The organism is Corynebacterium sp. HMSC074C11 (genome assembly GCF_001809455.1).
Classification (GTDB): domain Bacteria; phylum Actinomycetota; class Actinomycetes; order Mycobacteriales; family Mycobacteriaceae; genus Corynebacterium; species Corynebacterium amycolatum.
The window spans coordinates 297,613-355,283 of sequence record NZ_KV797740.1 but is presented as its reverse complement, the minus strand read 5'-3'; the positions used below and the strand labels follow the sequence as shown (position 1 = coordinate 355,283).

The window sequence follows — 57,671 nt, the reverse complement described above, 5'->3', positions numbered from 1 at the left end:
GCGGAGATTTTGTCACCCATGATGTTGATGGCGCTGGCCGGTGGGCCAATGAATTCAATACCTGCTTCCTCACAGGCGGTCGCGAAGTCTGCGTTTTCAGACAGAAAGCCGTAACCGGGGTGGATTCCGTCTGCGTCGCAGCGGCGAGCGGCATCGATGATCTTGTCGATAACCAGATAGGACTCGCGTGCCGGAGATGGGCCAATGTGGATGGCCATATCCGCCATGCGGACGTGAGGGGCGTCGGCATCGGCATCCGAGTAAACCGCGACGGAGCGAATTCCGTTGTCACGAAGGGTTCGAATAATGCGGCAGGCAATCTCCCCGCGGTTTGCGACCAATACGGTACTCAGGCTGCCGCCAGCTGCGTGGGGCTGCGTGTTGTGCGCTGTCATGTGCCCTGTGTTTCCTTTCCAGAAAATGCGGTGTCGAGAGTTTTTAGCTGGTTACTACATGCGGAAGATGCCGAAGCCCTGTTCATCCAGGGGCGCGCCACTTGCCACATCGAGGGCCATGCCAAGAATTCGGCGGGTATCTGCGGGATCGATGACACCGTCATCCCACAGGCGAGCCGATGAGTAATAGCAGTGCGACTGGCGCTCAAACTGCTCGCGGATCGGAGCTTCAAACTCCTCCTGGTCTTCCTGCGACCAGCTCTCACCTGAGCGTTCAATCTGGTTGCGACGAACCGTCGACAGCGTCATCGCCGCCTGTGGACCGCCCATGACGGAAATGCGAGCATTCGGCCACATCCAGAGGAAGCGCGGCGAATATGCGCGACCGCACATAGAGTAGTTGCCGGCGCCGAAGGCACCGCCGATGACTACGGTGAACTTGGGCACGCGGGTGGTAGCCACGGCGTTGACCATCTTGGCGCCGTGCTTTGCGATACCGCCGGCCTCGTATTCGCGACCAACCATGAAGCCCGTGGTGTTCTGCAGGAATACCAGTGGGATGCCGCGCTGATCACACAGCTCGATGAAGTGCGCACCCTTCTGTGCAGATTCCGCGAAGAGAATGCCGTTGTTGGCGATAATGCCGACGCGGTGCCCGTGAATGCGGGCGAAAGCAGTGACCAGGGTCGTACCAAATTCGGCCTTGAACTCCTGGTATTGGCCTCCATCCACAATAATTTCAATGACCTCGTGAACGTCGTAAGGCACTTTGGCATCGACGGGGACGACATCGTAAAGATCGGTCTGGTTGCGAGTCGGCGCGACGGTGGGCTCTGTGTCCCACGGAACTTCCGGGTCCTTGGGGAGCGTTGCGACGATATCGCGGACACGACGCAGTGCGTCGGCATCGTTAACTGCGAGATGGTCAGTAACGCCGGAGGTCTTGGAGTGCAGTTCGCCGCCACCGAGTTCCTCTGGTGTGACATCTTCACCAGTTGCAGCCTTAACCAGTGGTGGGCCTGCCAGGAAGATGGTGCCCTGGTTTTTCACAATGACCGCTTCATCACTCATTGCCGGCACATAGGCGCCACCGGCGGTACAGGATCCCATCACGGCGGCAATCTGCGGAATCCCGCGAGCGGAGAGGTTGGCCTGGTTGTAGAAAATGCGACCGAAATGATCGCGATCAGGGAAAACTTCATCCTGGTTGAGAAGCATGGCCCCGCCGGAGTCGACCAGGTAAATGCACGGCAAGTGGTTAAGGCTGGCAATCTCCTGTGCGCGCAGGTGCTTCTTGACAGTCAACGGGTAGTACGTTCCGCCGGAAACGGTTGCGTCATTGGCTACAACCAGGCAGCGACGACCTTCGATGATGCCAATGCCGGCGATGACGCCAGCAGCCGGAACCTTGCCGCCATACATTTCGTGGGCCGCTAGAGGTGCGACCTCAAGGAAAGGGCTGCCGGGGTCAAGCAGTTGGTTGATGCGCTGACGTGGCAGCAGCTTACCGCGGGAAATATGGCGAGCACGGGCACGTTCGGAACCACCGCGTGCTGTCGTGCTGAGCAACTCTTTGAGCTCTGCGACGAGCTCTTCGTGGCGCTGTCGGTTGGTCAATGCTGGGGCGTGAGTCATGGGCGAAATACTTTCCGTTAATGACTATTAACTTTCTTGACGGAAAGGTTAATGTGACCACAGTCACTTCACAACAAGTTTTGTTTCCTAGGTCATACTTTTACCCCCGGATGCCTTTCAGACAGCTTGAAGTACACACCCCTCCCCGAGGTCACAACATGTTTCCAATAGAGATTTAAGTTTCTCCTAGAAATCTGTTTCGGGGGGGGTAAATTCACTTGGATAAGACCGACCGCTCCACACAATAAAACCGCCTGACCTCACACTGCTGAGCACAGTGAGGCCAGACGGCAGAAGAATAAATACGGATTATTGGTTGTTAATGCCCAGCGCAGCAAGGGCCATCTCAAAGGCATTATCCCTTGTCGCCTCGGGACCCGCCCATTTGAGCACATGTCTGGAAGAGTTAATCAACCCAGCGGTGAGCTGGACTTTAAGCTGCGCCTCGTCGGAGGTGAGTTCGGGCTGTAGTTCACGCAGAGCGTCCACCCATAAGACCATGTAAAGACGCTGCAAGGAACGCACTTTTGCGCTCTGCTCTGGCGCTAGATTTCCGCCTTCACGTTCTTGGACACGAATGCGATCGGGCTCCGTGACTGCAAAATGCACGTGATGCGCAAGGAGGCCCCGAAGAGTCTCCTCTGGACCCCAATCATTGCTCTTTGCTCGATCGAGAACTGCTCGCGCACCATCGACAAGTCGGATAGAAATATCGATGAGGATCTGCGCCAACAGCTCTTCCTTGCCGCTGAAGTAGCGGTAAAGAGCTGGGCCAGAAATGCCAACAGCGGAGCCAACATCCTCCAACCGAGTCTGATGAAACCCTCGGTCGGCCAGGATCGCAGCAGCAGCGGAGAGAATCTCTGCTTCTCGACGCCGTCGCGCTTCGGTTCTACGTGACATAAGCCCTTATGTTAAACGCATTGGAGCTGTTACGTCTGCATAATTCTCACCAATACCTGCCCCAACATGTGTCTGCATCGTCCGCCGCTCAGCAACGGACACGCATCCTCGCCCACAGGTCCCCACACGTCCGGGGATAGAAAAACCGCCGAAGTGACAGTTAGCACCTCGGCGGTTAGCCCTTAGCCCGTGAAAGAATTAGTGGAAGAAGTGGCGTGTACCAGTCATGTACATGGTGACGCCAGCTTCCTTGGCAGCAGCGATGACCTCTTCGTCACGGATGGAGCCACCTGGCTGGACAACTGCCTTCACACCGGCATCAATCAGGACCTGCAGGCCGTCAGCGAACGGGAAGAAGGCATCGGACGCAGCGTAGGCTCCCTGAGTACGGTTTTCTCCGTCGGCAAGCGTATTTGCGCGCTCAACGGCGAGCTTTGCGGAGTCCACGCGGTTGACCTGGCCCATGCCGACGCCGACGGTGGCGTTGTTCTTGGACAGCAGGATGGCGTTGGACTTCACGGCGCGGACGGAGCGCCATGCAAACTCGAGCTCAGCCAGCTCTTCAGCATTCAATGCCTCGCCGGTTGCCAGCTCCCAGTTCTCCGGCTTATCGCCCTCTGCCTGGTAGGTATCCGGATCCTGGGTAAGCAGACCACCCGAGATGAACTTGTTCTCGGTGGTCGGTGCTTCGTACTCGGCGACGAGAATACGCAGATTCTTCTTGGCCTTCAGTACCTCAACGGCACCGTCTTCGTAGGACGGAGCGACGATGACCTCGGTGAAGATGTCCTTGACCTGTTCGGCCATCTCAACGGAGACCTCGCGGTTGACGGCGATGACACCGCCGAATGCGGACATCGAGTCACATGCGTGAGCTGCGCGGTGAGCTGCGGCGATGGACTCATCCGAGACTGCGATGCCGCACGGGTTAGCGTGCTTGATGATTGCCACACACGGACGCTCGTGATCCCAGGCGGCACGCCATGCGGCGTCGGCATCCTGGTAGTTGTTGTACGACATCTCCTTGCCGTTCAGCTGCTTGGCGTTTGCCAGCCCCTTGGTACCAATGCGGGTCAGAGTTGCCGACTGGTGAGAGTTCTCGCCGTAGCGCAGCGGGGTCGGCGTGGATCCCTCAGCGCTACCGAGCTGCTCAACAAACCAGTTGGACACAGCTGCGTCGTAATCAGCGGTGTGCAGGAAAGCGTCGCGAGCGAACTCACGGCGCTGCTCGAGGGTGAAGCCGCCTTCCTTCACGGCGGTAGCGACATCGCCGTAACGAGCCGGGTCGACGACGATGGCGACCGACGGATGGTTCTTCGCCGCAGCGCGAACCATCGACGGGCCTCCAATGTCGATCTGCTCCACGCACTCGTCGTAGGAAGCGCCCGAGGCAACGGTCTCCCGGAACGGGTACAGATTAACGACAACGAGCTGGAAAGCCTCCACACCGAGCTCCTTCAGCTGAGCCAGGTGGTCTTCCTTGCGAGTATCAGCCAGAATACCGGCGTGAACACGCGGGTGCAGCGTCTTCACACGGCCCTCGAGACACTCCGGGAAACCAGTGAGATCCTCAACCGGGGTCACAGGCACGCCAGCTGCAGCAATCTTGCCAGCCGTGGAACCGGTGGAAACGATTTCCACGCCAGCCTCGTGCAGGTCGCGAGCCAGCTCCTCGAGCCCAGTCTTGTCGTAGACGCTAATCAGAGCGCGCTTGATCGGTTTACGCTGCGTGTTGTCGTTGGTCATTTCAGATAAGCCTTTCGTCCGTCACGCTCAATTCCGTGATCGGCAATCGAGTGCAATACATCAACCAGGAGTCGGCGTTCGACAACCTTGATTCGTTCGTGCAGGGTCTCCACCGTGTCGTCGTCCTCGACGGCCACTGGCTGCTGCGCCAGAATCGGCCCGGTGTCCACTCCATTATCAACAATATGCACGGTCGTGCCGGTGACCTTCACCCCGTAGTCAAGTGCATCCGGTACCGCACGCGCCCCTGGGAAGGACGGCAGCAGCGCAGGGTGCGTATTAATGATGCGATTGCTGTAGGCCTCCACAAATGATGGCCCCAGAATGCGCATGAAACCCGCCGAGACAACGATATCCGGCGAAAAACTGTTCACGGCCTCTAAAACACGAATATCCCAACCTTCTCGGTCCTTCTTTGCCTCAGCATCGAAAGGCACCCGAAAAGTTGGGATATTGAGGTTTTGAGCCCTCTCCAGCGCCGGACAATCCTTGTCCGAACCAACCGCGACAATCTGAACCTTTTCAGCGTCCAGCAGTTCCAGCATCGACTGCAAAAGGGAGCCCAGGCCAGAGGCCAGGACTACGATGCGTAGCTGCTTGCTGGAGGAATTATTGTGCGAAATTTCTGCGACGGGCTGTGCTTCAGTCACGGCGTTTAGCTTACCCAGCCCGACAGAGACCCCAAATTCCGCTCCCCCTAAGTTGGCTTAGCTCTTTTGGCTTGACGACGGTTCCCCATCGCCACCCTCCTCCGAGTCTTCGGTGTCCTCATCGGATTCACCCTCATCGGTCGCATCTACTTCGCTCGGCTCTCCTCCGCCTGCGGCGCTTTCCGAATCCTCTTCAGAGTCGTCCGATTCCTCAGCGTCTTCTGAAGCATCTTCAGACTCAGCACCGGACTCTGATTCCTCCTCTGTGTCGGACTCGACTTCGTCTTCGGAGGTCGCTTCATCTTCGGAGGTCGCTACGACTTCCCCGTCGACAATCTCCTCCGACTCCTCTGACTCCTCCGAGCTGTCCCCGTCATTGTCGGACTTATCGGCGTCGCCGGCATCCTCAGCCTCAGCATGACCGTTTCCATCTCCCGCAGGCTTCGGCGGGAACTTTTCTGCGGCCACTTCCGAGACTCTCTTGTCCCTACCAAGTGACGGCAGACCGGTCATCGCAACAACCACGATGGCCCCCGGAACAACCAGCCACATCGAGCCGAGCAGTCCAGTCAGCCACCAGGAGGCACCGGCCCACCCAAAGATGCCAACCTCACCGCCGAGCAGCCAAGCCAGCCCCATGAGGAACATGATTGACCACACGGCAGCGAGAACGACGACCAGGTAGGGCTGCTTCGGTGCAGATTTCTTCAGGAATGCCACGACGCGCCAAGCTGCGACGGCTGGCGGTAGCACAATCAGCACTCCGAAAGCCCAGTGCGCCAGCGACTGAGGCATGGCAGCCAAAATCGGCAGGGGTGGCAGCTGAGCCGGGTGCACTGCGAATAGTCCAGCCTCCGCAGGCCCGAACGTCGATTTTCCACCTACCAGCACACCGACAGCACCGAAGGCTACATTCGGCAGGTACAGCAGCGAGAGACCGCTGACCGCAACACTTTCACCGGCGGTATCCGTGATTGCAAATGTCTCTGCCAGCAACTCTCGATGCCAAATCAGCGAAACGAGTGTCACCGCAACACCGACCAGCCACAGCCATGCCACGTAGCTGACCGCCAGTCGCGCAGACCCGAGCAACCATTCCGGCAACTTCCGGCGCAGCAGTAGTGCACGCAGCAACCGCTGCCCCATTCCCAGCACCAAGGCCACGAGATTTACGAGCAGCGCAGCCGCAATCGCCAGACCGAAACTGGGGGTCTGAACGCGGGGAAACACCTTCGACGCGTCGTAAAGCATGAGCCACGCGATGATGGTGAGAACAATGGGCGTGCCCAAATACGCGCCGACCAACGCGCGCACGTCCTTGATGCTGATGCGGTCAGCGACCTCGCGGCGCACCCGCCAAGCGATGAATGCCACCGTCAGCACTGCGGGTAGCGCCGGCGTGAGCCCCAGCGTCGTGCCGTTAAAGCGGAACGGGGCAAGGTTAAACATCATCCACAGCGACGCGATACTCGCTGGAAGCGGAGACATTCCAGCGCCGCTCACGATGACGCCAATCAGAGCTACCGAGATGATGAACAGCAATACGACGCCGTAAGAACCGGCAACAGACAGCCCAAACCGGCGCACACGGGGAGAGTTAATGAAACGACGGAACCCCGAGGGACGCCCCTTGCGTGACGACGTTCCGGAGCCCCCCGCTTTCATCTTCGTCGTGGCGCCTCGATTGCTGTCGGCACCGACGCTGCGCGCACCGCCAGTCCGGCCGGCCTGCGTGTTCTGCCATGCGCGGGCAGTGCGCTCACTGTGCTCACTGCGGACGCTACGGGAACCACCGCCGCTGCCACCGGCACCGGTGCGGCTTCGCCGATTTCGATCGCTACCGGAGGAACCTCTCCGCGAATCCGCGCCTTTCACAGTGACATCGTCCTTCCCGCGTCTAATCATTGACAGCTGATTGCCCACCTATATAGATAGGGTGCCACGCAAGGGTGCGTCACAGCCATGGCCATATAGTGCCATACATACAACGCCTCTTTGTTTAGGCATTGCAGAGTCTAATTTGAAGCTACGGATCCCAGGACGGACGGTATCCGTTGAGTCCGATCTCCTCCGCTGTCCCCCCCCAAAGTGGCTTCGCCGTTGGTTTCCATTTGCCAACGTCGATGGGTTACCTTTTGTCACCCCCGCTACCACACCCTTAGTTCACCCGGAAACTACTTGCCGACCTCCCTACCCACCCCCTCGATTAAGGGGCATCCGCCATAAATCCCCTGGCAACACACCGGTTGCGCTTCACCGGATCCGTGATACAAGACAACAGCCCCACGGTCGCAGCACGGCTCTATTGAACTGAAACTGACAAATTAGTGAACAAGTTCTCTAAATATGAGTTGCTTGCCCTATATCGAACCGTTATTATCGCAGAAGTTAGATAACAGTTGGGTTACAAAGAGTTTCGTTGGCAGGGAGATTGAAGTGACGTTTTTCAATGCTCGTCGCGGAGGCGGAAAGCACCGCAAGGTAGAGGTTTCCGCAACTTCTCGCGCAGCACTGGTCGCGCTGTCCGCATCGACGATTGCTTCTTCCAACGCGGTCGCCCACGCAGCTGAGACCGAGAATAAGGCTCCGGAGAACTCAGCTTCGACTCAGACCCGCGCTGCTCAGCCGAAGAACAATGCTCCGATGGTGCTGGCCTCCAGCTCCTTCAATCCGAGCACTAACCTCAGCGACCACCTCGCTACGGCGTTGCAGTACAACCAGGAGCGCGTTGCTCGCGACCAGGCTGCCCGCGCTCCGAAGCTCTCCATCCCGACCGTGGGGCTGCTGACCTCACCGTTCGGTTCGCGCTGGGGCACTTTCCACTATGGTGTCGACCTGGCTAACGTCACCAACACCCCAATCATGTCCGTCATGGACGGCACTGTTATCGATGCAGGCCCGGCTCAGGGCTACGGTCAGTGGATCCGCGTTCGCCATGACGACGGCTCTGTTTCCGTCTACGGCCACATTGAGTCCATCTACGTTGCTGTCGGCGAAGCTGTCCGAGCTGGCCAGGTCATTGCTGGTATGGGTAACCGTGGCTTCTCCACCGGTACGCATCTCCACTTCGAGATTCACCCGGATGGCACCACCCCGGTCGACCCGGTGACCTGGTTCATCGAGCGTGGTCTGAACCTGAACTAATCAGGTATCGGCACAAATACGAGCAGGCCTGGCCGCTCTGCGAGGGCTCTACTTGTGCACTGTCCCCCTGTTTGACTGCGGCTGCAAGCCTCGTCTGATTAATTTTTCAGAAACCGACATCACCGCCGGTACTGGGGCTTTACTCTTGACACATGGCAGAGACTCAAACATTCCGCATGTGGAAGAAGTTGGCTGCGACTCCGGTCGTCGGCAAGCGTTTATTTTCCTTAGCCGCCGCATTGACGGCGCCATATTTCCGCACGATCTGCCCCAAGTTAGAGACGATGCAGCCTGGACTGGCGGTAGCGCATATGCCCGCTTGGTGGGGCGTGCGTAATCACATTAAGTCCGTGCATGCGATTGCTGCGTGTAACCTCGCTGAGTTCGCGATGGGCATGCTCTGTGAGGCCAGCGTACCGACAACGCATCGCTGGGTTCCAAAGGGCATGACGACGAACTACAAGCGCATCTCCGTTGGTGGTCTGACGGCTGTGGCCAAGGCTGAGTTGCCGGACTTCTCCACCATCACACCGGAGACTGGCGGGGTAGATTTTCCCGTCCACATCGTGCTGACCGATGCCAACGGCACCGAAGTGCAAGATGCCACCATCAACTGCTGGGTGACGGCGAAGAAGCCTAAGTAGCCTCCACGCGATAGTGGCACGTGCACGGCCGCAGGTAGGGACGGCCAATCGGGCGGTGGTTGTTCTTTTACAACTTCTCCATGGGCACGCCGCCGATAAGCATCATGCGGACCTTACCTGCGGATCCAAAGTCAATCATCACAGTTGCCCGGGGCGCGGCCCCTTGGACCTCAAGCACAGTGCCTAAGCCGTACTTGTCGTGAACAACCTTGTCACCGGGCTCTAGGTGCAAGACCTGATTCTTCTTTCGGGATGACGCACCAGAGTTAGAGGATCCACCAGAGCCGAAGCCCGAGCTGGAACCGAAGCCCGACGAGGCACCATGGCCACGACCAAACGCGCTGCCTGCGCCGTAGCCACCAGAGCCGAAACCACCAGAACCGGAGCCCCAGCTTCGAGCCGGAGCCTCGCGCAGCCAATCGATCAGGTCGCTTGGGACTTCCCCCAGGAAACGTGAAGGCGGATTATTCTGCGGCGACCCCCACGAGGACCGAGTCACAGCGCGCGTGAGATACAGCTGCTTGCGAGCTCGGGTAATACCCACATAGGCCAGACGTCGCTCTTCAGCCAGCTCCTTCGGACCGCCCAGGGCGCGCAGGTGCGGGAACAGTCCGTCTTCCCAGCCAATGAGAAATACCACCGGAAACTCCAGGCCCTTGGCCGTATGTAACGTCATCAGTGTCACTACACCGGTGTCATCATCCGGAATCTGGTCCGCATCGGCGACCAGAGAAACTCGCTCGAGGAATGCCTGCAGACTTCCCGGTACCGCTTCCCCATCGTTGTCGAAGTCGGCCGCGAAATCACGCGCGAGGTCATTCGCGATTCCAGATTCCACCTCGGACTCGCCACTAGTATCAGTACCGCTTTCAGCATCAGCTGCAGCGCCAGAGCCTTCATTTACATCAGCGCTAATATCCACCGATGACATCATCCGCGCCTCTGCAGAGAACTCCCGCGCAACGCTGACGAGCTCATTGAGGTTGTCCAGGCGCGTGGCATCTTGCGGATCATTGGAGCGCTCGAGCTCCGACTTGTACCCACTGCGATCAATAATCGCGTTGACCAGATCACCGATATCGGCCAGTTCACCGGATGCCATATCCGCCGCCAAGCCATCAATCATCTCGACGAACGCCGCCATCGCGTTTCGACTCCGCGCCGCCACCGCCGGAACCTTGCCCTCCGCTACGGCACGTAGCGCCGTGCCGAACGAGCATCTCTCGTCCTCGGCATAGAGAGACACATGCGCCACCGCACGGTCACCGATTCCGCGGCGCGGCGTATTGATAATGCGACGCAGCGAAACATCATCGTCGAAGTTCTCGATAACGCGCAGGTAGGCGACAATATCGCGTACTTCCTTACGCTCATAAAACCTGGTGCCACCAACCACCGTGTACGGCACGCCCATACGAATGAAGACATCCTCTAGCGCACGAGAGGAATTATTGGTGCGGTAGAAAATCGCCACATCCGAATACGAGTACGGCCCGTAGTCGACCAATTGCTCAATCTCGTTAGCGATAAACCGAGCTTCATCGTGCTCATTGTCCGCTACGTAGCCCTTGATCTTGCCGCCCTCACCGAGATCGGTCCACAGCTTCTTCTCCCGGCGATTCTCATTCCGCGCAATCAACGCATTGGCCGCCGACAGAATCGTCTGCGTCGAGCGATAGTTTTGCTCCAGCAGAATCGACGTGGCCTCGGGATAGTCCTTTTCAAACTCTTCAATATTTCGAATAGTCGCACCACGGAAGGCATAAATGGACTGGTCCGAATCGCCCACCACACACAGCTCACTCGGAGGCACATCTCCACCGGGTTTGCCGACGAGCGTCGAGACCAAAACATACTGCGCATGGTTGGTGTCCTGGTACTCATCCACCAACACATGCCGGAAGCGGCGACGGTAATACTCTGCAACCTGCGGGTGATTGGTGAAAATCCGAACGACCTCACCGATTAGGTCGTCAAAGTCCACGGCATTAGCCGCCCGCAGCCTGGTCTGGTACTCCAGGTAAACCCGTGCAACAACATCATCAAAAGGATTGCGCGTCGTCGAGGCATCCGCGAGGGCCTTCTCCGGGTCAATCAACTCATTCTTGAGATTGGAGATACGCGACGAGAGCACGCGGCCCGTGAACTTCTTGGCATCCAGGTCCATGTCCTTAGCGATCATGGACAGCAAACGCCGGGAGTCGTCCGAATCATAAATAGAGAAATTGGAATTAAGCCCCGGTACTAGCGCATGCTGCATGCGCAGTATGCGCACACACATGGAGTGGAACGTGGACACCCACATACGCCGCGCCTGGTCACCGACCAGTCCCGCCACACGCTCGCGCATCTCGGCTGCGGCCTTATTGGTAAAGGTAATAGCCAAAATTTGGCTTGGCAGGACCCCACGCGCACCGATCAGGTATGCAATCCTGCGCGTCAGCACAGACGTCTTTCCCGAACCCGCTCCAGCCACAATCAACAGTGGTGAGCCAATGTGCTCCACTGCTTGGCGCTGCTGCGGATTAAGCCCCTCTAACAGCGACTCTGAATCAAAACTGGGCTCGAAGCCACCGCCAAAACCGCCGCCAAAGCTGGCAGCGCCACTCGGCGCACTATTGCTACCAGCGCCGGCGAAGTGGCCGAACCCACCACGGCCAGGCGTAGCACCGCCCGACTCACCGTGGTTCGAACCACCATGGCTATCACCACGACGGCCATCGTCAGCATTGAAGGACCCGAACAACATTCCAGTTTCATTTCCCATGATGGCTACTACAGTAGCCGAGCCCCCGGATTGGACTGTTCGAATCCTTTGGCACAATAAGAACTATGAGCGAAAACCCTGCGGACACTCCCGCCGCACACACCGACAACACCAACGGCGCTGAGCACAGCCAACAGGCTGCGGCAGTATCCCCTTTTGAAGTCCGCACCCCCACCGGCACCGATGACCCGTTGAGCTCCGCGGAGATCGAACAGTACCGCAAGGAAATCAACCGCCTTGACGGGCTGATTATCGATGCCATTCAACGCCGCACCGCAATCAGTAAGGCCGTCGGCAAAACCCGCCTGGGATCTGGCGGCACGCGTCTCGTGCACGGCCGAGAGGTGCAGATCATCAACGAGTTCCGTGACGCCCTTGGCCCAGAGGGCCCAGCGATCGCATCGGCTCTGCTGCGCATGGGACGCGGTCGCCTGGGCTAACCCTCGCCAACTACCTGTCCGGCTAGCCTTCCAGGGAAATCAGCTTTTCCTCTAGGAACTCATCAATACCGGTGAAGCCGCCCTCACGTCCAAGGCCGGACTGCTTGACACCACCGAACGGCGCCGACGGGTCCGACAGCGAGCCTTTATTGACCGCAACCATGCCGGACTCCAACGTCTCTGCCGCACCAAGTGCCTTGGTCAGGTTCTCACTGAACACATACGCCGCCAGACCAAAGATAGTGTCATTTGCCTGCTCAATCGCACGGCCATCGTCCGTGAAGGTCGTCACCGCAACCACCGGACCGAAAATCTCTTCGCGGACAATATCCGCATCCTCGGGCACATCAGTCAGAACTGTGGGCTCGAAGAAGTAGCCGCCGGAAAGCGCGCCGCCGAGATCTGGGATCTTGCCGCCGCACTCTACCTTCGCACCGCGCTTGACCGCATCGTCAACCAGATCACGAACCTTTTCCTGCTGATCGCGCAGTGCGAGTGGGCCAAGATCCGTGGCAGGATCGGTACCCTCGCCCAACTTCAGTTCCGCAAAACGCTTGACGACGCCCTCGACGAACGCATCCTTCTTGGATTCATGAACAATAAAGCGGTTCGGCGCGATACACACCTGGCCGCCATTGCGGAGCTTGGCGTCACTGACTGCCTGCACAGCCTTATCAACATCACCATCAGAGAGAATGACAAACGGAGCATTCCCGCCGAGCTCAAGGGAAACTTTCATCGAAGTTTCCGCGGCCTTCGCAGCGAGCATCTGGCCAACTTCGGTGGAACCGGTGAAGGTGAACTTGCGCAGGCGGTCATCGGAAAGGAGGGCCGAAACGTTGGCTGAGTGCCCTGTTGGCAGGACGGAAATCACGCCTGCGGGAACACCGGCCTCGATAAGTAGTTTGCCCAGGTAGAGCATGGTCAGAGGAGTTTTGGACGCGGGCTTAACAATGACCGGGCAGCCGGCGGCGAGTGCCGGGGCGATCTTGCGAGTACCCATAGCCAGTGGGAAATTCCACGGTGTAATAGCCAAAACCGGGCCGACCGGCTGCTTAATCACCGCGACGCGCGAGGTTCCGCTCGGAGAAATTCGGTAGTCGCCAGAGATACGCACGGCCTCCTCTGCGAACCAACGGAAAAACTCGCTACCGTAGCCGACCTCGGCCTTGGAATCCGGCAACGCACGGCCCATTTCCAGGGACTGCAGCTGGGCCAACTTGTCTGCATCCCGACGGATGAGTTCAAATGCACGGTAAAGAATCTCGCTGCGCTTGCGGGGCGGGGTTGCCCTCCACTCCCGCTGAGCTGCGACGGCGTCGTCAAGCGCCTGCCTGGCGTCCTCCTCTGTGGCGGAAGCGACCTGGACCAGCGGCTTATCTGTCGCGGGGTTAACGACATCGAAGGTCTCACCATTCGACGCGGGACGGAACTCGCCGCCGAGGAGAAGGCCTGTGGGGACATCTTTGAGGATGTTGTCGTAATCAGGGGTGAAATCAGTCATATTTTCCAGGGTAGGTGCCTTTGCTGAAGCGGGCTAGGGGCTCGTAGGTGGCGGATGGTCGACGGATGGTCGGCGCATAGGCGAAGCATAGGCATCGCGGAATCGAGTTGCCAGCAGATTGTGGTCACGCCTGATCGAATACTGTCGCCCGGCGAAAGCGCCAAAACGCAACTAGTCTGGGGAGGTATAAAGTGCATTTCGTCAAAACTCACCTGGGAGCAGGAATGACTGTAGATATCACCGCAACCGAACAGTGGGCTCAGCTGGCTAAGCGCGTGGACAATGTTCGCGCCACCTCGCTGCGTGAGCTTTTCGCCAATGAAGATGGCCGCACTGAGAAGCTGACTTTCGATGCGGGCACTCTCCACGTTGACCTTTCCAAGAACTTGATGTGCCTCGACGGTTTTGCCGAGCTGGTTGAGCTCGCTCGCGCCGCTGGCATCGAAGAAGCACGCGAGAAGATGTTCCGCGGTGACAAGATCAACACCACTGAAAACCGCTCCGTGCTGCACACAGCGCTGCGACTGCCAGCAGAGGAAAATCTGACCGTCGGCGACCAGGATGTCGCTGCCGACGTGCATGAGGTGCTCGGCCGCATGCGCGACTTTGCTCGCAGCCTCCGCAGTGGAGACTGGCTGGGATACACGGGTCACACTATTAAGACTGTGGTCAACATCGGCATCGGTGGCTCCGACTTGGGCCCGGCAATGGTGACCAAGGCGCTGCGCACCTACGCCACTGCCGGCATTGATGCCCGCTTTGTCTCTAACGTTGACCCATCTGATCTACATGCGGTTCTGGATGAGGTCGATCCGGAGTCCACGCTGTTTATCGTCGCTTCCAAGACCTTCACCACGCAGGAGACGCTCTCCAACGCTCACGCAGCTCGCCGCTGGCTTATCCAGCAGCTGGGTAGCGAAGAAGCCGTCGCCAAGCACTTCGTTGCCGTTTCCACGAATGCCGAAAAGGTCGCCGAATTCGGCATCGACACTGAGAACATGTTTGGCTTCTGGGACTGGGTCGGCGGCCGCTACTCCGTCGACTCCGCCATCGGTCTGTCCATCATGGCCGTCGTCGGCCCGATGGACTTCATGCGCTTCCTGCAGGGCTTCCGCGCAATGGATGAGCACTTCCTCAACGCTCCGCTGGAGCAGAACGTGCCAGTGCTGATGGGCATGCTGAACGTCTGGTACTCAAACTTCCTCGACGCTCAGTCGCATGCCGTGCTGCCCTACGCTGAAGATCTCTCTCGGTTCCCGGCGTACCTTCAGCAGCTCACCATGGAATCGAACGGTAAATCCGTGCGTACCGACGGCAAGAGGGTGGACTACAACACCGGAGAAATCTTCTGGGGTGAGCCGGGAACGAACGGCCAGCACGCTTTCTTCCAGCTCCTTCACCAGGGAACTCGCCTGGTTCCGGCTGACTTCATCGGCTTTGCCCGTCCACGCCAGGATCTGCCGACGGCATCCGGCGAAGGTTCTATGCACGACCTGCTGATGAGTAACTTCTTCGCGCAGACCAAGGTGCTGGCCTTCGGTAAGACCGCGGATGAAATCCGCGCAGAGGGCATTGCCGAGGAGCTCGTGGAGCACAAGGTCATGCCGGGCAACCGCCCGACCACGACCATCATGGCCGAGGAACTGACCCCGGACGCAGTGGGTGCACTGATTGCACTCTACGAGCACATCACTTTCGTCGAGGGCATTGTCTGGGGTCTGAACTCCTTCGACCAGTGGGGCGTGGAGCTGGGCAAGCAGCAGGCTGGCGACCTACTGCCTGCTGTCACCGGTGAAGTTGCACCGGATTCAGGCGATGCTTCCACCGATGCGCTGCTGACGTGGTACCGAGATAAGCGCTAACGGCTCTTAGACAGCTGGCCTAAATAGCTAAAAGTCCGCCCTCGGCTTGAACTGATTCTCGCCGGCGCGGACTTTTGTTATTTGTATCCCTCTAAATCTTCACCGCGTAACCGTCAGCGCGATAGCCCTTAACAATCTCCTTGCCAAATGGGAAGCAGGTCACCGGAATCATCTTGACATTGGCCACAGGCCACCGAACAAAAGCCAAATGATATTCAGCAAGGTCTTCATGCCACTTAAGTCTAGTCAGGATGCGTAGTCGGCAACTGGAGCTAGCAAGGCTCAACTAACACCTGCGCAAGGTCTGGAGCTAAGCCAATGAGGCCACCTGGCTGCGGTGAGAATAAGTCGCGGCATCTCGTCGTAAAGCGGGGTTGGGAAAAAGTGAATAGTATCTAAGTCATGTCTGCCTACATTGAAGATGATGTTCTTGCCTATCGACTTGCCGTGGGCGCCAGTGAAATTCTCAAGGGTGTCCGCAACGTAGGCCTGCTGCGTGGCCGCATTCTGGGAGATGCCGGCGACGCACTGGCACAGGAGTGGATTGCCCGCGTACTGGAGCAGCACCGTCCGGACGACGGACTGCTGTCGGAGGAAGCCGCGGATAACCGTGAGCGCCTGGACTCAAAGCGGGTGTGGATTATTGACCCACTCGATGGCACGCGTGAGTTCGCTTCGGGCCGCCAGGACTGGGCAGTTCATGTCGCTCTGGTAGAGGACGGTCAGCCGACCCACGCTGCTGTTGGTCTGCCGGATCACGGCCAGGTTTTCCACACGGGTGAGGCCAAGGCTGTCCAGGGGCCGCGTGCGGGCAAGATTGTCGTATCGCGTACTCGCCCACCGGCTGTGGCGAAGTACGTCGCTGACAAGCTGGGCATGGAGCTGGTGGAGATGGGCTCCGCTGGCGCGAAGGCAATGCACGTGCTGCTCGGTGACTACGACGCCTACATCCACGACGGTGGTCAGTACGAGTGGGACTCGGCAGCGCCGGTTGGTGTCGCTAAGTCCGCTGGTTTGCATGTCAGCCGCCTAGACGGCTCCGCGCCGACCTACAATAATGTCGATACTTTCCTGCCGGATATGCTGTTCTGCCGACCGGACCTGTCGGAGGAGATTCTGGCAGCGGTGAAGGAATTCAAGGATCAAGAGCAGAAGTAGGTAAGTTAGGGCGGCTATGACCGACTCCACTGACATCACGACACAGCCTCATCAGGGCATTCAGACTCCGTACGAGGATTTGCTGCGCGAAATTCTCGCTGACGGAGCAGCGAAATCAGACCGCACTGGCACGGGCACTCGCTCAGTGTTCGGCCGCCAACTGCGCTTTGATCTGAGCGAGGGCTTCCCACTGATCACCACTAAAAAGGTGCATCTGAAGTCCATCGTGTACGAGCTGCTGTGGTTCCTCCGCGGCGATTCAAACGTCCAGTGGCTTCAGGACCGTGGAGTGACTATTTGGGATGAGTGGGCAGACGACAACGGCGACCTCGGCCCGGTCTATGGCGTGCAGTGGCGCTCCTGGCCCACTCCGGATGGGCACCACATCGACCAGATTGCACAGGCGCTGGAGACTTTGAAGTCCAACCCGGATAGCCGCCGCAACATCGTCAGCGCCTGGAATGTCTCCGAGATTTCCAATATGGCGCTGCCGCCATGCCATCTGCTGTTCCAGTTCTACGTCGCAGATGGCAAGCTCAGCTGCCAGCTCTACCAGCGCAGCGCGGACATGTTCCTGGGCGTGCCATTTAACATCGCTTCCTATGCACTGTTGACGCACATGATGGCGCAGCAGGCGGGCTTGAACGTTGGTGAGTTCATCTGGACCGGTGGTGATTGCCACATCTACGACAACCATATTGAACAGTGCGAACTGCAGGTCTCCCGTGAGCCACGCCCCTACCCCACGCTGAAGCTTCGGAAGGCCGACAGCATTTTCGACTACGCTTACGAGGACATCGAGGTCATCGGCTACGACCCGCATCCTCTGATTCGCGGTCAGGTGGCTGTCTAAGTCAGCGAAAGGTGAGTGTCGACATGAACGAGTCCACCGCTTCCACCAGTGCAAGGCCCCCGTTTGTAGGGATGATTTGGGCGCAGTCTCGGGCCGGCATTATCGGCGACGGCGCGACTATGCCCTGGCATCTGCCTGAAGATCTCCAGCATTTCAAAACAACGACGATGGGCGCACCAGTCATCATGGGGCGCCGCACGTGGGACTCGCTGAATCCCAAGTTCCGTCCACTCCCGGGTCGTCGAAACATCGTCCTTTCACGCTCCGTGTCCGATTTCCCCGGCGCTGAATCCGCAGCCAGTCTCGAAGCGGCACTCGCAGCCGTCGCCGACGAGCCCGCAGCATGGATTATCGGAGGTGGGCGTGTCTATCGCGATGCACTTTCGCTTGCCGACGAATGCGTGGTCACCGACATTGATACTGATGTTAATGTCCCGGTACCGGTCATGGCTCCCGACCTCTACGACTGGGTCCGCATTGAGGATGGCCCGTGGCAGACGTCAACGACCGGCCTACGCTACCGCTTCTGCACGTGGCGGCGTCTGGAGGATTAGCTTCCTTTAAAAGCCTCGGAAGGAAAGCCTCCGAAGAGCATCTGGGAAGGCTGCCTAGCAAGGCTCTGAGGTGGGGCTACTGCCCGGCGGACGTATTGCGCAATGGAATATCGGCCTTGGTCCGCGCGTTGGACTAAGTATGACTGATGTGAAGACTCCACAGACCACCGAACACGTGACCATTTACGCTGCGGCCTGGTGCCCTTTCTGCCAGAACCTCATTGCTGGCCTGAAGGAAAACGGCACTCCGTTTGAGGCTTGGGACGTCGAAAAGCACGACGACCTTTCGAAGTGGGTTGAGTCCGTCAATGACGGCAACCGCGTTGTGCCGACTGTGCTGTACTCCGATGGCGAGCACGCCACGAATCCGTCTGTGGAGGAAGTCACCGCTAAGTACGCTGAACTCTCCAGCAAGTAAGCGCAGCATAAGCGCATCGGTACGTTCTTATTGCACAACCAAAAGCCGAGCCCCACTTTCGGGGCTCGGCTTGTTTTAATTACGAGTGCGGCCGGTCATGCTGCCAGTCGCGATACCAGCATTAATCCAAATCGTCGTGTGCCATCAGCTGACGAGCAGCCTCAGTAATCGAGCCAGACAGCGACGGGTAGACAGAGAAGGAGCTTGCCAGGTCATCGACGGTGAGCTGGTTGGAAACACACACAGCAATTGGCAGAATCAGCTCCGAGGCGGTCGGAGCGACCACCACACCACCGATAATCATGCCGGAATTCTTACGGCAGAACAGCTTGACGAAGCCGTGGCGCAGCGAGCGCATCTTCGCACGCGGGTTACCTGCCAGCGGGAAAACCTCAACACGAGCGGAGACCTCACCGGACTCAATCTGAGCCTGGGAGACACCAACAGTCGCAATCTCCGGGCGGGTGAACACTGCCGAGGAAACGGTGCGTAGGCGAATTGGCGAAACACCTTCACCGAGGGCGTGGTACATCGCAATACGACCCTGCATAGCTGCAACGGAAGCCAGCGGGAACAAGTCGGTGCAGTCACCGGCAGCGTAGATACCCGGCACGTTGGTGCGGGAAACACGGTCAACGTGAATGTGGCCAGACGGGGTCATTTTCACACCACTTGCGTCCAGACCCATATCCGCAGTGTTCGGAATCGATCCGACGGTCATCAACGCGTGGGAGCCGAAGACCTCACGGCCGTCGGAAGTGACGACGCGAACGCCGCCGTCCTCAGTGCGTTCGACAAGATCACAGCGGGCGTTCTTCACAACGTCCACACCGCGCTCCAGCAGGACCTCCTCCAGGGCATCTGCAGCGTCAGCATCCTCGTGCGGCAGGATACGGTCACGCGAAGCGACCATGGTGACCTTCACACCCAACTCGGTGAACGAGGATACGAACTCAGCGCCGGTAACACCAGAACCGACCACAATGAGGTGCTCCGGCAGCTCCTCCAGTTCGTAAACCTGACGCCAGGTCAAAATACGGTCACCATCAGGAATCGCACCCGGCAGAATACGTGGGGACGCACCGGTGCAGACCAGCACCAGGTCGGCTTCAAGAGTGACCTCGCCGCCCTCGAGCAAGTCGACGGTGACGTAGTGAGTTACACGGCCCGGGTCGTGGTCATCGAGACGACCGCGGCCCTGCAGCATCTTGATGCCCTCGCGCTCCATCTGTGCGCGAACATCGTCAGACTGCTGCTGCGCCAGGCGCTTAACGCGCTCGTTGACCGCAGTGAAGTCGATTTTACGCTGGGAGAAGTCCGGGCGAAGACCCATCTCGTCCGCACGGCGCATATCGGTACGAACGCCCGTCGCCGCGATGAAGGCCTTAGAGGGAACGCAATCCCACAGGACGGAAGAACCGCCCATACCGGCATCCTCAACCACAGTGACTTCAGCACCGTACTTGGCGCCAACCAGCGCTGCTTCGTAGCCGGCTGGGCCGCCGCCAATGATTACGATCCTCTGTGCCACAAATCCTCCAAAGTTGCCGTGGATATCACAATGTAACTACCGCGGGAGGCATTTTCCCCGCTTTGCCCCAATATTCTAACGGACAGTCATGGTTGGCTGCGCGCCATCCTCATAGCGTGCGACGATGCCAGCGAAGAGTTTCACACCAACGCCCAGGCAACGCTCGTCCACGATTAGATCATCTCGGTGCAAATCGTGCTTGTCTCCACGACCGGACCAGCAGCCCAGACGAGCCATCGCACCCGGGACGTGCTCGAGATACCAACCGAAGTCCTCGCCGCCGGACGACTGTGGGGCCTGAATGACAGCATTCTCGTCCACTCGTCGCACCGCTTCCGCAATCAGGGCGGTGCAGTATTCGTCGTTAAGCACAGGCGGCACGCCACGCTCGTAGTTGATGGTGCAATCGGCGCCGGTCGGAGCGAGGACCTGTTCAATCAGTTCGCGCACAAGTGGATCGATGTCGCGCCAGGTCTTGATGTCCGCGGTGCGCAGGGTGCCACTGACGCTGCCTTCCGACGGAATCGCGTTGTGCGCGTACCCGGAGTGAACGGAGCCGAACGTCAGCACGGTGCCCGTACGAGGATCGACGCGTCGCGACAGCAAGCCCGGCAAATCTACAATCAATTTACCCAGCGCATAGACAACATCGGCCGTCATCTGCGGACGAGAGGTATGCCCGCCCGGACCATGCACCTGAATCTCCAGGGTGTCGGCTGCAGAGGTGATGGCACCTGTTCGAACGCCAACGTGACCGACACGTAACTTCGGCTCACAGTGGACAGCAAAAATACGTTCAACACCATTGAGCGCACCGGCAGCGATAACTTCGGGCGCACCGCCAACCATGACTTCCTCTGCCGGTTGGAAAATGAAACGCAGCGGAGTAGGCAACGTGTGCTTCTCGTGGTACTCAGCCATGGCCAATGCCGTCGCGAGCGTAATCGCGGTGTGAAAATCATGCCCGCAGGCATGCATGACGCCATCGTTGGTGCTGGCAAACTCCAGCCCCGTGGTCTCAGTAATTGGAAGCGCGTCTATGTCACCACGGAAAGCGAGACGCCCTGGGAGTTCACCTCCGGCGTCACTACCGGCGAGTTCGGCTTCACCAATGTCAACCATCAAGCCGGTGTTGGGAAACAGCACTGGTTTCAGCCCTGCAGCACGCAGCTTCTCCTCCACAAAAGCCGTGGTGGCGTGCTCCATGTGAGATAGCTCTGGGTGCGCATGAAGATGCCGCCGCCACTCGAGAATCTCGTTCGCATGCTCGGCCCACCAGTGCTTAATAAACTCCTCAATCACAACTCTCCAGTGTAAGCGCTCCATCGACAGGCCGTAACAAGAGGCCTACCGACGACTGGGCCAGCGATAGCAGTGGCCGGCAAGCGCTTGAATATCAGCGCCAGACGTACACATGACCAGGAGTCACTTCTTTAACTTTGACCTCTTCAATTATCAGATGTTTCACATTTTGAGGAAGTCTGCGATGATAATAGGCATGTCCGGCAATGGCACACCTAAGTCTCTCAGCATCCCCATCATCATCGTGGCCACAGCACTCGTGGTCGTCATCGGCATCGCCATCGGCCTGTCGCTGAACAATAGTGATGAGCCCCAGCGTCCGGAGGTCCCCTCCTCCTCGCAGCCGACGTCGCCCAGTTCGACACCGCCGTCCTCGACGAGTTCGACTTCTACGAGCAAGACGACCACCACGACGACAACTACGTCGAAGACCTCCGAGACGTCGTCAAGCACGCCGAGCACTTCGACATCTTCCTCGTCGTCGACGCCGAGCACCACGTCTTCGTCATCCACGACGACGAGCTCCGAGCCGACATCAGCTCCGGAGGGACAGGACTTCGGTACTGGGCGCTCCGACCTGGACGGCCTGGGCTTCGTGGGCAGCTCCGCACGCTGCGACAGCGGCGACCGCGCTTTTGCTGTTGTCGCCGCTGAACAGGGAATTAAGGCTGCTGCTTGTGAGACACGCTCCGGCGAGAAGTACTACCGCTCGGATACACCACAGGGTTCCGGATCGATGGACATCATCGTCGATGAGGGCGACCGCGTTGTTGCACAAAACGGCTCGTACAAGTACCAGATGTCCCCCGACGGAGTTCTTGTGACCAAGGACAACGAGGTCGTCAAAAAGTACGCTGCAGAAGCCTGGGGCACTGCCTAAGAGATCAACTTAAAGATCAATGTTGCGGGGACCGTAGAGGCGGTCGCCCGCATCTCCCAGCCCCGGCACGATGTAGGCATCCTCGTTAAGATCCGGGTCCACCACAGTGGTGACAAGACGCACCGGGAAACCGGATTCCTTCAAGGCGTCGACACCCTGCTGTGCGGAAATGATGCACACGGCCGTGATGTTGTCCGCTCCGCGATCTGCCAACAGCTTCAGGGCATGCAGCAGTGAACCACCGGTTGCCAGCATTGGGTCGACCAGGAAGACAGTGCGCCCGGACAAATCCTCCGGCAGCGCCTCGAGGTACGGCACCGGCTCATGGGTTTCCTCATTACGAGCCAAGCCAATAAATCCCACCTGCGCATCCGGAATCATCGACAGCGACGGATCAATCATGCCAAGCCCCGCACGAATGACGGGAACAATAATCGGCGGATCCTGCAGACGGTAACCCGGCGCGGTGGTGATTGGGGTCTGAACATCGAAGTTATCGACGGGCAGCTCCCGGCTTGCCTCGTAAATCAGCATTGCGCCCAGATCGGCGAGTGCCGCACGGAAGCCCGCGTTATCAGTGCGCGCGTCGCGCAGAATGGTCAAACGTGACTGTGCCAAAGGATGGTTGACAACGGTAATCTCCATGCCTTCCAAAATACATTGCTTTGCTTTTGCCGCTCTGGTGCCGGCATCGCAAGTTTCTGAAAACGCGTTCCGCAAAAAAGATGGAACCGAATCGGCCTTTTTCGCGCCTAACAATACGAGGGCTTTTTACTGCGCCCCATTTGTGTAAGCCCGCTTACTACCAAATCCACTTGCCACTCAGTCGCCGTCCGAACCCTGCTAGCCGTTCTGCCACAGCACTGAGTGTTTAACCACACGCGAATTTCCTAGAGAGGCCGTAAATCTTGTCCCGTCCATCACCGCACAGTCCCCACAGCCAATCATTTCTCTCTCCGGCCACTAGCGGGAATGACTCAGTCTTTACGCTGGTGCCAGAGCTTATTTCTGCCAATGCCGCGCGCCTTGACGCATTGTCGCAGCAGGACAGCGGCACTGCCTTGGACATCAGCGCACTGCACTCGCTTGGCGACGTCCCGTTTGCCGGCCCCTTCTGTCACGCTGCAGCCGCTGCTCTACAGCGCCAACATGAGCATGTGGCTGAGCTGAATGAGTACGGCACCAGCGCTGCTCGTGCACTGAACGCTCTTGTCTCTGCGGTGTCCACTGCTGAAGATGCAGGCGCACATGCGTTGCAGTCCATTTCACCGAAAATGGGAGCCGTTGCAGCTCGCGGGATTGGCGGTGCGTGATGCTTCCCACCAATCTACTTACGGAAGTCCCCAGCGCGATTGCACAACAGCTAAGTCCTGCCATCGCGCCCGCACTGGCAGGACTTGCTGGGGCCGCAATCCCCGCCGCGAGTACTGCCTGGCGCTCTGTGGCAGATTCCGTTGACCGCAACTGGAGCGATGGTGCTGGTTCCGGGGCAGGAGCTGCGGGAACAAGCCTCAAACAGGCTGCAAATGCGGCAGCCGACTTGGAAGCTCGCGCCGGAACCATTGACAGTGACATTGCCAAGGGCCTAGCCGCAGTAATGTCAGCGGCCACTGATTTGGCCCGGATTGCCATGGATTTTGTTACTTCCGCCATGGGCTCGCTGGCTGCGACGGCTGCGGGGCCCGCAGGTCTCGCCGCAACCGGTGCCAGCCTAGTCTCAGCGGCCAGTTCCGCGATCTCACAGGCCATTGCGCGGCTCATGAAACTAGAACAAGAACTGCGGCCTCTGGTGCAGTCGCTGATACAGCAGGCAAGCACCGCGGTGGACACCCCTGCCCCACCCCGTCCGACGCAGTTGGAGGCCCCAGCAACCACTCAAGCCGCCCTCGCTTCTACGTCTACGAACACCCCAGGATTGGCCAGCGCTACCGACGCTGCAGATGGTTCGTGGGCGTCGTCCGATTCGGGCGGCGCGCCGGTGCCTGCGGATGCGGGGGCTGGCGCGCCGACACCAGAAGCCCAAGCCGCGGTGAAAGCTGCACTCAGTGCCGTGGGAACGCCCTATGGTTGGGGCGGAAATACTCCGGGGCAGGCGCTCGATTGCTCAGGCTTGACGCACTGGGCCTACGGGCAAGCTGGTGTTGATATTCCCCGCACGGCAGAAGCACAGGCCGTCGGCCGACAGGTGAGCCAGGATGAACTGCTGCCTGGCGATCTTGCAGTGTGGGACGGCCATGTCGCCATGGTTATCGGCGACGGAAAGATGGTCGAAGCGGGCGATCCGGTACAGGTAAACCCCGTGCGTACAACCAACATCGGCATGCCGTTTAAGGGGTTCTACCGCCCGACCGGATAGTGCGGTGGGTATCTGCGTCGTAAAACTTCTAAGATAGGACTACGCAAACTTGCCACCCGTGGGGGCGCTGCAGGTATGACAATTTTTGAGTTTTAACAATCACCGACAAGCAGAAGGGCTGCGACGAAAACTATGGCCAGGAAAGGCATCGTTCCTATCGAACTCGAGCTGACCTCGGGCACCTTTTACACGTTGTGGGCTCCAAGCTGGCGTGAAGGTGGCTCCGAGTGGCAGGCTCTGCTCGGCCGCGGCGATGACATCTATTTGTTCTCATCGGCGGCAAAGCTCCTGGCTTTCCTTCAGTCGGATGCTCCTCACGACTTCACGCAGCACCCCAGCTGGCGCAACTTCAACCAGCAGCTACCGGGAGCGGCCATCGCGGCGCCACGCCACCGCTATGACCTGATTGGGCTGCCAGAAATTTTGGCTGGCCGGGCCGACTACGACCATGTTTCGCGCGCAGACCGCATTCTTGCCATCACTCGCTCGATTGGTGCGATCGCGGATCTCAATCCGATCAACCAGATGTTCGCCTCTCACTCTGTCCTGGCTGCCACACAAAATGGTGCTGATCACTTCCAGGGCGGTGGCGCCGCTCAGTGGTCAGCTATCGGCAGTGTCATCTTGACCAACTGGGACAATTGCATTGACGCTATCGACGCCATCGGCGCAAATACTCCGAACATCGATGAAGAGTCTGAAACCACTGCTGCAGTCGCACTAAAGGAAGCAGAGGCCGCGGAGCGTGAGCGTCGTGAAGCAGCGGAGAAGAAGCGCGAAGAGGAAAAGAAGGCCGCAGAGGAGACCGCCGGCGATCCGTACGATCAGACGGTGTGGGCCAACGCTGGCATCGACCCGATCAAGATCTCCATCGCTGGCCGCACGCTCTACACCTTGCGTTGTTACATGGGGCGTCGCCCGCTATTCCTGGGCAGCGCCGGTGAGATTCACACGTTCTCGCAGCCACGCACGATGGTACGTTGGCTGCTGGAGAACAAGCATCACGACATGTCGGCGCTGACGACGTGGGATGAAATCATCACTGCAGCCAACGCAGGTGAGCTAGAGGCCGTGGTGCACGAGGACAATGAGTACTCGTTTACCGGTCTGGCCGAGGATATTGAAAAGGGCCCGAACGCCGTGGACACCGCCCAGCTCGCCCGCGCGTACGAGCTACTCGCAGACGCCGCTGACTGGGCTGGTGATGATGCCGTGAACGAGGTACTGGCGGGCAATCAGCAGCTGCAGTGGCTGCTGAACTTCCTGCTGGACACCGGAGAGCTGTCCGAGCCAGTTCCGCCTTACGACGATGAGGCCAAGGGCTGGAGGCAGCTGGAGAAGGACTTGGCCGCTCGGTTTACGACCAAGATCTAGCTCCCACCCAGCAAAGCTGGCCGGCGCTGGCTAGTCCAGCGTCAGGTTCAGCTCGTCTTCGGCACCGAAACCCGCACCGTTGACATCAGTTTCGATGTCCTCGTCGCTGTTGTCGATAAGCTGCAGGTAAGCGGGGTAAATAATGGTGTCCATGATGTGTTCGCGGGTCGGCAGATCCACGAATGCATTGTTTAGCGCATTCGAGGTCAGTTCGAACAGCTCGCTGTAGCCGTAGCCGAAGTTCTCCACCAGCTCCATGCACTCCCTGGTCATGGAAGTCGCACCAATCAGACGGTTATCCGTGTTGACGGTGCAGGCGAAACTCATATCGTCGAGAAGCGAGAACGGGTGATCCGCAACGCTGTCACAGACACCCGTCTGAACGTTGGAGGTCGGGCAGATTTCCAGCGGAATCTGGCGGTCACGAATAGCGGAGGCAACCTCCTGACATTCGATGCCATCGAGGGAAGCACCGAAGTCCTCGTAGATGCGCACACCGTGCCCCAGGCGGCGAGCACCTTGCACGACAGCGTCCTGCAACGAATCCACACCGGCGTCTTCACCTGCGTGAATGGTGACCGGAATGAGGTTCTCCCGCAGCATAGTGAATGCTTCGGCGTGGTTAGCCGGCGGGAAGCCGTTTTCCGGTCCAGCGATGTCAAAACCGACAACGTACCCGTCGGAGTTCTTCCCGTAGTTGTCGATGACCAGCTGTGCGACTTCCTTGGAATTGTTATTCTGGCGCATCGCACAGACCAACAGACGTGCGGTGATGTGCTTTCCCTCAGCGGCGGCATGGGCTTCACCCTGCGCCAGGCCTTCGACCAGAGCGTCGATAACAGCCTGCATATCCAGGCCCTTTTCCAGATGGTTTTCCGGAGCGAGGCGCAGCTCAGCGTAGACAACGTTGTCGGCAGCCAAATCCTCGACGGCCTCACGCGCCACGCGCGTCAGCGACTCAGCGGTCTGCATGACGGCGCAGGTGTGCGCGAAGGCAGTCAGGTAGCTCGGCAACGAGCCAGAGTTGCCGGTGTCAATGAACCACTTCTCCAGTTCATCCACGTCGGTGGTGGGCAGCTGATCGGTGTAACCGCAGTCCGCGGCCAGGTCGATAACGGTCTGCGGGCGCAGGCCGCCATCAAGGTGATCGTGAAGCAGTACCTTGGGCAGGCTGGCGACAACCTTGCGCATCTCATCGAGATTCGATGCCGAAGACTGTGTGTCCAGAGACTGAGCATCACTGTGCAAAGAATTAGTCATAATGGCCAGACTATCGGTACTGCGCCCTCCGCTTCTACTTCACTGCCGCGGAATCGTATTTCTGCTTTGCACAAAGGCTTTCTCTCCCCCGTTTTCCCCCATCCACACACGAGAAATACGTCATTCCGAGTGACGTTTTACTACCCTTATTTCATCATGTTTCCCTCTCGCCGCTACTCGTCTGCCGTTACGCTGCTAGCCACCAGCGCTTTGCTTCTGCCGAGCACTGCCCCCGCAGCCATGGCGCAGAGCACCTCGCTTACCGACGACACTCCGATTGTCGGCCCCGCACCTGACATCCGTGACACGGAGGGCTGCCCCTACAAGACCCTCCCACCAGCACCAGTGGACTCCTCGGAGGTTCCGGCTCCCGGCGAAACATCTCCCCCTCCACTTCCGGTTCCCCAAAAACCGACTGGAGGTAGCAAAATGTCCGCCTGCGGCATTGTCAGCGGTGAGGGGTTTGACGTCCCGAAAGACCTCTCCGCCTCTGCATGGACGGTGTTCGATTTGAAATCCGGCGATGTCCTTGCGGCGAAGGACCCGCACGGCCGCTACCGTCCGGCATCGATTATTAAGGTGTTGCTGGCGATGGAGGCGCTCGAGGATTTGAAACTCGACACCTCGGTTAAAGCGACATTCGAGGACGCGAACATGGAGGGCTCTCGTGTCGGCATCGTCGAGGACGTGAACTACTCGGTAGAAACGCTCCTGACTGGCCTGTTGCTCAACTCCGGCAACGACACCGGCCACGCGTTGGCCCGCGAACTTGGTGGCATGGATAAGACCACCGAAAAGGTCAACGCCCTGGCAAAGAAATTGGGGGCGACGGATACGCGAGTGGTCAACCCGACTGGTCTCGATGCCCCGGGCCAGATGACGTCGGCATACGACATGTCACTGTTCTTCCAGCACGCATTCAACAATGAGACCTATCGCAAACTCTCGGCCACCCGCCTGGCCACCATCCCCGGAGACAAAGCTCTCGAGGTCGATGACTTCGAAATCGCCAACGACAATCAGCTGATTGCCCAGGACTATCCCGGCGCGCTTGGAGGCAAAACCGGTTTTACCGACGATGCCCGTCACACCTTCGCTGGGGTGGCTGAGCGCGACGGCCGTCGTCTCGGCGTCATCATCCTCGACGCCACTGTGGAGGATTCACCGCGCCCCTGGGAGCAGGCAGCATCGCTTCTCGACGCCGGCTTCGCGGCCCCGCAGGACAGCTCTGTCGGTGTCCTCGAAGCGGAAGCGACTGAGAATACGTTGGTAGAAAAATTGCCCGATATCCTGGACGACGAGTCAACAGGAACCGGGCTGAAAATTACTGTCAGCGCTGCCATCGTAGGTGTCATCGCATTGATTGCGATGGTCACCTACCGCTTCGGCAGACGCGATCGCGGCTAATTATTTCGAACCGAGCAGGCGGTTCAATCCGGACGGGTTGGCCGCTTCCGCACGGACGTTAATGACAGCAGGAGCAGGCGCATCCAGCTCCTCGTCGGCAAGCGCTTCTTCGGTCGTCGCGGTCCAGGCAGTGGCGTACATAGTGATGCGCCAGATGAGGTAGAAGACGACCATCAAACCGATGACCGGACCGAAAACTGCACCGGCCGGGTTCGACAGGGCGTTGGAGAAGAAAACGCTACCGAGCTGCTTGACAACCTCAAGGCCAATCGCACCGATAATCGCGCCCTTTGCCGCAGAGCGGAACGGGGCACCCCCGCGTGGCAGGAAAGCGAGCATCCAGAAGAACAGCAGCCAGTTGGCGACGAGACCAATGGCGATGGCAATCAATCCTGCGATTATTGTGATTCCCGGGACATGGGCCAGACCAATCTTGTCCAGCAGGGACTGTGTCAGTCCGGAAGAGCCGGCCGCGGTGACAGCGAAGGTCAGCAGGATCATAACCAGCATGCCCAGCAGACGCAGCAGGTCTCGAACCTTTCCCATCACGAAGTTGCTAGCGCCTAGCGGGCGCTTCCACAGCTGTGTCACTGCGTTGGAGAGGTTGCCCATCCAACTAAGACCCGACCACAGGGTGGCGATGAAACCGACGGTGAAAACGCCACCGGCCTGATCGATCGCACCTTCAATAATTGCGTTGATGGTGTCGCCCATCGACCCATCGATGGAGTCTGTGATAGCGGACTGGATTTGCTCGAGCAGTTGCTCATTACCACGCAACACAAGCGCGAGGATGGCAAATGCCGTCATGATAAGGGGGAAAATCGACAGCACGGAGAAGTACGTGACAGCGGCGGCAAAAAAGTTGCCACCCTGCTCAGAGTAGCGCTCCTGCATCCGCATAATGTGATCGAACCACGTCCACTTTTCGCGGAGGCGGTCGATTGCGCTCGGTTCATCGGCGTGTACACGCTCGATGCCATAGCGGTCCGTTCTCTTCGGATCTTTTTGAGTAGAGGTTGCCATGTCCTCTACCTTAACGTGCCAGCTTTCGGTACGGAGACTGAAGCGCAGAGTCTACAGCTGGGTTAACGGTTGGCAGCCTTCAGGAACCCGACGCGCTCGTACACATCTGCAAGTGTCTTGGCGGCAACTTCACGGGCACGGTCAGCGCCTTCGGCCAGGATTCGTTCCAACTCACCGCGATCAGCCATGAGCTCCTCATAGCGAGCACGCAGTGGCGTGGTGAATGCTTCCAGCGCATCTGCGGTATCAGCCTTCAGCTGGCCGTAGCCTGCGCCTTCGTAGCCGGCAACGAGCTCGTCGACAGGCTTGTCGGTCAACGCCGACTGAATGACCAGCAGGTTGGATACGCCCGGCTTGTTCTCACGGTCGAAACGAATTTCGCCATCGTTGTCGGTAACGGCCGAGCGAATGCGCTTGGCAGAGACCTTTGGGTCGTCCAACAGATTAATAATGCCCTTCGGGTTTGCACCCGACTTGCTCATCTTCGAGGTCGGATCCTGCAAGTCATAAATCTTGGCGGAGCCTTCCATGATGTGCGGATCCGGCACAACGAAAGTTTTCTTGTAGCGGGAGTTGAAGCGCTGCGCCAGGTTACGCGTCAGCTCGAGGTGCTGGCGTTGGTCCTCGCCCACCGGCACCAGCTGTGGGCGGTAGAGCAGAATGTCGGCGGCCATCAGCATCGGGTACGCAAACAAACCAGCGGAGGTGTGTTCCGCGCCCTGACGAGAGGACTTGTCCTTAAACTGCGTCATACGGCTGGCTTCACCAAAGCCAGTCAAGCAGGTCAGCACCCATCCGAGCTCCGCGTGCTCGGGCACATGCGACTGCACGAACAGCACCGACTTCTCCGGATCAATACCAAGTGCAATCAGCTGTGCGGCACCTGCGATAGTGCGCTGACGCAGCTCCTTCGGATTCTGCTCGACAGTGATGGCGTGCAGGTCTGGAATGAAGTAGTAAGCGTCGAAGTCATCCTGCAGATTAATCCAGTTCTTCAATGCTCCCAGGTAGTTGCCCAGGTGGTAGGAATCTGCGGTCGGCTGAATGCCGGACAGAACGCGCTGCTTACGAGTACTCGGTGCAGGATTAGTTGCTTCAGGACCCTTGCTTTCACTCATAGCCAATAAGTTTAGCGCGAGCTTCATAGTGGAGAGTCGGCGACGTACCCATTTCGACGACATCGCAGGCTTTACAGGAACGCCAATCCTTAATATCCGGTCTTTAAATCGACGTCGACTACCGGGAAAGCGACTACCAAAAACTAGTCCTGACGGCCCTTGTACCCTTGCTCCACAAGCATTCGATCGGATAGCAATTTGACGGTTCGCGCTGCAGCGGCTGGCGATTCCTCGGGGTACAGTGCGCGCACCAGCGTGACAGCCGGGCGGATACCGTGTTCAGAGAGAACACGTCGAACACGCTCGCGCTCCCCCTGGGTCAACTCCAGTGGAGCTACGGGAGGCCTGCGGGTGTAGGACACGACCATGACGACTCCCAGCAGAACAATGAGTCCGAGGGAAATCCACAGTGGCCACGCGTAGGCAAAAGACAGCACGATAAACGCAACGATGACACCGGAAGTCACGACCACCGGGACATTGACAGCAGTACCAGGATCGTTCTGCAGGCTCCGTGCGATGGCTTCCAAATCGGCCATCTGGTGCCGCTTGTTATCTCTCTCGCCGTTTTTCACTGTGAATGTCCTCTCCTTTCCGGGTCCGCACCGAGCTCGCTTCAAGTCTCGCGCAAATTCGCGCTTGGGCTTTACAGCAGCTGAAGTCCCATCAGCCCTTCTTCAAATCTTAGGCGCTCGCGTCCCAAGTGCCGAACTAACCCACAGGTATTATTGGACTAATTCAATTCTCTTATCCGTCAGGAGTCCCATGCTCGCTGCCATTGCGGTTGCCGTCTTCATCCTGCTGATCCCAGGCACAGTTCTCGGTTGGGTCAGTGGGCTACGTCCCACGCTCGCGTTGGCATCTGCCGGCCCATTAACGATGGGTGTGATCGGTTTTTCCGCATGGTCGTCTCACGCGCTTGGGCTGGATTACACCTGGCTCTTCGTGGCCGGCATGTGGGCATGGTTCTGTGCCATTGGCTATCTGGTGCGCAGATTCATCCCCCGGGCAACGCCCGAAGACGGCTTCGATTCCGGCGTTGTCACCGCGATGATTGTCGCCGGGGTCACGGTAGTCGGCTCGATGCGCGCCATGCTCGTGCTTAACGACGTCCCCGGTGGCCCCGGCGCTATCCGCGAGGCCTGGGATATGCTCTGGCATACTAACTTCCTCCGGTTCATTGACGAGCATGCAATAGCCTCGCCCACCGCGGCCGGTGACCTGATGAATCAGGAGACCGGAGCCGAAATGTTCTACCCCACCGGCTGGCATGCCGTGGCGGGGCTGCTGCCCGGCTCGGTTTTCCTCGATTCCAACGTGTTTGCGTTCTTGGCCCCGGCGCTGCTTCTGCCCGCAGCAACTGCGGTGCTAGCCCGCACCGCAGTTGGCCCTAAGTGGGCGGCCTATGCCGGTCCCGCAGCTGCCGTCGCGACGCTGATGCTTCCGGAGATTTGGGCGGCTCTTTGGCGCACATCCTCCATGCCGTATCTGCTCGCGGTGGCCACTTTGCCGATCGCTGCGGCTTTGACCATGCGGGGCTATATTGTCCCCGCTACGCTTGCCCTGGTCGGCACGTTTATCACCCACCCGGCCGGCGCAATTGCTGCTGTGCTCTTTGTTGGCTTGTGGTTGATCACCCAACCGAGTGTCAGTGGCCTCGCTCGCACACTAATTATCGGAGCGCTCTCACTGGTGATGACTCTCCCGGCAGCATTGTCCGCTAGCGGGCAAGGTGAATCCGTTGCGGGCTTTACCGGCCAAATTGAGATTTCCCGCTCCGAATCACTGTGGCGGACTCTTATCGGGTTTTCCCGCTATGCTGACGAGCCCATCTTTTCCCAGACTGTTCTGGTTCTTGTGCTCATCGGCCTGGTGGTGGCGCTGGTCTCTCGCCTACCAGACAGCCCGTGGGCGCCGTGGCCGGCACTGGCTTTCGGGCTGCTCTTTGTGGTGTCCGATAGTGCGCAGTCCCGTTGGGATGAGCCGTTCGGCACCTATCTGAAGTTTATTGGCACTTTCTTCTACGACATGCCGTACCGTATGCAGGCGGTTATGGGAATTCTGCGCGCAGTGCTGGTCGGCTACGCAGTCGCGGCTGCCGTTGTCGCGATTGTGGCTGCGGCGCAGTGGATCGTCGCAAAGCGAAATCAGCCGGTCAAGTCGTGGAATCCTGCGCTGGCGATGGGGCTCGTAGCGGCACTGGCGATTGTGCCTGCGACCTGGGTGAGTGGGCCTGCTCAGCGCGAGGCAATTCGTGGAAGTTTCGGAAGCACGTTTGTGACCGCTGCGGACATGGAAGCTATTGATTGGCTGTCCGAGCAGCCGCATGCGTTTGAGGGGCATATCCTCAATGACCGTCGTGACGGTTCTGCGTGGATGTACGCCATCGCTGGGCTGCCGACGCTGTTCCGCCATTTCTCCTTCTCCGACAAAACTGCCGAGGCAAGCAAGAAGCTGCCGACAAACGTTGACTTGCTGGGCTCACATCCGGAATTCGATGCCATGGCGAAAAAACTGGGCGTGCATTACATCATTAGTTCTCCGCCAGGTGTGAACACGGATGGCACGGAGGCGCTGTCGATGCGTTCCTGGGCATGGCACGCGCCGGGGCTCACGCCCGTGTATCACGACGGTTCTGTGATGATTTTCGCGGTCAACAAGATGTTTTCACCTGAAGAGTTGCACGCTGTTGTCAACAGTTCCCCACACCGCCCGGCGCGCCCCAATCCGCTGTGGATGCCTCCGCGCCAGCCGATCATCCCCTCCCCCGACGAGGCTGCCGATCCGCTCGCCGGCGCGCATATCACCGTCGACTCTCGCCGCGGGGCCATCGAGACTATCAACGCTGACCTGCCTCGCGCACTGCGTTTGAGTGGGGATACTTCCGCTCACATCGACAGCATCGTGCAACGTGCCAACGAGAAGCTCCGTCAGCGCGGCGCAATCGTTGGCGCGCATTCGCTTGCCGACGGCACGGAGAGCGCAGCCACCGTAATTGTCGGTCGCTCATCAGAGGACCAGACCCTTTCTGGGGATAACATCGGCGATCGTGGTTTTTCGGTATCCGCTGTGGTGGAGTCCCTCGAGCCAAAGGACGATGACCCTGCTGACTGGCAGCTGGCGGCAGGTGTGCGTGACGGAATGGTGTTCCGAGGTTTCAATCCGCACAGCAGTTACAGCACAAACGGGGTGCCAACAGAGTTTCGTACCGGTCTGGCGCCGGCAGTGGCGGTGAACCAGAGTTCGCGGTCGCATGCGCCGACGGTTGCGCTATCGCTGGGAGCGGTGGGCGCTGAAAAACTCACCCGCGATTTGGCCGACCCGGCTATGCAGGACAAATGGGCCGACGCCATCGTTGACGGCATTGCCTCCATGTTGCGGCAGAACCGACATCTCGTAACCGCTCCCGAGCCGGAGTTGATCCCAGAATTCGCTGGAGTCGGAGCATACTAGTCCGCGGCCTAGGCGCGTGCCGAGTCTAGGCGTACTCCACGATCACCGGCGCGTGGTCCGTCCAGCGAAGATCGTAGGCGGCAGGCTTGTCCACCACCGAGCTGACGGCACGCTTGAGCATTGGTTCGGTTGCCGCCTGGTAGTCGATGCGCCAGCCGGCATCTGTATCGAACGCCTTACCGCGGTAGGTCCACCAGGACCAAGGGCCGTCGGCCTCTGGGTGAAGACGGCGGGTGACATCAAACCACACCGGATCTGCATTGGGCGCCGGGGCCTCCCACACGGAACCATCGGAGAAGGCACCGGATTCCAGCTCCTTGTCGCTGGCCTGAACCTGCGAATCCTGGGGAACCTCATCGGGCCAGCAGCCGAAGACCGAGTCCATCCAGGCGCGCTCCTGTGGCAGGAAGCCGCTCTTGCGGCGGTTGGTCTTCCAGTTCTTCAAATCCTGTTCGCGGTGACAGATGTTCCAGTCGCCGCCGATAACTGCGTGGTGACCGTCGCGCCCCTTGGCACCCAGTTCCGCCAGGTAATCAGAGAAGGCATCGAGGAAGCGGTACTTCTCATCCTGCTTCTCACTAAGCGCGGCACCGGACGGCAGGTAGAGGCTGGCAATCTGGACATCCGCATCCAGGCCGGTATCCGCTGCCGGGGCAACCCCACTGATAAACCGACCGGATTCTTCGAACTCCTCCGAGCCGATGCCCACCTGGACGTCGTTAAGCGGAAAGCGCGAGAGAATGCCCACCCCGGCGCGCCCCTTGGCACCCAGGTTTTCAGCGCCGACCCAATGCCATCCGGCATCGAAAGCGGGCGCGAGGGCCTTGCGTGCCTGGTCGTCGGTGGCGCGGACTTCCTGCAGCAAAACGACATCGGAACTGGTGTGCTTCAGCCACTCCAACAGTCCGAGGTTGGTTTCGCTGCGCTCTTTGACGGCGGCGCGGATGCCGTTGACATTGATTGTCGCGATTGTAAGGCTCATGCCCTCATACGTTACCTATGCGTACGCTACGCCTTGTAGACCTCTAGCGCAGTTCGATGCGCTCGGACTTCTTCGCCTGTGAGCGGCGGTACAGAACAATGGTCGGCAGAGCGATGAAGATAGCCAGCATCGCCAACGTTGCGCCGCCCAAAGCCGGTGCGCGGTAGCCATAACCGGAAGCGATGACCCAACCACCGAGCGCGGCTCCGAATGCGTTGGCCATGTTCAATGCGGCCTGGTTGAGAGCTGCCGCCAGCGTCTGTGCGCGACCTGCGACATCCATCAGACGGGTCTGCAGATTCGGTACCAATACCGATCCCAGCAGACCGATAAGGAGGAAGTTGATCGTGCCCAGCACAGCATTCTGCGAGGTGAAGTAGAAAGCACTGAGCATGATTACCATCAGCACCAGCGCAACCATGATGCCCCACTCCCCGATGCGGTCGGAGAGCCATCCGCCAATGTAGGTACCGACTACCATGCCGATGCCGTAGGCCATCAGCACAATCCAGATGTGGTTTTCGCTCATGCCCGCTTCGCGAGTCATGGTCCAAGTGATATAGGTGTAGACCGCGAACATTCCGCCGAAACCAACGGTGCCGATTGCGACGGTCAGCAGCACCTGCGGTGTCACCAGGGCGGAGAGCTCATCCATCGGACGCGTCTTCGGCATACGGTTCATATGCGGCACAGCGAACCACAGCGAAACAAGTGCAATCAGGCCGATGACCGCTACAAACGCGAAGGCACTGCGCCAACCGTACATCTGCCCCAGCACCTGCGCGGCCGGCACACCTATCACAGTCGCCACCGACAGCCCCACGCCCGACAGGGCCACCATCTTTCCACGCTGCCCTGGCTTAGCCAGGGAGGCCGCCACCAGAGCAGCCACCGAGAAATACGCACCGTGCGGCAAACCGGCAATGAAGCGGGAGACCATGACAGCTTCGAAAGACCCCAGTGTGCCTGCCCATACCGTGGCACCATTGCCGATGGTAAATGCCGCCATCAGCAGCAGTAGCATGCGCCTGCGCGGAATCGAACCGGTCAGCACGGTAATCAGCGGTGCGCCCACGACAACACCGAGGGCGTACATCGAAATCATGCGCCCCGCGGCATCCTCATCGCGTCCGAAGGCGTCAGCGATGTAAGGCAGCAGGCCCATGGCCACAAACTCAGTAACGCCGATGCCGAATGCACCGACCGACAGAGCCACAATCACCAAGATTCGGCGTAGATCAGAGATGTCGTCCTGCACCGGAACAGGACGGCGATGCGAGCTAAACGCTCCCACACGACGTGCACGCGGTTTGTGGTCGTCGTTGTGGGTTGTTACTTCGCTTGACGACGTCATTGCGACCGTCTCCTTTTCTCTTCTTACGCCAGTTGGTGGGCTCTCAGTTCCCCTCGATTTTCGACCCAAGACGGGCTCGCAAAACCGCGAGGGGAGTCGAAAGGGAAAAATGAGACTCTACTCCGCAACACAAAAATTTCGCTATTCAATCCGTCTGTTCCCCGGGTATTTGTGCGCGGAATAACATCTACAGCCATTGGCGGTAGTCGCTCACTCACGTTCTTCTAATACATTGTGCAATCGGCATTGTTTGCCGAGGGCTACCAATGCCCTCCGAGCGCCACGGACTTCCTACCATCGAGCGCTCCGGGTCTTCGATGCTGCCGTACTAGCTACCGGGTAAATTGTTTGAAAAGATATTTCGAACTGCAATACCGATAGGATCTTGAGCCGCTATGGGCGACCGCTATAACCTCTACGAGTCTCTGAAGCTGGATAGCGCAGCCAGCACCGAAGAGCTCCATGCAAACCTTTCTAGTCAGCTCTCTGAACTGCGGGATGCTGGTGTCTCGGAGTACTCCGGCGAGTTCCAGGAGAAGCTCACTGCGCTGCAAGTGCTAGGCGATGAGGGACGTCGTCGCGAATACGACGCTTTGCTGGCCGATGAGAACGCCACCATCACCATCGCGACGCTGCGCGGGCTGGCAAATCGCCCGGTACCCACTGCGCAGGAATCCTCGTTCCAGACACAAGCCCAGCAAGCCCAGCAAGCCCAGTCGCAGCCGTCATCGGCACAGCAGAATCAACAAGCACAGTGGTCCGCCCCAACTCAAAACGGACCTGCGACGGTAACCACCACGGTGACCACGGATGTACCGCCACTGCCGGCAAACGCCACACTGCAGAACATGTGGCAGCGCATGCCGCTCATTCCCCGAATTACTACCGGCCTGGTCGGTTTTTCAACCTTGATTGGCATCATCACAGTTCTGTACGCAATCAAGCTCAGCATCCAGGGCGCCAACAATCTCGGCAGCCTAGAGTCATCGTTGGGTGATTCTTGGGAGGGTATTGGCTACATGATGGGCGCTGCAGCCGCCCTCGTTCTCGTTCCAATCCTTTTACTGCTGGGAATGATGCTTGTCACCTTGACCGCATACTGGATTCACTCCATTCTCCGCGGCGAAGACTCAACGGCACCAATCTTTTTCTGCGTCACCGTGGCACCACTGGCGTTGACTATGACCATCATCCCCCTCCTGTTCTTGAGCTCCTGGGTGGATGTAGTCCTCTTCCTCGCAGGTGCCATGCTGATCGCCGCTTGCGTTCTTATGTTCCTCAAGGACATGCGCGCATGGTTCCGCGGCCAGAAACTGGTCAGGACTACCCAGTCAGCCCCGGGGCAGGTATATGCGCCGCAGCACCCCCAGTCTCAGAACATTCAGGGCTACCAGTTCGGCCAGAACAATCCTCCGAACAATACGCAGAACTAACTAAGCTGTCCTGAACCACCGCGCCGGCGTGCACGACACCCCAGCGCGGTTTTTCGTATTTGAGGGGCCTGAGCGCGGGGACCGTCGTAAAGCGAAAAATGGAATGAAAAGCGGTGAATAAGCGACAAATAAAAACGCATTTCGTGACTTACCTCACATAATTGCGTTATTCATATCACTATCACTGTTTTTGCGCTATGCCCCGACACAACCCAAGATTCAAAACTGGGTTATCGTGGAACAAAACAGATAGGAGACATGAATTATGGCGACAATTATTTGGACCCGTACTGACGAAGCCCCTCTGCTGGCGAGCTACTCGCTGAAGCCAATCGTGGAGGCATTTGCAAGCCAGGCTGGTGTCAATGTTGAAACCCGCGACATCTCCCTCGCAGGCCGCATTCTGGCTCAGTTCCCGGAGCGCCTTTCGGACGAGCAGAAGGTAGAAGATGCGCTGGCAGCCCTGGGCAAGCTGGTCAAGGAGCCGGACGCCAACATCATCAAGCTGCCGAATATCTCTGCATCCGTCCCGCAGATTAAGCGCGCTGTCGCAGAGCTGCAGGAAAAGGGCTACGACATTCCGAAGTACAAGTCGCAGCCGGAAGGCGACGAGGAGACCGCCGACCGCGCAAAGTTCGACAAGGTCAAGGGCTCTGCCGTTAACCCGGTACTGCGCGAGGGTAACTCCGACCGCCGCGCTCCGGAGCCGGTGAAGAACTATGCCCGCAAGCACCCGCACCGCATGGGTGCTTGGTCCGCAGACTCCAAGACCAACGTCGCCACCATGGCCTCCAACGACTTCCGCCACAATGAGAAGTCCATTGTCATGCCGGAAGACGACAAGCTGACTTACCAGCTCGAGTCCAACGACGGCCATATCATCACCCTGAAGAAGGACATGCCGGTCCTCAAGGGCGAGATTATTGACGGCACGGGCATGAACGTCCACATCCTGGACAACTTCCTCCGCGCTCAGATCCGTCGCGCAAAGCGCGAGAACATCCTGTTCTCCGTCCACCTGAAGGCCACCATGATGAAGGTCTCCGACCCGCTGATTTTCGGCGAGGTCCTCAAGGCCTTCCTGCCATCTGTTTTCCCGAAGTTCGAGTCCAAGCTGGCCGCTGCCAACCTGACTCCGGACTATGGCCTCGCCGCTATCCTCGACGGCCTGCACAAGCTTGACGACGCAACCGCTGCAGCCGTCAAGTCCGCGATTGAAAAGGACCTGAAGGAGGGCCCGGCCCTCTACATGGTGAACTCCGACAAGGGCATCACCAACCTCCACGTTCCGTCCGACGTCATCGTTGACGCCTCCATGCCTGCACTAATCCGCAACGGCGGCAAGGGCTGGGGCCCGAGCGGCGAAGAGAGCGACACTCTCGCTGTTATCCCGGACTCTTCCTACGCCGGCGTCTACCAAGCGGTCATCGATGATTGCCGCGCCAATGGCGCTTTCGACCCGGCAACCATGGGATCTGTCCCGAACGTCGGCCTGATGGCTCAGAAGGCTGAGGAGTACGGCTCCCACGACAAGACTTTCCAGGTTCCGGTTGACGGTGTCCTGCAGGTCATCAACTCCGCTGGCGAGGTTCTGATTGAGCACCACGTCGCCGAGGGTGACATCTGGCGCTCCTGCCAGACCAAGGACGCCCCAATCCGCGACTGGGTGAAGCTAGCCGTTAACCGCGCTCGTATCACTGGTGACCCTGCAGTGTTCTGGCTGGACCCGCAGCGTGCGCACGACAACAACCTGATCAGCAAGGTCAACGAGTACCTGGCAGATCACGACACCGAGGGTCTGGATATCCGCATCATGGATCCGGTGTCCGCCACCAAGTTCTCCCTCGAGCGCATCCGCCGCGGCGAGAACACCATTTCCGTAACCGGTAACGTTCTGCGTGACTACCTCACCGACCTGTTCCCAATTATGGAGCTGGGCACCTCCGCTAAAATGCTGTCGGTCGTGCCGCTGATGGCCGGCGGCGGTCTGTTCGAGACCGGTGCAGGCGGTTCCGCCCCGAAGCACGTCCAGCAGGTTCAGGAAGAAAACCACCTGCGCTGGGATTCCCTGGGTGAGTTCCTGGCACTGGCCGAGTCCCTGCGCTATGCCGCTGAGGATGACGACGACTCACGTCCGCGCGTCCTGGCCGAGGCCCTGGACAAGGCAACCGCTACCCTGCTCGACGAGGGCAAGTCGCCCTCCCGCAAGGCTGGCGAGATCGACAACCGCGGCTCCCACTTCTACCTGGCTCTCTACTGGGCACAGGAGCTGGCCAAGCAGGACGAGAACTCCGAGCTGAAGGAAGCTTTCGCACCGGTTGCTAAGGCCCTCACGGAGAAGGAAGAGTCCATCACCAAGACCCTGATTGATGCTCAGGGTTCCCCAGCTGATCTGGGTGGCTACTTCCTGCTGGACGATGAGAAGACCTCCGCAGTTATGCGTCCGTCCGCTGAGTTCAACGAGATTATCGACGGTTTGAAGAAGTAGGACTAACTGCTTGCCCCTGGGTGGTCTGGCTGGTCTGGTTGGCCGAGGCTGACCTAGACTGCCCGCCGATTTCAGGCGATAGCCCCTCGCTCATGTTGCATTTGATGCACATGATGCGTGGGGCTTTTTCTGTGCCCTGACCTCCATAACGGCCTTGACAACTTCGAGCGCCCTTCGGCGGTCTCCGGTACTTTTCGCCCATATCCAGCCCCCAGCTTGGCTCAACCCGACACTCGACACCGCAGCGCCCAATGCCCAGGCTCCCCCCCCCCACAACTAATCACACCCCACGACTAATCAAACCAATCCGTACTAAGCGGGCTATCGCACTCTCGACACAGATGCACACACCCTCTTACCTTGGGTTTTTCCAAAACTTTGCAATAGACAGCTTGGTTCACTATTGTTTGTAAGCAACGTTTTGAACAACCTCAAAAACCGCAAGGAAGTATCTGAAATGACCACCAAGTACGACAACAGCAACGCCGCCAACTGGGGCCTGTCCACTCGCGCTATTCACGCCGGCTTCGCTCCGGACGCACAGACCTCCGCGCGTAACCTGCCGATTTACAACACCTCCTCCTACGTCTTCGATTCCGCTGAGCACGCTGCCAACCGCTTCAACCTCTCGGATGCAGGCCCGATTTACTCCCGCCTGACCAACCCGACTGTGGATGCCGTCGAGCAGCGCATCGCCAGCCTTGAGGGTGGCGTCGCAGCCGTACTGTTCGCCTCCGGCCAGGCAGCTGAGACCGCTGCTGTTCTCACTCTGGCTCGTGCGGGCGACCACTTCGTCGTTTCGCCGCGCCTCTACGGTGGTACTGAGACCCTGTTCAAGGTCACCCTGCCGCGCCTTGGCATCGACTGCACTTTCGTCGAGAACCCGGATGACCCGGAGTCCTGGCAGGCAGCAGTTCAGGACAACACCGTCGGTTTCTACGGTGAATCCATCGCCAACCCGCAGATCGACATCCTGGACATCCCGGTTATCGCAGAGGTTGCACACCGCAACAACGTTCCGCTGATTGTCGACAACACGGTTCCGACCCCTGCCCTGCTGCGCCCGCTCGAGCACGGTGCTGACATCGTGGTTTCTTCCACCACCAAGTTCCTGACCGGTAACGGTTCCTCCCTCGGCGGTGTCATCGTCGATGGTGGCAAGTTCGACTGGACTCAGACCCGCAACGGCCGCTCTATCTTCCCGAACTTCACCGAGGCCGACGAGGCTTACCACGGCCTGAAGTTCGCCGACCTGGGCGCCCCAGCCTTCGCACTGCGCGCCCGCGCTGGCATTCTCCGCGACACTGGTGCTACTCCGGCTCCGTTCAACGCGTGGGTTCTGGCTCAGGGCCTCGACACCTTGTCTCTGCGCATCGAGCGCCACAATGAAAACGCCAAGGCTGTCGCTGAGTTCCTCGAGAACCACCCGCTGGTCGCCAAGGTCAACTACGCTGGCCTGCCGAGCTCCCCGTGGCACGAAACCCTGACCAAGCTGGGTCTCTCCGGCGCCAGCGGCGTGCTCTCCTTCGACTTGAAGGATGCCGACACCGCCAAGGCTTGGAAGTTCATTGACGCTCTGAAGCTGCACTCCAACGTCGCCAACATCGGTGATGTCCGCTCATTGGTTGTCCACCCGGCCACCACCACTCACTCCCAGTCCGATGAGGAGGGTCTGACTCGCGCCGGCATTTCCCAGGCCACCGTGCGTCTCTCCGTCGGTATCGAGAACATCGATGACATCATCGCTGACCTCGAGGGCGGCTTCGCAGCACTCGCGTAGACCGTTTGTACACAGACATATGACGGACTAAGTAGTCTATAAGGCATGAGCTTTTCCCCATCTACCCCGGCCGCCCTCCCCCCCGAGGGCGAGCCGGGGCGTGTCTTTATCGGCGATGTCACCACCGAGGCCGGCGCGGTCATCCCCGACGTCACCGTCGAGTTCGAACGCTGGGGCCGGCTTAACGACGACTGCTCGAATGTCATCCTCCTCGAGCACGCTCTAACCGGCGACGCCCACGCTTCCGGTCCCTCGGATGAGTACCACCCGACTGCGGGTTGGTGGAACGGGATGATTGGCTCTGCCCGCGCACTGGATACCGACGAGTACTGCATCATCTGCACCAACGTCATCGGCGGCTGTCGCGGTACAACTGGCCCCTCCAGTCCACATCCGGACGACGGCAAGCCCTGGGGCTCTCGCTTCCCCGCCATCTCCGTGCGCGACACGGTGACAGTGGAGCACCTTGCGCTGCAAGAACTGGGAATTTCCCGCCTCCAAGCTGTCATTGGTGGCTCCTTGGGTGGGGCCCGCGCGCTTGAGTGGTCACTGATGCACCCGGATTTCGTCGGCAAGGCATTGGTGATGTGTGTCGGCGCACGTGCGTCTGCTTGGCAGATTGGTATTCAGTCTGCGCAGATTCAATTCATTGAGTCCGATCCCGATTGGCATGGCGGCGACTACTACGACCGCGGTGTGACCCCGACCCGAGGTCTGGGGTTTGCACGCAGGGTCGCGCATTTGACGTACCGTGGCGAGCTGGAGATGGATGACCGCTTTGGTGCGGCAGCGCAGCCCGGTGAGAATCCGCTGGGCGCGATGCGCACGGAAGACCGATTCCAGGTAGAAAGCTACTTGGATCATCAGGCGAAGAAGCTGGCTCAGCGTTTCGATGCCGGGTCGTATGTCGTGCTCACCGATACCTTGAATCGGCACAATATTGGCCGTGATCGCGGTGGCCTCAACGAGGCGCTGCACTCGTCAACCGTTCCGACCATGATTGCCGGTGTGGACACGGATATTCTCTACCCCTTCCACCAGCAGGAGCACCTCGCCCGCAATCTGGGCAACTGCATGGGGCTAGAAAAGATTGAATCCGCCGTGGGTCACGACGGATTCTTGACGGAGTTCGAGCGAGTGGATTCGATTGTGCGTAATTTCCTCTCTCGCGATGTCAGCTAGCTTCCCAGCGCATCCACGCTGACTGCGAGGAATACGATCCCCATCCCGATTATGGAGCAAAACCATAGGTCAAAGGTCCGGGATCGTACAGAGAACACACCTAAAATACTGTCCGGCAGGTACTGCCTAGCCACACCAAGCAGCACCATTGTGCTTCCCAGCATGAATGTGGCGCGTCGCCAACGCTCCAGCCCCAGGAACACGACGAAGGCGGACATGCCGAAAAAGAGCGCGCCGTAAATCGTATACTGCACCCACATTGGCCACGATGCCCCCGGCGGCGGGGTCTTCGGGCTATGCGGGTTCAGCATTGGATCCGGCAGATCTTCCCGCCGGGCACGCTGCGCAATTTCCCTTTTCGACATGACTTCTTCCTCCCGGCTGACTAGGCCAGGCCAGCGAGCTTTTCAGCGCGCTCGACGACATTGCGTACGAGGAAAGCGCGAGTCAGTGGGCCGACACCACCTGGGTTCGGGGATACGTAACCGGCAATGTCCCAGACGTCATCAGCAACGTCACCGGCCAGCTTGCCGTCGACACGCGAAACTCCCACGTCGAGTACAGCAGCGCCAGGCTTGACCATGTCTGCCGTAAGCATATGAGCGACACCAGCGGCTGCGATGATGACGTCAGCCTGACGGGTTTCAGCGGCCAAATCCTTGGTGCCGGTGTGGCACAGCGTCACGGTGGAGTTCTCGCTGCGGCGAGTGAGCATCAGCCCGATTGGGCGACCGACGGTGACACCGCGGCCGATAACAACAACCTTGGCTCCATTGAGCTCGACGCCGAAGCGTCGCAGCAGGTGGATACAGCCGTTTGGGGTACACGGCAGTGGCGCTGGCTCGTTGAGAACCAGCTTGCCCAGGTTTACCGGGTGGAGCCCATCGGCGTCCTTCTCCGGATTGATGAGGCCCAGAATACGGTTTTCATCCAGGTGCTTCGGCAGTGGCAACTGAACAATGTAGCCTGTGCACTCCGGGCTTCCGTTCAGCTCGGTGATTACTGCCTCGAGTTCTTCCTGCGTGGTGTCAGTTGGGAGATCACGGCGGATAGAGGCGATACCAATCTGCTCACAGTCGCGATGCTTCATCTTGACGTAAGAGTGGCTGCCTGGATCATCACCAACCAACACGGTGGCCAACCCCGGGGTGTAGCCGGCTTCCTTCAAACGCTCAACGCGCTTTTCCAGGTCTTCAAAGATTTCGTCTCGGTAGAGTTTGCCATCAAGCTTTGTCGCTGCCATGGCATTTATCTTAGGCACAGGAGCGAATAATGCCCAGAAACGCCCTGTAACCGCCCTCGCCTTTGACCCTATTTACCGCCCATAAAGCCCTGTTGACGCCAGACTTCATAAGCAGCCACTGCAGCGGCGTTGGAAAGATTCATGCTGCGACGAGCGGGCAACATGGGAATTCGGATCAATTGCGTAATTCGCGAATCATCGAGCACTGACTGTTCCAACCCGGTTGGCTCCGGGCCAAAGAGCAGTACATCGGTGTTCGTGTACTCAATGTCTGTGTGCCAAGTGTCAGCGTGTGCGGTAAAGGCAAAGATGCGGCACCCTTGGCTGGCAAAGGTCTCCAACGCTTGATTGATGGAATCGTGAATACGCACATCGGCCAGGTCATGGTAATCCAGCCCGGCGCGACGCAGATTCTTGTCATCGAAGTTGAACCCCAGTGGCTTGGCCAGATGCAACATAGCTCCAGATCCCGCACACATGCGGATAGCGTTTCCGGTGTTCGGCGGGATGACAGGCCGGTCAAAAAGCACGTGGCAGGTGTGGCTCTTAATCCAGTCTGTGGAGTTGGTTGGCTCGGCGTTCGTCGGCTCGGTCGTGGCGCTATTCATTTCTTCTGTCAGTTCTTTTCCGCTGCTTCTATTACTGATCGTTGTTAGTTTCTACTGCCGTTGACGCGCTGGGCACCGCATCACACACGCCGTACTCGGCGAAAAACGCGATGATGGTCTCACCGATGAGCGCTCGGCTCCTCGGCTTCGAGAACTTATGGCCCTCTCCCTCAACCACCAGAAAATCAGTGGGCACACCATAGGCATCCATGGCGTTGCGCATCTGACCGGACTCTCGCGGAGGCACGTTGGTATCCCACTCGCCGTGGATGAATAGGGTTGGAGCCTTCATTTCCTCCGCACGGTGCAGTGGCGAGATATCGCGCAGAAGCTCAGCATCCTGGTACGGGTAGCCGTATCGAGGGAACGCGGCCTGCGCCAACCAGGGTTCTGTGGATTGGTAGTAGGTTTCAAAACTTGTCATTCCGCAGGCATCGACGATGGCAGCAAACTGATCCGGGTACCACGCCGAGGCCAACAGCGACATGAAGCCACCGTAGGATCGCCCACCCAGGGCAATGCGTTCTGGGTCCGCCAGCCCGGCATCAACGAGGAAGGCACGCGCCGCTGCGATATCCGCAATAGCGGCAAAGCGTCCATAGCGGTCGCCCGCGTGCTCGAATGACCTACCGGACCCCGAGGAACCGCGCACATTAGGTGTGAACACCACGAAGCCCGCCTCCACAATGCTGGCTAGAACATCGTGGTGAATGGGTTTCGCCTGCAGTTCTGGGCCGCCGTGGATATGGATGAAAGCCGGCGGTAGTGCGTTTTCGGAAACGTCATTAGAACTATTGCGCACCGACTCTGGAAGGTAGAGCCAGCCAGAGAGTTCCAGCCCATCGCGGGAGACAAAGTAGACCAGTTCTGGGGCCGGCATGGTCTCCAGATTCTTCTCTTCCAGAGCCAAAATCCGTTCGGTGCGTTCCATATCCAATGGCTCAATGACACCACCGATATTGCGCAGAATCTCCACCGTTGGCGCAAGGCCTGGCCCTTCTACTGTCAGGGAGATCAGCTCACCGTCTCCGGAGATTGACAGCTCGCGCGCAACCATGCCCGGCAATTCCACATTGCGGCGCACCATCACCCGCATGTCGTCAGTCTGCGGGTGAAAGCCAAGGGTTAGCACCTCGAGCGTGCTGACCCCACCGCTATTCCACAGCACAGCCGCAGTGGAGGAATCCTCACTAATGACGAATTCTTCGACGTCTTGATCCGGATTGCCAATGAACTCCTCGACATCGACTTCGATGCCGATCTTCATATCCAAAATCTCCGCTGCGGTCGATTCCGCTGTGCGCGGCTCAGTAGTGCTGATACCGCTATCGGGAGTAATACCCAGGCGCAGGATGCGACGCTGTTCCGAGCCATGATCTGAGAGCACGAATGCGGTCAGCTTCTCCTGCCCCGTATGCGCCAATAAGACACCGGCATCCGTGGTAGAGCCAGGATCGGATGGCAACAGCGGCTGCCACTGCTGCCCCGGCCCGACTAGTAGTAGCTCCCGGTGGCCTCGCGGACCCACCCGCACGAGGCCAAACCCACTTTCAGCCGCTACCAGCTGGCTGTCGGTGCGTCTATCAATGACCTCATACTTTGAGTTTGTCGGGTTGACCAAACGTGCATAGTTAATGCCCTGGGCATCGACCGCGTTCATCGCCAGGAGATTGTTATCCCATTCCACCAGTGTGGCGCGCATATCCGCATCCATGCGCAGGGGGCGGGCACCATCGACCTCCGGATCGGTGGATACCAGCCAGGTCTGCAGTCGCTCCGTACCGTACGGAGAGACCTCGCAGGCAATCCACTTTCCATCCGGGGAGTGCAGCACTCTGGTAACCGGGCCTTCCACCGGCAGTTTCACGGGGCGCTCCTCCCCTAGCCCCTCCGGAGTAATCTCCTGCTGTACCGCACGCGGGTAGCCGCTATCGCGGACAATAAAGGCGATTGCACTCCCATCCGGTGCTAACGAGGATTCATAGGTCTGGCGCATAACAATCCATTCTAATAGTCAGCGAAAATCTCTACTTCGACCTGCCACCACCGGCCGCCCCAGAGCCTCGGACATATCCACCAGACGATCGGCCACGATTGTCACCGCACCAGAGGCTGTCTGCGCGATACCGCGCACCACCATCGCCCGCGAATTCACCGCTACCGGCCGAAAACGATTCCACAGCCCCGGTGTACACAGCACATTCACCAGCCCAGTTTCGTCCTCCATTCCCAAAAATGTCACTCCGCCAGCTGTCCCTGGACGTTGCCTATGTGTCACGACTCCCGCCACTTCTACTCGTGTTCCATCGGGCACTGCTTTCAGTTCCGCCGCAGGCACCACTCCACGTTCCTGCAGGTCTGCCCGCAACGCAGCCACCGGGTACTGCCCCGGGGTCACTCCCGTTGCCATCAAATCGGCAGCTGCCAGCTCAAACTCCGTCATGCCGGGCAACGCCGGTGCGTCGGCAAGCGTGAGCCCCGGCAGCATGCCCTCGCTTTCCGTCGCCGCCACGCCCGCCGCCCACAGTGCTTGACGACGGTCAATCCCCAGCGACCCAAGTGCTCCTGCGCGCGCCAGTGCTTCCATGTGCCCAACACCCAGCCGAGCTCTGCGGGCGACATCTGCTGCGTTGACAAATGGCCGCGCTGCGACGATACGTTCCGCCACGCCATTGCCCACACCGGCAATGGCACCGAGCCCCAAACGAATACGACCATCGATGACGCTGGCTTCCACGCCTGAAACTGCGATATCCGGACCATCGCAGCCGATACCGTGCCGGTGGGCATCGGCAATCAACGACTGCGGAGAGTAAAACCCCATGGGCTGAGCACGGAGCAACGCTACACAGAACTCCGCCGGATAGTGGTACTTAAACCAGGCCGAGAAATACACCAAGGAGGCAAACGACTGCGCGTGTGATTCAGGGAAACCGTAGGCGGCAAAGGCCACTATCTTGTTCCACAGTTGTTCCCCAATATCCGCATCAATGCCACTGGTGCGCTCCAGCCCAGCCAGAAAACGGGCATGGAGCGCTTCCATTTTGGCCACTGAGCGCTTCGACCCCATAGCGCGGCGCAGCGAGTCCGCTTCCGCCCCGCTGAAACCCGCCGCATCGACGGCCATTTGCATCAGCTGCTCTTGAAATAGCGGAATGCCCAGTGTCTTCCCGAGAGACTTCTCCAACACCGGATGCTCATAGGTCACCGGTTCGAGTCCATTTCGGCGGCGAATGTAGGGGTGCACGCTACCGCCTTGAATGGGGCCTGGGCGAATGAGTGCCACCTCCACCACCAGATCAAAGAACTCCCTCGGCTTCAGTCGGGGCAAGGTGGCCAGCTGCGCGCGCGATTCCACCTGAAACACGCCCACCGCGTCCGCGCGTGCCAACATCTCGTAAACCTCCGGTTCAGCGACATCTATTTCCCACAGGTTCACTCGGCGCCCGTGCTGTTCATAGACCAAGTCAATGCAATGGTGGATGGCCTCCAGCATTCCGAGGCCAAGCAGGTCGAACTTCACCAGTCCCGCTGCCGCACAGTCATCCTTATCCCACTGCACTACTGAGCGCCCCTCCATGCGTGCCCATTCCACTGGCACGACATCCGCAATCGGCCGATCACAAATCACTATTCCGCCAGAGTGAATGCCTAAATGACGAGGCTGCCCACGAAGCTGCTCCGCCAGTTTCCGCACCGGCTCCGGCGGACACGCTTCTCGGTCTCTGCCCCACGCATCGATAACGCCCGGCGAGTATCCCAACACCCGCGCCGCATCGCGCAATGCGCCGCGCCGCCGGTAGGTAATGACATTGGCCACCTGCGCAGCATTGTCACGACCATACTTTTCATAGACGTATTGAATAACCTCTTCCCTACGACCAGACTCGATGTCTACATCGATATCCGGCGGACCATCCCGTTCTGGCGACAAAAACCTCTCGAACAACAGCCCGGCGCTAATGGGATCAACATTGGTGATCCCCAGCGCAAAACACACCACCGAGTTAGCGGCCGAACCGCGCCCCTGCGCCAGAATTCCCGCCCGGCGACAGAACTCACAGATGTCGTGCACGATGAGGAAGTAGCCCGGAAAGCCCAGCTCTCGAATCACAGTCAGCTCATGTTCTAACTGCGCCCACGCCCGCGCTTGCACGGAGCCGTCCCCAGCTCCATCGACCGGACCATACCGCCGCCGTGCCCCCGCACGGGTAATTTCCCGCAGCCAGGAGTCCTCATCGTGGCCCTCTGGCACTTCCCAGCGAGGCAACTCAGGCGCAATGAGGTCAAGCGTAAAAGCACACTCACCTGCAATGTCCTGTGTTGACTGCAGCACCTGCGCCCCCAGATACCGTGTTGCCGCCGCTAGCTCCTCCCACGAACGCAACCAAGCTCCGCCTGCCGGCTCCAGTCGTGACTCGAACCCGTCTAAGTCCTCTCTCACAGCAAGAGCCTGTTTAGCCCCAGCCAACCGGCTTGTCGCAGGCGAAGCCGACGTCGCAGCAGAGGAAACCACCTCCCGCAGGCCATACTTCACAGCTGCGGCTGAAATAGCTTCCGCGTCATCGGCCGCCTGCGCGGTGGGGCTCACGCGGTGTTCGAGTGCCACATTCTCCGCACCGAAGGCCGCAATAAGTTCTTCCAGGTCGCCGAGCCAGTTAACGTCGGCAAGCACCTGCCAGAAACCACCTGCGGCCTCCCCCAACTTTGGCAGTGGAGGATAGCGGACGACGGACTTCTCCCCTGCAGACATATGCGCATCACACAGCGCGTGACTCAGGCGCCGATAGCCCTCGGGACCCCGCCCCAGCACCGTGAGGGGCCGCTGCGGAAGCCCCAGCTCCGCGCCGATAATTGTGGCAATACCAGCCTCCGCTGCAGCCTCGGCAAAACGAGCGATTCCATAGAAACCATCGCGATCTGTCAGCCCCAACACGTTTAACCCCAAACGCACAGCCTCGGACACCAATTCTTCCGGATCCGATGCGCCATGCAGGAAGGAATAACTCGAACGACAGTGCAATTCCGCCTTAATATCCGCAGGCGTAAATGACATGCCACCTCTGCCACCAGCGCCGCTTTCCGGAGCTTCAAAAGCCCCAATGATGGAATCTGACAGCTGTCCCCGCCAGCCGTTGAAGCTACCATTAGGCTGTAGTTTTCCTGAAAATTTACCCGATAGAATACGCTCAATCCGCGACCAACTCAGTGGTCGACCGGACCGCTCCGACTGCCCGTCCGAGATGTTTTCCATGCCATGAACATTAACCCACACCGCGGACTGAATTCAAACGTATTTTCGACTGCCATCTACATTAAACGTCACCCCCGGGACGCATCCGTAAGTCACATCTCAGCCACGTTCGACTGTTTAGGCTGAAGTTGAATTTTCAGCACTACCTGGGCAAGTGCTAGCCTTAACCCCAGAATTAAAGACAGCTTGGTCTAGTTCTGCCTTAAAACTTCATCTAACAAATCCCATTAAATAAGGAGACCCCTCGATGAACCTCAATCGTTTTTCCGCCGGTGTACTTACTGTCGCGTTCGCTGCAACCGGCCTTACTGCCTGTGGCGGCTCGGATGACGCCATTCGTATCGGCACCACGGATGCCGGCAAGAAGGCCTGGACCGTTTTCGAGCAGAAGGCTTCTGAACAGGGCATTGATCTGGATGTTCAGAACTTCTCCGACTACCAGACTCCGAACCGCGCACTCGATGAGGGCCAGCTCGACGTCAACCTCTTCCAGCACATCAAGTTCCTGGCTGAGTACAACGTCGGCGCTAAGTCGGACCTGACGCCGATTGGCTCGAGCGAGATTGTCCCGCTGGCTCTGTTCTGGAAGGACCACAAGTCAGTTGATGAGCTGAAGAAGGGCACCGAGGTCGTCATCCCGAACGACCCGTCCAACCAGGGGCGCGCTATTAACGTGCTGGTTCAGGCTGGCCTGCTGAAGCTGAAGCAGGATGACCTGCTGACTCCGTCCCCGGCTGACATCGATAAGGAAGCTTCCACAGTCACGGTCCTGCCGGTGGACGCTGCTCAGACCCCGGCCGCTTACGGCGAGGGTAAGCCTGCCATTATTAATAACTCCTTCCTGGACCGCGCCGGTATCGACCCGAACACCGCCATCTTCCAGGATGACCCGAACTCCACGGAGGCAGAGCCGTACATCAACGTCTTTGTCACCAAGGCTGAAAATGCTGACGACCCGAAGTACGCGGAGCTCTCCAAGATCTGGCACTCCAAGGAGGTCCAGGACGCAGTCGCAGAGGACTCCAAGGGCACCTCGGTTCCGGTTGACCGTTCGGCTAAGGAGCTGCAGGACATTTTGGACCGCGTCGAAAAGCAGCAGCGCGAGCAGAACTAAGGCCACTGCCGCTTAAGCACCGCCCACCACCAGGGAACACAGACCAAGGGGCACTGATTCATTCGTGACCAACAAGGGAACGAAGCTCGAATTCCGCGAGCTGAACAAGCAATTCGGCGACGTCACCGCGCTCGCCGACATCAACCTGACCGTTGAACCCGGCGAAATCCTCGGCGTCATCGGTTATTCCGGCGCCGGTAAATCAACGCTCATCCGTATGATTAACGGCCTGGAAAAGCCAACATCAGGGCAGGTTTTGCTGGACGACACCGACATCGTCGGCATCTCCGAGCGCCAGCTACGGGGCCTGCGCCGCAATATCGGCATGATCTTCCAGCACTTCAACCTCTTCCATTCGCGCAACGCGATTCGCAACGTTGAATATCCGCTGGAACTGGCCGGTATGCCGAAGGCCAAGCGCCGCGCTCGCGCCCAGGAGCTGTTGGAGTTCGTCGGTCTCGGCGACAAGGCGGAGTCCTTCCCAGAGCAGCTCTCGGGTGGACAGAAGCAGCGTGTCGGCATCGCCCGTGCGCTCGCCACCGAACCGACGCTCCTGCTTGCCGACGAAGCCACCTCGGCACTCGACCCGGAAACTACTTCTGGTGTCCTGGATCTGCTGCGTCGCATCAATCGCGAAATGGGTGTCACTATCGTGCTGATTACCCATGACATGTCGGTTGTACGCGGTATCGCTGACCGCATGGCCATCATGGAAAATGGGCACATCGTCGAAACTGGTACGGTCCACGGGGTCTTTGCCAATCCCAAGACTGAGGTTGGCCGCCGCTTCGCCACCACCGCGCTGCGCGATGTTCCGATTGGTCGTGAACGCGATTCGGTGAATCAGTCTGCCGAGAGCGCAGCGGCTCGCCTGATCACCATCACTATCAATGACGGTGTTGACCTCGGTGCTCTAGCACAGGCCACTAGTGCCCACGGTGTCGCCGCCTCGGTGGCACACGGTGCAGTCGCCAATGTGCAAGCGAAGTCCTACGGTCGCCTTACTTTGCGGTTGACTCCGCTGACAGGTGATTCCGCCTCGGATTCCTCTGATTTCGATGCCGCCATTGCTGCCATTTCCGAACTGACACAGGTAGAGGAGCTTGCATCATGATCGGTCTCTTAAACTCTCTGCCATCGGTGAGTGGCAAGGACACAAACTGGGATAGCCTCGGCCCAATGCTGGGCGAGGCATTCGGCCAGACGCTCTACATGGTCTGTGTCGCCATGCTGATTGGTGGTGTCGCAGGTCTGGCAATCGGCGTGCTGCTCTACACCACCCGCGACGGTGGCGTGTTGCGCAACAAGTTTGTCTACCAGGTCCTCAATGTCCTGATTAACTTTGTCCGCCCAATCCCGTTCATCATCTTGGTTACGGCCATTGGCCCACTGACAAAGAACGTGGTCGGCACCACGATCGGCACTGAAGCCGCGGTGTTCGTCATGTCGATTGCCGCCACATTCGCCATCGCGCGACTGGTGGAGCAGAACTTGATGTCCATCGACCCCGGCGTGATTGAGGCCGCCCGTGCGATGGGAGCGAGCCCGTGGCGCATCATCCGCACGGTCGTCGTGCCAGAAGCCCTGGGCCCGCTGGTACTTGGCTACACCTTCGCATTCATCGCCGTGGTCGACATGTCGGCTATGGCCGGCTACATCGGCGGCGGCGGACTGGGCAACTTCGCAATCACCTACGGCTACCAGGCATTCGACTGGAACGTCACTCTGGTGACAACCCTGGTCATCATCTTCATCGTCCAGTTGGCGCAGATTTTCGGCAACTGGCTCTCCAAGAAGATTATGCGCAGGTAGCCGCACACATTAGCTAGCCACTAGCTAGCGGCGGGTTACTTCGACCGCAGCCCAGCCCTTCTTTGGCCCTGGAGCATCACCGCAGGAAGACACAACGCCTTCCGTGGTGATTTTCTCCAGGGCCACTTCATATTCCACGACCTTGTCGCGGTCGCTGGGGCCGTCGTAAAGCGCGACGACTGCAGTCGTACCGTCGACGTCAACGCGTGCGACGTCGTCTACGCCCCACGCATCTGCTTGACGACGCGCAGCCAACTCGGCTGCCTGCCCCTGCGGGGTGTAGATACCACGGCCGCGGCAGCCCCCTGCATGCACGATGCCCCGCTGAGCGTCTTCGATAACCCCCTTGGCGTCCACCGCACTCAGACGTCCAAAGCTGTAATTCCATGGCAGCAGTACGCTAGCCGGCGCAAAGCGGTGCCCCTTAGAGTGGGAAGTTTCCCACACGACCTCTGGGTAGAGGTTGTGCATCGCCGCAGCGAGCGGGCGACCTTTAATCGCACAGCAACGATCGCGCTTACCGTGCGTACAGATGAGAAACAGTGGATGGTCTAGACGAGTGGCCCCCTCGGTGGACTGTCCAAGCCGGATATCCAGAGTCATCAGGTCTTCAACATCGGCAACCATGCGATGTTCGAGGAAAACCTCAGAGCCATCCGCTGACTCGCAATGCGCGATATAGACGTTAACGCCATCACACGGCTGCTGGCCGATTCGGCCTGGTTTGCGAATTAGCTGCAACGCGCCACCGCGCTCAGATAACCAGGCTTCTACCTGACCGGTGATCTCTGCTCCCCATACCCCGCCGTCAAAAATATCGTGCGACCAACCGAGTTGGTGCTCCAACGCAATAAAGAGCTTTCCGGCTTTTGCAGTACCGGGAAGCGGCTCAGCCATCTGAGCGGAACAGGTGGTATCAAATTTGGCCTGGCTCATACGCCTAAGCGTAATTGAGTACCTCTGCGATTGGGTCTTAGGTCGCAGCGTTCACCCCTGTTTTATTACTATTGTGCAACACTTTGACAACAAATAACTTTGACCTCGACTTTTGCAGTTCAACTTGTTGAAATTCCGCAACCGCGCACATACCGTCGGACGTATGAATACGAAATCGCTGGATGCTTCGCGCACTCGTACCCGTATCGTGGCATCCCTGTGCCTCGCATTGGGTCTAGCTCTCGGTGCCTGCTCCTCTGACTCCTCCTCAGACTCGGCTGCTGCACTGTCTATGAAAACTGACTCAACCGCTGGCACCTCCGATTTGTCGAGCAGCTCTAGCAGCTCCACCAGCTCGTCTGCGGCGGCGCAGACCACCATGGATGACGATGCTGCTCCGGCGGGCGATTTCAATAGCTCCTCTGCAGAAGCTGCTCCTTCCGATGGCGCTTACTTGGGTATTCAAGATGTCCGCGTCGGTTCCCACGACGGTTATGACCGCATTGTCTTTGAACTCACCGGCGAGGGCACACCGGGATACTTCGTCCGTTACGAGGATGTCCCAACCCAGCAGGGCTCCGGCAAGCCGATTTCTGTCGACGGTACAGCCAAGCTGGTAATCGACTTGCGGGGCATGGGCTACCCCTTTGATTTCCAGATGGAGGACTTCCCCTCTGACTCGGTCAAGCCGACATCGACTTCCGTTATTAAGGAAGTCGTCGGTGCCGGAACCTTCGAGGGGCAGACTCAGTATGTCGTCGGGCTCAAGGGAGATAAGACCCCGTTCAAGGTTTTCTCGTTGAGCAATCCAAACCGCCTGGTTATTGACTTCCAATCGAAGTAATCGGTTTGCACACCGACGCACTCCTCCTCCACTGCGTCTCTACGCGTAAGCACCCTCGATTCTCCATGCGCCGGCATGCCCTATGAGCAACCAGGCGGCGATGGTACCGTCATTCGCTACCGCACGGATTTGTATTCTTGCCGCTCGGCGAGCCTCATCGGGTACCCACCAGCGCTCATCAATCGGCCAGGGCCCAGCCCACGATGACACGCGATACGTTGTTACTCCATGTCGCACCAGGGACGGTTCCGCCGTCATGGTCGCTCGCCCAGTTACGCCCACGGTGTGCCCATCGGCGTCGAGCACTTCCACCTCTGCATTCGCAGTCGCGGGAATAATTGCCGGATTGGGGGCAAGAACAGCTCCCGGCCATGGCTGATTAATTTCCGCGGTTTTTGTGTTTTTGGGGTTTTCTCCGAAAGCGACAAATCCCACTCTTTCGCCTGGGCCACGCCCGCCTTGCATGATTGGTTGCTGTACTGCCTCTGGCCCCAGTAACCCCTGCACACGCTCTGCAGCCCGGCGCGCTTTAGCTCGCGCATCATCACTACCGTGCCACAAATCCTGCTTTACAGTCCCGGCGGCGACCACATCCAGTGGCTCTAACTGCAGCTCTACGATTCCGCGGCTATCATCTCCGTCATTTTCCTCAGCGCAGCCAACAACTCCAGCACCAGTGTCGCTGTTCCCTCGTGGCTGCTGCCGATTCCTGTTATTCAGCCAGCCATCGAGCTGCCACCGAACTCTGTCAGCCGTAGTCTGTTCTGCCAGTGGCTCAGTGCAGCGCCATACTCTGCGCACCTCTGAGCCGTCACTAAACTGCGCCACCACCGCTAAGCGGTAGCACGAATACCCATGGTTAAAAAGCTGTTCATGCAGTTGCCCAGCTAGAAAACGCGCCACGAATGAGGCCTCGTCCACTCTCCGGAGTGGACTCTCCCAAGACTGGTAGCTCGCAGCCAATCCTGGTGGCAAAGATCGCGGCGCTACCAACCGCACTTCCCCACGACAGGCCAAATCATGCCATCTAGCCCCCTGCACCCCAAACCTGTTGGCTATATCCCGCTTCGGCAACGCAGCGACATCTCCCAATGTGCGCAGACCGAGTTCCTGCCACGACTTCGCAAGCTCTGCGGGCATCTCCAGTGCACTTTCCGCCCTAAGCTCCACCAGAGAGATTCCCTGCCGAAATCTTTTGCCTTCATCCTCCCCGGGAGCTACCAGCACTCCCCGGCGCGCTGCCAAAATAGCTGTCACAATATCGTCCGCGAGCCCCAAGCTGCAGTCCACACCCGGTACTGCAGCGGCATCAAGCAGCTTTTCCAAGGCCACATCCTGTCCGCCGTAATAACGCATTACCCCTCGCGCTGCCACAACCGCCAAGCCTGGCCGTAGAGCTTCGACACCAGCTGCCACCGCCTCCAACCGTTGCAGCACGGACTCGAATTCCGCAGCGTCGCGCACCGCACTTTCCTCGACAACCTCCAGTTCCGGGCACAACGCTTCCGCATGACGACGACTTTGCCCGCGCCGTACCCCTGCACGGCGTGCACTTGGAGAACAAGCAGCGACTCCGCTATCACCCACAATTGCAACTGGACTGAGCGGATTAGCCTGCGACGTCACAGATGCTAGATGCGCTGCCTGCACTGGCCAATCAGGAAGCCATAGCGCCACCACACGGTTCGATTCCGCCGCTGCCATTAGGACCTCCTCTGTGCGGGAAAGGCGACCACATTGTTCTGTTCCACCTGTCCCCCCCCCCGCCAACGGCACTGCCTCCGCGGAAACCGCGTCCCCGACACACTGACGTGGTAATCCACTGCCCGAATCCGGCCATACCCAGTACCAATCCCGGAAACACCAGCAACAGAGCTGGAAATTTCCGACTCAGCGCCCGGCCACTGCTGCCCGACAAAAACCAGAGCACAACCACTCGTGCGCAGTCGTGCCTGCAGCGGACGTGCCTGCGACGGCGGCGGAGTGGGTGCCAACGAAGCCACCACCAAGTCAACGCCGTCCGCCAGCAGCCCAATTACTTCAAGTGGCTGCATTCCAGGATCTGGCACACAGACAATGTTCGATAGCTTCCCGCCCAACTCCACCACGGAGAGCAACCCCTGCTCGGAGAGCCCAACTAGCGCAACATGACCTGTCTTCGTAACTTCCGCGATTAGGCCTGCTAATACCGCACCGGGCTGTTCAATGACACTGACAGCCCCTTTTCGCACTGCTCCCGCCAACGTATTTTCCAACGCCAC

47 protein-coding genes (2 of these 47 only partly in view) are annotated in these 57,671 nt (G+C 59.0%); 22 read left to right on the top strand and 25 right to left on the bottom strand.

Going from position 1 to position 57,671, the window contains the following annotated elements; translation table 11 throughout:
- The 6 genes from HMPREF2614_RS09900 to HMPREF2614_RS09875 all read right to left on the bottom strand — a co-directional run.
- A protein-coding gene (locus HMPREF2614_RS09900; protein ID WP_070560893.1) for an acetyl-CoA carboxylase biotin carboxylase subunit crosses the window boundary here: on the bottom strand, positions 1–395 show its beginning. 1,699 nt of this gene lie to the left of the window's left edge; the window shows 395 of its 2,094 coding nt (coding positions 1–395); the start codon lies at positions 393–395; the stop codon falls past the left edge of the window.
- Between the two features lie 54 nt (positions 396–449).
- Complete coding sequence (locus HMPREF2614_RS09895) at positions 450–2,030, bottom strand: carboxyl transferase domain-containing protein (protein ID WP_049182293.1); 1,581 nt, start codon at positions 2,028–2,030, stop codon at positions 450–452.
- A gap of 309 nt (positions 2,031–2,339) precedes the next feature.
- Positions 2,340–2,933: a TetR/AcrR family transcriptional regulator gene (locus tag HMPREF2614_RS09890; RefSeq protein ID WP_038627845.1), complete on the bottom strand. Its 594-nt coding sequence runs from the start codon at positions 2,931–2,933 to the stop codon at positions 2,340–2,342.
- A gap of 198 nt (positions 2,934–3,131) precedes the next feature.
- Positions 3,132–4,679: a bifunctional phosphoribosylaminoimidazolecarboxamide formyltransferase/IMP cyclohydrolase gene (purH, locus tag HMPREF2614_RS09885; RefSeq protein ID WP_070560891.1), complete on the bottom strand. Its 1,548-nt coding sequence runs from the start codon at positions 4,677–4,679 to the stop codon at positions 3,132–3,134.
- The gene (gene purN / locus HMPREF2614_RS09880) at positions 4,676–5,329 is read right to left on the bottom strand and encodes a phosphoribosylglycinamide formyltransferase (RefSeq protein ID WP_016422166.1); all 654 of its coding nucleotides are present in this window, start codon (positions 5,327–5,329) and stop codon (positions 4,676–4,678) included. Before purN ends, purH begins: the two co-directional genes overlap by 4 nt.
- Before the next feature lie 57 nt (positions 5,330–5,386).
- On the bottom strand, positions 5,387–7,234 hold the full coding sequence (locus HMPREF2614_RS09875; protein WP_070560889.1) for a cell division protein PerM: 1,848 nt from the start codon (positions 7,232–7,234) through the stop codon (positions 5,387–5,389).
- A gap of 531 nt (positions 7,235–7,765) precedes the next feature.
- Between HMPREF2614_RS09875 and HMPREF2614_RS09870 the strand changes: the two genes are divergently transcribed.
- Together HMPREF2614_RS09870 and HMPREF2614_RS09865 are read left to right on the top strand one after the other, a co-directional pair.
- Positions 7,766–8,473: a M23 family metallopeptidase gene (locus tag HMPREF2614_RS09870; protein ID WP_083300229.1), complete on the top strand. Its 708-nt coding sequence runs from the start codon at positions 7,766–7,768 to the stop codon at positions 8,471–8,473.
- Between the two features lie 152 nt (positions 8,474–8,625).
- Complete coding sequence (locus HMPREF2614_RS09865; RefSeq protein ID WP_049190290.1) at positions 8,626–9,117, top strand: hotdog fold domain-containing protein; 492 nt, start codon at positions 8,626–8,628, stop codon at positions 9,115–9,117.
- A gap of 67 nt (positions 9,118–9,184) precedes the next feature.
- Here HMPREF2614_RS09865 and HMPREF2614_RS09860 read toward each other — a convergent pair whose 3' ends face one another.
- Positions 9,185–11,884 (bottom strand): UvrD-helicase domain-containing protein, encoded by a 2,700-nt coding sequence (locus HMPREF2614_RS09860; protein ID WP_070560885.1) that lies wholly within the window; start codon positions 11,882–11,884, stop codon positions 9,185–9,187.
- Positions 11,885–11,949: 65 nt separating this feature from the next.
- Here HMPREF2614_RS09860 and HMPREF2614_RS09855 point away from each other — a divergent pair, with 65 nt between their 5' ends.
- Positions 11,950–12,324, top strand: a complete 375-nt coding sequence (locus tag HMPREF2614_RS09855) for a chorismate mutase (protein WP_038627823.1) — start codon at positions 11,950–11,952, stop codon at positions 12,322–12,324.
- A 22-nt stretch (positions 12,325–12,346) separates the two neighbouring features.
- Here the strand turns inward: HMPREF2614_RS09855 and HMPREF2614_RS09850 are convergent, their stop codons facing one another.
- Positions 12,347–13,828 (bottom strand): NAD-dependent succinate-semialdehyde dehydrogenase, encoded by a 1,482-nt coding sequence (locus tag HMPREF2614_RS09850; RefSeq protein WP_070560883.1) that lies wholly within the window; start codon positions 13,826–13,828, stop codon positions 12,347–12,349.
- Positions 13,829–14,052: 224 nt separating this feature from the next.
- Here HMPREF2614_RS09850 and pgi point away from each other — a divergent pair, with 224 nt between their 5' ends.
- The 5 genes from pgi to HMPREF2614_RS09825 all read left to right on the top strand — a co-directional run bounded on the left by pgi (position 14,053) and on the right by HMPREF2614_RS09825 (position 18,673).
- Positions 14,053–15,690 carry a glucose-6-phosphate isomerase gene (pgi, locus tag HMPREF2614_RS09845; RefSeq protein ID WP_070560880.1) on the top strand — a complete coding sequence of 546 codons (1,638 nt, stop codon included), beginning with the start codon at positions 14,053–14,055 and terminating at the stop codon, positions 15,688–15,690.
- A 402-nt stretch (positions 15,691–16,092) separates the two neighbouring features.
- Positions 16,093–16,848, top strand: coding sequence for a 3'(2'),5'-bisphosphate nucleotidase CysQ (locus tag HMPREF2614_RS09840; protein ID WP_070560878.1), 756 nt, complete (start codon positions 16,093–16,095; stop codon positions 16,846–16,848).
- Positions 16,849–16,864: 16 nt separating this feature from the next.
- A complete protein-coding gene (locus HMPREF2614_RS09835) occupies positions 16,865–17,701 on the top strand; it encodes a thymidylate synthase (RefSeq protein WP_070560876.1) in 837 nt (278 codons plus the stop codon).
- Positions 17,702–17,724: 23 nt separating this feature from the next.
- Positions 17,725–18,255, top strand: a complete 531-nt coding sequence (locus HMPREF2614_RS09830) for a dihydrofolate reductase (protein ID WP_070560874.1) — start codon at positions 17,725–17,727, stop codon at positions 18,253–18,255.
- 139 nt (positions 18,256–18,394) lie between these two features.
- Positions 18,395–18,673 (top strand): mycoredoxin, encoded by a 279-nt coding sequence (locus tag HMPREF2614_RS09825; protein ID WP_038627805.1) that lies wholly within the window; start codon positions 18,395–18,397, stop codon positions 18,671–18,673.
- Between the two features lie 121 nt (positions 18,674–18,794).
- On the opposite strand, the gene HMPREF2614_RS09820 is transcribed toward HMPREF2614_RS09825, so the two are convergent.
- Both HMPREF2614_RS09820 and HMPREF2614_RS09815 read right to left on the bottom strand, forming a co-directional pair.
- Positions 18,795–20,204: an NAD(P)H-quinone dehydrogenase gene (locus tag HMPREF2614_RS09820; RefSeq protein ID WP_038627803.1), complete on the bottom strand. Its 1,410-nt coding sequence runs from the start codon at positions 20,202–20,204 to the stop codon at positions 18,795–18,797.
- A 75-nt stretch (positions 20,205–20,279) separates the two neighbouring features.
- On the bottom strand, positions 20,280–21,530 hold the full coding sequence (locus HMPREF2614_RS09815) for a M20 family metallopeptidase (protein ID WP_191622307.1): 1,251 nt from the start codon (positions 21,528–21,530) through the stop codon (positions 20,280–20,282).
- 172 nt (positions 21,531–21,702) lie between these two features.
- On the opposite strand from HMPREF2614_RS09815, the gene HMPREF2614_RS11080 reads away from it, so the two are divergent.
- On the top strand, positions 21,703–22,386 hold the full coding sequence (locus tag HMPREF2614_RS11080) for a hypothetical protein (protein WP_141737476.1): 684 nt from the start codon (positions 21,703–21,705) through the stop codon (positions 22,384–22,386).
- A 9-nt stretch (positions 22,387–22,395) separates the two neighbouring features.
- Here the strand turns inward: HMPREF2614_RS11080 and upp are convergent, their stop codons facing one another.
- Positions 22,396–23,031: a uracil phosphoribosyltransferase gene (gene upp, locus HMPREF2614_RS09800; protein WP_049171962.1), complete on the bottom strand. Its 636-nt coding sequence runs from the start codon at positions 23,029–23,031 to the stop codon at positions 22,396–22,398.
- Between the two features lie 347 nt (positions 23,032–23,378).
- Between upp and HMPREF2614_RS09795 the strand changes: the two genes are divergently transcribed.
- From HMPREF2614_RS09795 to HMPREF2614_RS09785, 3 genes are all read left to right on the top strand, one after another.
- Entirely contained in the window at positions 23,379–23,699 is a 321-nt protein-coding gene (locus tag HMPREF2614_RS09795) for a hypothetical protein (protein WP_070560868.1), read from the top strand.
- The gene (locus HMPREF2614_RS09790) at positions 23,699–24,742 is read left to right on the top strand and encodes a C40 family peptidase (RefSeq protein WP_070560866.1); all 1,044 of its coding nucleotides are present in this window, start codon (positions 23,699–23,701) and stop codon (positions 24,740–24,742) included. Before HMPREF2614_RS09795 ends, HMPREF2614_RS09790 begins: the two co-directional genes overlap by 1 nt.
- A gap of 132 nt (positions 24,743–24,874) precedes the next feature.
- Complete coding sequence (locus tag HMPREF2614_RS09785) at positions 24,875–26,116, top strand: hypothetical protein (protein ID WP_038627792.1); 1,242 nt, start codon at positions 24,875–24,877, stop codon at positions 26,114–26,116.
- Positions 26,117–26,146: 30 nt separating this feature from the next.
- On the opposite strand, the gene HMPREF2614_RS09780 is transcribed toward HMPREF2614_RS09785, so the two are convergent.
- Positions 26,147–27,376 carry an adenosine deaminase gene (locus HMPREF2614_RS09780; RefSeq protein ID WP_070560864.1) on the bottom strand — a complete coding sequence of 410 codons (1,230 nt, stop codon included), beginning with the start codon at positions 27,374–27,376 and terminating at the stop codon, positions 26,147–26,149.
- A gap of 156 nt (positions 27,377–27,532) precedes the next feature.
- Between HMPREF2614_RS09780 and HMPREF2614_RS09775 the strand changes: the two genes are divergently transcribed.
- On the top strand, positions 27,533–28,783 hold the full coding sequence (locus tag HMPREF2614_RS09775; RefSeq protein ID WP_038629395.1) for a D-alanyl-D-alanine carboxypeptidase family protein: 1,251 nt from the start codon (positions 27,533–27,535) through the stop codon (positions 28,781–28,783).
- Here the strand turns inward: HMPREF2614_RS09775 and HMPREF2614_RS09770 are convergent, their stop codons facing one another.
- The 3 genes from HMPREF2614_RS09770 to HMPREF2614_RS09760 form a co-directional block, all read right to left on the bottom strand.
- Complete coding sequence (locus tag HMPREF2614_RS09770) at positions 28,784–29,809, bottom strand: YhjD/YihY/BrkB family envelope integrity protein (protein WP_070560862.1); 1,026 nt, start codon at positions 29,807–29,809, stop codon at positions 28,784–28,786.
- A gap of 62 nt (positions 29,810–29,871) precedes the next feature.
- Entirely contained in the window at positions 29,872–30,927 is a 1,056-nt protein-coding gene (trpS, locus tag HMPREF2614_RS09765) for a tryptophan--tRNA ligase (RefSeq protein ID WP_070560860.1), read from the bottom strand.
- A 143-nt stretch (positions 30,928–31,070) separates the two neighbouring features.
- Positions 31,071–31,502 (bottom strand): hypothetical protein, encoded by a 432-nt coding sequence (locus HMPREF2614_RS09760; protein ID WP_070560858.1) that lies wholly within the window; start codon positions 31,500–31,502, stop codon positions 31,071–31,073.
- 190 nt (positions 31,503–31,692) lie between these two features.
- On the opposite strand from HMPREF2614_RS09760, the gene HMPREF2614_RS09755 reads away from it, so the two are divergent.
- Positions 31,693–34,380, top strand: a complete 2,688-nt coding sequence (locus HMPREF2614_RS09755) for a DUF6541 family protein (RefSeq protein ID WP_070560856.1) — start codon at positions 31,693–31,695, stop codon at positions 34,378–34,380.
- Between the two features lie 25 nt (positions 34,381–34,405).
- On the opposite strand, the gene HMPREF2614_RS09750 is transcribed toward HMPREF2614_RS09755, so the two are convergent.
- Positions 34,406–35,362 carry an exodeoxyribonuclease III gene (locus HMPREF2614_RS09750; RefSeq protein WP_038627780.1) on the bottom strand — a complete coding sequence of 319 codons (957 nt, stop codon included), beginning with the start codon at positions 35,360–35,362 and terminating at the stop codon, positions 34,406–34,408.
- A gap of 43 nt (positions 35,363–35,405) precedes the next feature.
- Positions 35,406–36,716 (bottom strand): MFS transporter, encoded by a 1,311-nt coding sequence (locus HMPREF2614_RS09745; RefSeq protein ID WP_038627777.1) that lies wholly within the window; start codon positions 36,714–36,716, stop codon positions 35,406–35,408.
- A 395-nt stretch (positions 36,717–37,111) separates the two neighbouring features.
- Here HMPREF2614_RS09745 and HMPREF2614_RS09740 point away from each other — a divergent pair, with 395 nt between their 5' ends.
- The 4 genes from HMPREF2614_RS09740 to HMPREF2614_RS09725 all read left to right on the top strand — a co-directional run bounded on the left by HMPREF2614_RS09740 (position 37,112) and on the right by HMPREF2614_RS09725 (position 43,599).
- A complete protein-coding gene (locus HMPREF2614_RS09740) occupies positions 37,112–38,149 on the top strand; it encodes a hypothetical protein (protein WP_038627775.1) in 1,038 nt (345 codons plus the stop codon).
- Positions 38,150–38,414: 265 nt separating this feature from the next.
- Complete coding sequence (locus HMPREF2614_RS09735) at positions 38,415–40,637, top strand: NADP-dependent isocitrate dehydrogenase (protein ID WP_038627773.1); 2,223 nt, start codon at positions 38,415–38,417, stop codon at positions 40,635–40,637.
- Between the two features lie 457 nt (positions 40,638–41,094).
- The gene (locus HMPREF2614_RS09730; RefSeq protein ID WP_038629393.1) at positions 41,095–42,417 is read left to right on the top strand and encodes an O-acetylhomoserine/O-acetylserine sulfhydrylase; all 1,323 of its coding nucleotides are present in this window, start codon (positions 41,095–41,097) and stop codon (positions 42,415–42,417) included.
- A 45-nt stretch (positions 42,418–42,462) separates the two neighbouring features.
- Entirely contained in the window at positions 42,463–43,599 is a 1,137-nt protein-coding gene (locus HMPREF2614_RS09725; protein WP_038627771.1) for a homoserine O-acetyltransferase MetX, read from the top strand.
- Here the strand turns inward: HMPREF2614_RS09725 and HMPREF2614_RS09720 are convergent.
- From HMPREF2614_RS09720 to HMPREF2614_RS09700, 5 genes are all read right to left on the bottom strand, one after another.
- Positions 43,596–43,964: a DUF3017 domain-containing protein gene (locus HMPREF2614_RS09720; RefSeq protein WP_038627769.1), complete on the bottom strand. Its 369-nt coding sequence runs from the start codon at positions 43,962–43,964 to the stop codon at positions 43,596–43,598. The two genes, HMPREF2614_RS09725 and HMPREF2614_RS09720, sit on opposite strands and share 4 nt — an antisense overlap.
- 20 nt (positions 43,965–43,984) lie before the next feature.
- Positions 43,985–44,842, bottom strand: a complete 858-nt coding sequence (locus HMPREF2614_RS09715) for a bifunctional methylenetetrahydrofolate dehydrogenase/methenyltetrahydrofolate cyclohydrolase (RefSeq protein WP_070560854.1) — start codon at positions 44,840–44,842, stop codon at positions 43,985–43,987.
- Positions 44,843–44,910: 68 nt separating this feature from the next.
- Entirely contained in the window at positions 44,911–45,450 is a 540-nt protein-coding gene (locus HMPREF2614_RS09710; protein ID WP_070560852.1) for a tRNA (cytidine(34)-2'-O)-methyltransferase, read from the bottom strand.
- Positions 45,451–45,481: 31 nt separating this feature from the next.
- Positions 45,482–47,446: an alpha/beta hydrolase family protein gene (locus HMPREF2614_RS09705; protein ID WP_070560850.1), complete on the bottom strand. Its 1,965-nt coding sequence runs from the start codon at positions 47,444–47,446 to the stop codon at positions 45,482–45,484.
- An 18-nt stretch (positions 47,447–47,464) separates the two neighbouring features.
- Complete coding sequence (locus HMPREF2614_RS09700) at positions 47,465–50,704, bottom strand: error-prone DNA polymerase (protein WP_070560848.1); 3,240 nt, start codon at positions 50,702–50,704, stop codon at positions 47,465–47,467.
- 247 nt (positions 50,705–50,951) lie between these two features.
- On the opposite strand from HMPREF2614_RS09700, the gene HMPREF2614_RS09695 reads away from it, so the two are divergent.
- From HMPREF2614_RS09695 to HMPREF2614_RS09685, 3 genes are all read left to right on the top strand, one after another.
- A complete protein-coding gene (locus HMPREF2614_RS09695) occupies positions 50,952–51,818 on the top strand; it encodes a MetQ/NlpA family ABC transporter substrate-binding protein (protein WP_070560846.1) in 867 nt (288 codons plus the stop codon).
- A 64-nt stretch (positions 51,819–51,882) separates the two neighbouring features.
- A complete protein-coding gene (locus HMPREF2614_RS09690) occupies positions 51,883–52,932 on the top strand; it encodes a methionine ABC transporter ATP-binding protein (protein ID WP_038627760.1) in 1,050 nt (349 codons plus the stop codon).
- Positions 52,933–52,997: 65 nt separating this feature from the next.
- Complete coding sequence (locus tag HMPREF2614_RS09685) at positions 52,998–53,630, top strand: methionine ABC transporter permease (protein WP_224433327.1); 633 nt, start codon at positions 52,998–53,000, stop codon at positions 53,628–53,630.
- A 24-nt stretch (positions 53,631–53,654) separates the two neighbouring features.
- Here HMPREF2614_RS09685 and HMPREF2614_RS09680 read toward each other — a convergent pair whose 3' ends face one another.
- Positions 53,655–54,566: a sucrase ferredoxin gene (locus tag HMPREF2614_RS09680; protein WP_052155580.1), complete on the bottom strand. Its 912-nt coding sequence runs from the start codon at positions 54,564–54,566 to the stop codon at positions 53,655–53,657.
- 163 nt (positions 54,567–54,729) lie between these two features.
- On the opposite strand from HMPREF2614_RS09680, the gene HMPREF2614_RS09675 reads away from it, so the two are divergent.
- On the top strand, positions 54,730–55,410 hold the full coding sequence (locus tag HMPREF2614_RS09675) for an AMIN-like domain-containing (lipo)protein (protein WP_070560843.1): 681 nt from the start codon (positions 54,730–54,732) through the stop codon (positions 55,408–55,410).
- 39 nt (positions 55,411–55,449) lie between these two features.
- Here the strand turns inward: HMPREF2614_RS09675 and HMPREF2614_RS09670 are convergent, their stop codons facing one another.
- Together HMPREF2614_RS09670 and HMPREF2614_RS09665 are read right to left on the bottom strand one after the other, a co-directional pair.
- A complete protein-coding gene (locus tag HMPREF2614_RS09670) occupies positions 55,450–57,114 on the bottom strand; it encodes a Y-family DNA polymerase (RefSeq protein WP_038627756.1) in 1,665 nt (554 codons plus the stop codon).
- Positions 57,114–57,671, bottom strand: partial view of a hypothetical protein gene (locus tag HMPREF2614_RS09665; RefSeq protein WP_070560841.1) — the 3' portion only. 138 nt of this gene lie beyond the right edge of the window; 558 of the gene's 696 nt are visible here — the last part of the coding sequence; the start codon falls outside the window, past its right edge; its stop codon occupies positions 57,114–57,116. The genes HMPREF2614_RS09670 and HMPREF2614_RS09665 overlap by 1 nt, the downstream gene beginning before the upstream one ends.

Excerpts from the sequence above, each read along its gene's own strand:
- HMPREF2614_RS09895 (WP_049182293.1), bottom strand. The coding sequence starts at position 2,030 with ATGACTCACGCCCCAGCATTGACCAACCGACAGCGCCACGAAGAGCTC.
- HMPREF2614_RS09890 (WP_038627845.1), bottom strand. The coding sequence starts at position 2,933 with ATGTCACGTAGAACCGAAGCGCGACGGCGTCGAGAAGCAGAGATTCTC.
- purH (WP_070560891.1), bottom strand. The coding sequence starts at position 4,679 with ATGACCAACGACAACACGCAGCGTAAACCGATCAAGCGCGCTCTGATT.
- HMPREF2614_RS09875 (WP_070560889.1), bottom strand. The coding sequence starts at position 7,234 with ATGATTAGACGCGGGAAGGACGATGTCACTGTGAAAGGCGCGGATTCG.
- HMPREF2614_RS09865 (WP_049190290.1), top strand. The coding sequence starts at position 8,626 with ATGGCAGAGACTCAAACATTCCGCATGTGGAAGAAGTTGGCTGCGACT.
- HMPREF2614_RS09860 (WP_070560885.1), bottom strand. The coding sequence starts at position 11,884 with ATGGGAAATGAAACTGGAATGTTGTTCGGGTCCTTCAATGCTGACGAT.
- HMPREF2614_RS09855 (WP_038627823.1), top strand. The coding sequence starts at position 11,950 with ATGAGCGAAAACCCTGCGGACACTCCCGCCGCACACACCGACAACACC.
- HMPREF2614_RS09850 (WP_070560883.1), bottom strand. The coding sequence starts at position 13,828 with ATGACTGATTTCACCCCTGATTACGACAACATCCTCAAAGATGTCCCC.
- pgi (WP_070560880.1), top strand. The coding sequence starts at position 14,053 with ATGACTGTAGATATCACCGCAACCGAACAGTGGGCTCAGCTGGCTAAG.
- HMPREF2614_RS09840 (WP_070560878.1), top strand. The coding sequence starts at position 16,093 with ATGTCTGCCTACATTGAAGATGATGTTCTTGCCTATCGACTTGCCGTG.
- HMPREF2614_RS09835 (WP_070560876.1), top strand. The coding sequence starts at position 16,865 with ATGACCGACTCCACTGACATCACGACACAGCCTCATCAGGGCATTCAG.
- HMPREF2614_RS09830 (WP_070560874.1), top strand. The coding sequence starts at position 17,725 with ATGAACGAGTCCACCGCTTCCACCAGTGCAAGGCCCCCGTTTGTAGGG.
- HMPREF2614_RS09825 (WP_038627805.1), top strand. The coding sequence starts at position 18,395 with ATGACTGATGTGAAGACTCCACAGACCACCGAACACGTGACCATTTAC.
- HMPREF2614_RS09815 (WP_191622307.1), bottom strand. The coding sequence starts at position 21,530 with ATGGAGCGCTTACACTGGAGAGTTGTGATTGAGGAGTTTATTAAGCAC.
- HMPREF2614_RS11080 (WP_141737476.1), top strand. The coding sequence starts at position 21,703 with ATGTCCGGCAATGGCACACCTAAGTCTCTCAGCATCCCCATCATCATC.
- upp (WP_049171962.1), bottom strand. The coding sequence starts at position 23,031 with ATGGAGATTACCGTTGTCAACCATCCTTTGGCACAGTCACGTTTGACC.
- HMPREF2614_RS09790 (WP_070560866.1), top strand. The coding sequence starts at position 23,699 with ATGCTTCCCACCAATCTACTTACGGAAGTCCCCAGCGCGATTGCACAA.
- HMPREF2614_RS09785 (WP_038627792.1), top strand. The coding sequence starts at position 24,875 with ATGGCCAGGAAAGGCATCGTTCCTATCGAACTCGAGCTGACCTCGGGC.
- HMPREF2614_RS09780 (WP_070560864.1), bottom strand. The coding sequence starts at position 27,376 with ATGACTAATTCTTTGCACAGTGATGCTCAGTCTCTGGACACACAGTCT.
- HMPREF2614_RS09775 (WP_038629395.1), top strand. The coding sequence starts at position 27,533 with ATGTTTCCCTCTCGCCGCTACTCGTCTGCCGTTACGCTGCTAGCCACC.
- HMPREF2614_RS09770 (WP_070560862.1), bottom strand. The coding sequence starts at position 29,809 with ATGGCAACCTCTACTCAAAAAGATCCGAAGAGAACGGACCGCTATGGC.
- trpS (WP_070560860.1), bottom strand. The coding sequence starts at position 30,927 with ATGAGTGAAAGCAAGGGTCCTGAAGCAACTAATCCTGCACCGAGTACT.
- HMPREF2614_RS09755 (WP_070560856.1), top strand. The coding sequence starts at position 31,693 with ATGCTCGCTGCCATTGCGGTTGCCGTCTTCATCCTGCTGATCCCAGGC.
- HMPREF2614_RS09750 (WP_038627780.1), bottom strand. The coding sequence starts at position 35,362 with ATGAGCCTTACAATCGCGACAATCAATGTCAACGGCATCCGCGCCGCC.
- HMPREF2614_RS09745 (WP_038627777.1), bottom strand. The coding sequence starts at position 36,716 with ATGACGTCGTCAAGCGAAGTAACAACCCACAACGACGACCACAAACCG.
- HMPREF2614_RS09740 (WP_038627775.1), top strand. The coding sequence starts at position 37,112 with ATGGGCGACCGCTATAACCTCTACGAGTCTCTGAAGCTGGATAGCGCA.
- HMPREF2614_RS09735 (WP_038627773.1), top strand. The coding sequence starts at position 38,415 with ATGGCGACAATTATTTGGACCCGTACTGACGAAGCCCCTCTGCTGGCG.
- HMPREF2614_RS09730 (WP_038629393.1), top strand. The coding sequence starts at position 41,095 with ATGACCACCAAGTACGACAACAGCAACGCCGCCAACTGGGGCCTGTCC.
- HMPREF2614_RS09725 (WP_038627771.1), top strand. The coding sequence starts at position 42,463 with ATGAGCTTTTCCCCATCTACCCCGGCCGCCCTCCCCCCCGAGGGCGAG.
- HMPREF2614_RS09720 (WP_038627769.1), bottom strand. The coding sequence starts at position 43,964 with ATGTCGAAAAGGGAAATTGCGCAGCGTGCCCGGCGGGAAGATCTGCCG.
- HMPREF2614_RS09715 (WP_070560854.1), bottom strand. The coding sequence starts at position 44,842 with ATGGCAGCGACAAAGCTTGATGGCAAACTCTACCGAGACGAAATCTTT.
- HMPREF2614_RS09710 (WP_070560852.1), bottom strand. The coding sequence starts at position 45,450 with ATGAATAGCGCCACGACCGAGCCGACGAACGCCGAGCCAACCAACTCC.
- HMPREF2614_RS09705 (WP_070560850.1), bottom strand. The coding sequence starts at position 47,446 with ATGCGCCAGACCTATGAATCCTCGTTAGCACCGGATGGGAGTGCAATC.
- HMPREF2614_RS09700 (WP_070560848.1), bottom strand. The coding sequence starts at position 50,704 with ATGGAAAACATCTCGGACGGGCAGTCGGAGCGGTCCGGTCGACCACTG.
- HMPREF2614_RS09695 (WP_070560846.1), top strand. The coding sequence starts at position 50,952 with ATGAACCTCAATCGTTTTTCCGCCGGTGTACTTACTGTCGCGTTCGCT.
- HMPREF2614_RS09685 (WP_224433327.1), top strand. The coding sequence starts at position 52,998 with ATGCTGGGCGAGGCATTCGGCCAGACGCTCTACATGGTCTGTGTCGCC.
- HMPREF2614_RS09680 (WP_052155580.1), bottom strand. The coding sequence starts at position 54,566 with ATGAGCCAGGCCAAATTTGATACCACCTGTTCCGCTCAGATGGCTGAG.
- HMPREF2614_RS09675 (WP_070560843.1), top strand. The coding sequence starts at position 54,730 with ATGAATACGAAATCGCTGGATGCTTCGCGCACTCGTACCCGTATCGTG.
- HMPREF2614_RS09670 (WP_038627756.1), bottom strand. The coding sequence starts at position 57,114 with ATGGCAGCGGCGGAATCGAACCGTGTGGTGGCGCTATGGCTTCCTGAT.